The 57,671-nt window shown below is 51.4% G+C and carries 52 protein-coding genes and 1 tRNA gene (2 of these 53 cut by a window edge); 18 read left to right on the top strand and 35 right to left on the bottom strand.

Annotation, left to right across the window (positions count from 1 at the left end; all coding sequences use genetic code 11):
* Positions 1–478: the 5' end (the start) of an AAA family ATPase gene (locus SPK40_RS10465; protein WP_330960443.1), read on the bottom strand. The gene continues 1,769 nt to the left of window position 1, outside the view; 478 of the gene's 2,247 nt are visible here — the first part of the coding sequence; it begins with the start codon at positions 476–478; its stop codon lies beyond the left edge, outside the window.
* Positions 479–581: 103 nt separating this feature from the next.
* On the opposite strand from SPK40_RS10465, the gene SPK40_RS10460 reads away from it, so the two are divergent.
* On the top strand, positions 582–1,802 hold the full coding sequence (locus tag SPK40_RS10460) for a multifunctional CCA addition/repair protein (protein WP_248141490.1): 1,221 nt from the start codon (positions 582–584) through the stop codon (positions 1,800–1,802).
* A gap of 121 nt (positions 1,803–1,923) precedes the next feature.
* Here SPK40_RS10460 and SPK40_RS10455 read toward each other — a convergent pair whose 3' ends face one another.
* The 3 genes from SPK40_RS10455 to folB all read right to left on the bottom strand — a co-directional run bounded on the left by SPK40_RS10455 (position 1,924) and on the right by folB (position 3,671).
* Positions 1,924–2,730, bottom strand: coding sequence for an undecaprenyl-diphosphate phosphatase (locus tag SPK40_RS10455; RefSeq protein WP_330960442.1), 807 nt, complete (start codon positions 2,728–2,730; stop codon positions 1,924–1,926).
* Positions 2,731–2,839: 109 nt separating this feature from the next.
* A complete protein-coding gene (gene folK / locus SPK40_RS10450; RefSeq protein WP_330960441.1) occupies positions 2,840–3,322 on the bottom strand; it encodes a 2-amino-4-hydroxy-6-hydroxymethyldihydropteridine diphosphokinase in 483 nt (160 codons plus the stop codon).
* Positions 3,315–3,671, bottom strand: a complete 357-nt coding sequence (gene folB / locus SPK40_RS10445) for a dihydroneopterin aldolase (RefSeq protein WP_248141493.1) — start codon at positions 3,669–3,671, stop codon at positions 3,315–3,317. The genes folK and folB overlap by 8 nt, the downstream gene beginning before the upstream one ends.
* A gap of 255 nt (positions 3,672–3,926) precedes the next feature.
* Between folB and plsY the strand changes: the two genes are divergently transcribed.
* Complete coding sequence (gene plsY / locus SPK40_RS10440; RefSeq protein WP_248141494.1) at positions 3,927–4,535, top strand: glycerol-3-phosphate 1-O-acyltransferase PlsY; 609 nt, start codon at positions 3,927–3,929, stop codon at positions 4,533–4,535.
* A gap of 55 nt (positions 4,536–4,590) precedes the next feature.
* On the opposite strand, the gene tsaD is transcribed toward plsY, so the two are convergent.
* Positions 4,591–5,607, bottom strand: coding sequence for a tRNA (adenosine(37)-N6)-threonylcarbamoyltransferase complex transferase subunit TsaD (tsaD, locus tag SPK40_RS10435; protein WP_330960440.1), 1,017 nt, complete (start codon positions 5,605–5,607; stop codon positions 4,591–4,593).
* A gap of 217 nt (positions 5,608–5,824) precedes the next feature.
* On the opposite strand from tsaD, the gene rpsU reads away from it, so the two are divergent.
* The 6 genes from rpsU (at position 5,825) to SPK40_RS10405 (ending at position 12,103) form a co-directional block, all read left to right on the top strand.
* Positions 5,825–6,040, top strand: a complete 216-nt coding sequence (rpsU, locus tag SPK40_RS10430) for a 30S ribosomal protein S21 (RefSeq protein WP_002537656.1) — start codon at positions 5,825–5,827, stop codon at positions 6,038–6,040.
* A 24-nt stretch (positions 6,041–6,064) separates the two neighbouring features.
* Positions 6,065–6,508 (top strand): GatB/YqeY domain-containing protein, encoded by a 444-nt coding sequence (locus SPK40_RS10425; protein WP_248141496.1) that lies wholly within the window; start codon positions 6,065–6,067, stop codon positions 6,506–6,508.
* Between the two features lie 95 nt (positions 6,509–6,603).
* Positions 6,604–8,358 carry a DNA primase gene (dnaG, locus tag SPK40_RS10420; protein WP_330960439.1) on the top strand — a complete coding sequence of 585 codons (1,755 nt, stop codon included), beginning with the start codon at positions 6,604–6,606 and terminating at the stop codon, positions 8,356–8,358.
* A gap of 92 nt (positions 8,359–8,450) precedes the next feature.
* A complete protein-coding gene (rpoD, locus tag SPK40_RS10415) occupies positions 8,451–10,295 on the top strand; it encodes an RNA polymerase sigma factor RpoD (RefSeq protein ID WP_248141498.1) in 1,845 nt (614 codons plus the stop codon).
* A gap of 220 nt (positions 10,296–10,515) precedes the next feature.
* Positions 10,516–10,591 (top strand) — tRNA-Ile (locus tag SPK40_RS10410).
* A gap of 171 nt (positions 10,592–10,762) precedes the next feature.
* Entirely contained in the window at positions 10,763–12,103 is a 1,341-nt protein-coding gene (locus SPK40_RS10405) for a hypothetical protein (RefSeq protein WP_330960438.1), read from the top strand.
* Between the two features lie 14 nt (positions 12,104–12,117).
* Here SPK40_RS10405 and SPK40_RS10400 read toward each other — a convergent pair whose 3' ends face one another.
* The 4 genes from SPK40_RS10400 to SPK40_RS10385 form a co-directional block, all read right to left on the bottom strand.
* The gene (locus SPK40_RS10400; protein WP_330960437.1) at positions 12,118–13,437 is read right to left on the bottom strand and encodes a replication endonuclease; all 1,320 of its coding nucleotides are present in this window, start codon (positions 13,435–13,437) and stop codon (positions 12,118–12,120) included.
* Positions 13,438–13,638: 201 nt separating this feature from the next.
* A complete protein-coding gene (locus tag SPK40_RS10395; protein WP_330960436.1) occupies positions 13,639–13,902 on the bottom strand; it encodes a hypothetical protein in 264 nt (87 codons plus the stop codon).
* The gene (locus SPK40_RS10390; protein ID WP_330960435.1) at positions 13,895–14,137 is read right to left on the bottom strand and encodes a helix-turn-helix transcriptional regulator; all 243 of its coding nucleotides are present in this window, start codon (positions 14,135–14,137) and stop codon (positions 13,895–13,897) included. Before SPK40_RS10390 ends, SPK40_RS10395 begins: the two co-directional genes overlap by 8 nt.
* An 87-nt stretch (positions 14,138–14,224) precedes the next feature.
* A complete protein-coding gene (locus SPK40_RS10385; RefSeq protein WP_330960434.1) occupies positions 14,225–15,124 on the bottom strand; it encodes a hypothetical protein in 900 nt (299 codons plus the stop codon).
* A gap of 777 nt (positions 15,125–15,901) precedes the next feature.
* Here SPK40_RS10385 and SPK40_RS10380 point away from each other — a divergent pair.
* Together SPK40_RS10380 and SPK40_RS10375 are read left to right on the top strand one after the other, a co-directional pair.
* Complete coding sequence (locus tag SPK40_RS10380) at positions 15,902–16,219, top strand: hypothetical protein (protein WP_330960433.1); 318 nt, start codon at positions 15,902–15,904, stop codon at positions 16,217–16,219.
* Positions 16,220–16,381: 162 nt separating this feature from the next.
* Positions 16,382–18,838, top strand: a complete 2,457-nt coding sequence (locus SPK40_RS10375; RefSeq protein WP_330960432.1) for a toll/interleukin-1 receptor domain-containing protein — start codon at positions 16,382–16,384, stop codon at positions 18,836–18,838.
* Positions 18,839–18,853: 15 nt separating this feature from the next.
* On the opposite strand, the gene SPK40_RS10370 is transcribed toward SPK40_RS10375, so the two are convergent.
* The 6 genes from SPK40_RS10370 to SPK40_RS10345 form a co-directional block, all read right to left on the bottom strand.
* Positions 18,854–20,092, bottom strand: coding sequence for a site-specific integrase (locus tag SPK40_RS10370; protein ID WP_330960431.1), 1,239 nt, complete (start codon positions 20,090–20,092; stop codon positions 18,854–18,856).
* A 1,044-nt stretch (positions 20,093–21,136) separates the two neighbouring features.
* Entirely contained in the window at positions 21,137–21,985 is an 849-nt protein-coding gene (locus tag SPK40_RS10365) for a hypothetical protein (RefSeq protein WP_330960430.1), read from the bottom strand.
* A 246-nt stretch (positions 21,986–22,231) separates the two neighbouring features.
* The gene (locus tag SPK40_RS10360; protein WP_248141500.1) at positions 22,232–23,242 is read right to left on the bottom strand and encodes a porin; all 1,011 of its coding nucleotides are present in this window, start codon (positions 23,240–23,242) and stop codon (positions 22,232–22,234) included.
* Between the two features lie 375 nt (positions 23,243–23,617).
* Positions 23,618–24,358: a helix-turn-helix transcriptional regulator gene (locus SPK40_RS10355; RefSeq protein WP_330960429.1), complete on the bottom strand. Its 741-nt coding sequence runs from the start codon at positions 24,356–24,358 to the stop codon at positions 23,618–23,620.
* Between the two features lie 30 nt (positions 24,359–24,388).
* Complete coding sequence (locus tag SPK40_RS10350; RefSeq protein ID WP_248141502.1) at positions 24,389–24,709, bottom strand: hypothetical protein; 321 nt, start codon at positions 24,707–24,709, stop codon at positions 24,389–24,391.
* A 221-nt stretch (positions 24,710–24,930) separates the two neighbouring features.
* Positions 24,931–25,185 carry a hypothetical protein gene (locus tag SPK40_RS10345; protein ID WP_248141503.1) on the bottom strand — a complete coding sequence of 85 codons (255 nt, stop codon included), beginning with the start codon at positions 25,183–25,185 and terminating at the stop codon, positions 24,931–24,933.
* A gap of 254 nt (positions 25,186–25,439) precedes the next feature.
* Between SPK40_RS10345 and SPK40_RS10340 the strand changes: the two genes are divergently transcribed.
* Positions 25,440–26,054 carry a Crp/Fnr family transcriptional regulator gene (locus SPK40_RS10340; RefSeq protein ID WP_330960428.1) on the top strand — a complete coding sequence of 205 codons (615 nt, stop codon included), beginning with the start codon at positions 25,440–25,442 and terminating at the stop codon, positions 26,052–26,054.
* 107 nt (positions 26,055–26,161) lie between these two features.
* Positions 26,162–26,950: an SDR family oxidoreductase gene (locus tag SPK40_RS10335; RefSeq protein ID WP_330960427.1), complete on the top strand. Its 789-nt coding sequence runs from the start codon at positions 26,162–26,164 to the stop codon at positions 26,948–26,950.
* A 94-nt stretch (positions 26,951–27,044) separates the two neighbouring features.
* Here SPK40_RS10335 and SPK40_RS10330 read toward each other — a convergent pair whose 3' ends face one another.
* Positions 27,045–27,716, bottom strand: a complete 672-nt coding sequence (locus tag SPK40_RS10330) for a pyridoxamine 5'-phosphate oxidase family protein (protein WP_330960426.1) — start codon at positions 27,714–27,716, stop codon at positions 27,045–27,047.
* Positions 27,717–27,813: 97 nt separating this feature from the next.
* The gene (locus tag SPK40_RS10325; protein WP_330960425.1) at positions 27,814–29,265 is read right to left on the bottom strand and encodes an MFS transporter; all 1,452 of its coding nucleotides are present in this window, start codon (positions 29,263–29,265) and stop codon (positions 27,814–27,816) included.
* 68 nt (positions 29,266–29,333) lie between these two features.
* On the opposite strand from SPK40_RS10325, the gene SPK40_RS10320 reads away from it, so the two are divergent.
* Both SPK40_RS10320 and pdxR read left to right on the top strand, forming a co-directional pair.
* A complete protein-coding gene (locus SPK40_RS10320; RefSeq protein ID WP_330960424.1) occupies positions 29,334–29,774 on the top strand; it encodes an ArsR/SmtB family transcription factor in 441 nt (146 codons plus the stop codon).
* A gap of 76 nt (positions 29,775–29,850) precedes the next feature.
* Entirely contained in the window at positions 29,851–31,338 is a 1,488-nt protein-coding gene (pdxR, locus tag SPK40_RS10315; protein WP_330960423.1) for a MocR-like pyridoxine biosynthesis transcription factor PdxR, read from the top strand.
* Here the strand turns inward: pdxR and SPK40_RS10310 are convergent.
* Genes SPK40_RS10310 through SPK40_RS10300 form a run of 3 tightly spaced genes read right to left on the bottom strand, consistent with a single transcriptional unit; the run spans position 31,314 to position 33,515 of the window.
* The gene (locus tag SPK40_RS10310) at positions 31,314–32,279 is read right to left on the bottom strand and encodes a peroxiredoxin family protein (protein ID WP_330960422.1); all 966 of its coding nucleotides are present in this window, start codon (positions 32,277–32,279) and stop codon (positions 31,314–31,316) included. The genes pdxR and SPK40_RS10310 overlap by 25 nt on opposite strands.
* 19 nt (positions 32,280–32,298) lie before the next feature.
* A complete protein-coding gene (locus tag SPK40_RS10305; RefSeq protein ID WP_248141511.1) occupies positions 32,299–32,817 on the bottom strand; it encodes a TlpA family protein disulfide reductase in 519 nt (172 codons plus the stop codon).
* Positions 32,818–32,828: 11 nt separating this feature from the next.
* A complete protein-coding gene (locus tag SPK40_RS10300; RefSeq protein WP_330960421.1) occupies positions 32,829–33,515 on the bottom strand; it encodes a cytochrome c biogenesis protein CcdA in 687 nt (228 codons plus the stop codon).
* 218 nt (positions 33,516–33,733) lie between these two features.
* On the opposite strand from SPK40_RS10300, the gene SPK40_RS10295 reads away from it, so the two are divergent.
* Positions 33,734–36,124 (top strand): winged helix-turn-helix domain-containing protein, encoded by a 2,391-nt coding sequence (locus SPK40_RS10295; RefSeq protein ID WP_330960420.1) that lies wholly within the window; start codon positions 33,734–33,736, stop codon positions 36,122–36,124.
* Positions 36,125–36,146: 22 nt separating this feature from the next.
* Here SPK40_RS10295 and SPK40_RS10290 read toward each other — a convergent pair whose 3' ends face one another.
* From SPK40_RS10290 to SPK40_RS10255, 8 genes are all read right to left on the bottom strand, one after another.
* Complete coding sequence (locus tag SPK40_RS10290; RefSeq protein ID WP_330960419.1) at positions 36,147–37,151, bottom strand: energy transducer TonB; 1,005 nt, start codon at positions 37,149–37,151, stop codon at positions 36,147–36,149.
* Positions 37,148–37,579, bottom strand: coding sequence for a TonB system transport protein ExbD (gene exbD / locus SPK40_RS10285; protein WP_330960418.1), 432 nt, complete (start codon positions 37,577–37,579; stop codon positions 37,148–37,150). The genes SPK40_RS10290 and exbD overlap by 4 nt, the downstream gene beginning before the upstream one ends.
* 3 nt (positions 37,580–37,582) lie before the next feature.
* Positions 37,583–38,530: a tonB-system energizer ExbB gene (exbB, locus tag SPK40_RS10280; RefSeq protein ID WP_330960417.1), complete on the bottom strand. Its 948-nt coding sequence runs from the start codon at positions 38,528–38,530 to the stop codon at positions 37,583–37,585.
* Between the two features lie 161 nt (positions 38,531–38,691).
* Positions 38,692–40,182 carry a surface lipoprotein assembly modifier gene (locus SPK40_RS10275; protein WP_330960416.1) on the bottom strand — a complete coding sequence of 497 codons (1,491 nt, stop codon included), beginning with the start codon at positions 40,180–40,182 and terminating at the stop codon, positions 38,692–38,694.
* A 114-nt stretch (positions 40,183–40,296) separates the two neighbouring features.
* Positions 40,297–41,007 carry a Slam-dependent surface lipoprotein gene (locus tag SPK40_RS10270; RefSeq protein ID WP_248141518.1) on the bottom strand — a complete coding sequence of 237 codons (711 nt, stop codon included), beginning with the start codon at positions 41,005–41,007 and terminating at the stop codon, positions 40,297–40,299.
* A 115-nt stretch (positions 41,008–41,122) separates the two neighbouring features.
* Entirely contained in the window at positions 41,123–44,011 is a 2,889-nt protein-coding gene (locus SPK40_RS10265; protein ID WP_330960415.1) for a TonB-dependent receptor domain-containing protein, read from the bottom strand.
* A gap of 86 nt (positions 44,012–44,097) precedes the next feature.
* Positions 44,098–44,379: a DUF4880 domain-containing protein gene (locus SPK40_RS10260; protein WP_330960414.1), complete on the bottom strand. Its 282-nt coding sequence runs from the start codon at positions 44,377–44,379 to the stop codon at positions 44,098–44,100.
* Positions 44,376–44,894, bottom strand: coding sequence for a sigma-70 family RNA polymerase sigma factor (locus SPK40_RS10255; RefSeq protein WP_330960413.1), 519 nt, complete (start codon positions 44,892–44,894; stop codon positions 44,376–44,378). Before SPK40_RS10255 ends, SPK40_RS10260 begins: the two co-directional genes overlap by 4 nt.
* A gap of 687 nt (positions 44,895–45,581) precedes the next feature.
* Between SPK40_RS10255 and pykF the strand changes: the two genes are divergently transcribed.
* Entirely contained in the window at positions 45,582–46,994 is a 1,413-nt protein-coding gene (gene pykF, locus SPK40_RS10250) for a pyruvate kinase PykF (RefSeq protein WP_330960412.1), read from the top strand.
* A 109-nt stretch (positions 46,995–47,103) separates the two neighbouring features.
* On the opposite strand, the gene SPK40_RS10245 is transcribed toward pykF, so the two are convergent.
* The 7 genes from SPK40_RS10245 to SPK40_RS10215 all read right to left on the bottom strand — a co-directional run bounded on the left by SPK40_RS10245 (position 47,104) and on the right by SPK40_RS10215 (position 55,399).
* A complete protein-coding gene (locus SPK40_RS10245; protein WP_256549383.1) occupies positions 47,104–47,238 on the bottom strand; it encodes a hypothetical protein in 135 nt (44 codons plus the stop codon).
* Positions 47,239–47,442: 204 nt separating this feature from the next.
* Positions 47,443–47,937: an acetolactate synthase small subunit gene (gene ilvN, locus SPK40_RS10240; protein WP_036750099.1), complete on the bottom strand. Its 495-nt coding sequence runs from the start codon at positions 47,935–47,937 to the stop codon at positions 47,443–47,445.
* Positions 47,937–49,655, bottom strand: coding sequence for an acetolactate synthase 3 large subunit (locus SPK40_RS10235; protein WP_248141524.1), 1,719 nt, complete (start codon positions 49,653–49,655; stop codon positions 47,937–47,939). Before SPK40_RS10235 ends, ilvN begins: the two co-directional genes overlap by 1 nt.
* A 702-nt stretch (positions 49,656–50,357) precedes the next feature.
* The gene (locus SPK40_RS10230) at positions 50,358–52,175 is read right to left on the bottom strand and encodes an AMP-dependent synthetase/ligase (protein ID WP_330960411.1); all 1,818 of its coding nucleotides are present in this window, start codon (positions 52,173–52,175) and stop codon (positions 50,358–50,360) included.
* Between the two features lie 322 nt (positions 52,176–52,497).
* Positions 52,498–53,454 carry a transcriptional regulator LeuO gene (gene leuO, locus SPK40_RS10225; RefSeq protein ID WP_371929352.1) on the bottom strand — a complete coding sequence of 319 codons (957 nt, stop codon included), beginning with the start codon at positions 53,452–53,454 and terminating at the stop codon, positions 52,498–52,500.
* A gap of 320 nt (positions 53,455–53,774) precedes the next feature.
* On the bottom strand, positions 53,775–54,887 hold the full coding sequence (locus SPK40_RS10220; protein WP_330960410.1) for an MJ1255/VC2487 family glycosyltransferase: 1,113 nt from the start codon (positions 54,885–54,887) through the stop codon (positions 53,775–53,777).
* Positions 54,884–55,399, bottom strand: coding sequence for a phosphatase PAP2 family protein (locus SPK40_RS10215; protein ID WP_248141528.1), 516 nt, complete (start codon positions 55,397–55,399; stop codon positions 54,884–54,886). Before SPK40_RS10215 ends, SPK40_RS10220 begins: the two co-directional genes overlap by 4 nt.
* 430 nt (positions 55,400–55,829) lie before the next feature.
* On the opposite strand from SPK40_RS10215, the gene leuA reads away from it, so the two are divergent.
* Together leuA and leuB are read left to right on the top strand one after the other, a co-directional pair.
* Entirely contained in the window at positions 55,830–57,383 is a 1,554-nt protein-coding gene (gene leuA / locus SPK40_RS10210) for a 2-isopropylmalate synthase (protein WP_330960409.1), read from the top strand.
* Between the two features lie 2 nt (positions 57,384–57,385).
* A protein-coding gene (gene leuB / locus SPK40_RS10205; protein WP_330960408.1) for a 3-isopropylmalate dehydrogenase crosses the window boundary here: on the top strand, positions 57,386–57,671 show its beginning. It continues 806 nt past the right edge of the window; only the first 286 of its 1,092 coding nucleotides appear in the window; the start codon lies at positions 57,386–57,388; the stop codon falls past the right edge of the window.

Genomic DNA, 57,671 nt, shown 5'->3' with positions numbered 1-57,671 from the left:
CCACCTTGAGTAACTTACGCTGATCTGTTTCGAGATTGGTCAGCAACCGTAACTGCTCCAGCACATCCGGCAGCAGGTGTTGCGCCTCATCAATCAGCAGCAGTGTATGCTTTCCGGCCGAGTCGTTGGCTTTAAGATGATCATAAAGGCGGTCGGTTAATATCTTGTAGCTGTCTTCAGGCGATGCGGGCAGTCCCAGCTCATCACAGATACTTTCGAGCAATTCATGGGCCGACAAGGCCGGATTGAGCACCACGGCAACCTGGGTATCATCGCCCAGCTTTGAGAGCAGCGCGCGCAGGACCGTGGTTTTACCCGTGCCGACTTCGCCGGTCAGCAGGCCAAACCCGCCGCCGTCGGCCAGTCCGGCCAGCAGATGATTGAGCGCTTCACGATGGCGGTCACTGAGATAGAGAAACCGTGCACTGGGCACGATAGAAAACGGGGCTTCTGTCAGGCCAAAAAATGCCGTGTACATGTCTTCGTCCGGGATGAAGTAAAATAACTGAGATACATTAGCGTTCGTGACACCGATTGTATACCCTTCGGGGGCAAGACTGACAAAAGACTAGGAGAGAAAAGTGGAGATTTATCTGGTTGGTGGTGCTGTACGGGACAAGCTGTTAGGCCTGCCCGTCAAAGACAAAGACTGGGTTGTTGTCGGCACCACCCCGCAGCAAATGCTGGATCAGGGTTTCAGCCAGGTAGGTAGTGACTTTCCCGTCTTTCTGCACCCGAAAACCAAAGAAGAATATGCGCTGGCCCGTACCGAGCGAAAAGCAGGCAGAGGCTACACCGGCTTTACATGCTATGCCGCGCCGGATGTCACGCTGGAACAGGATCTGATGCGTCGGGATCTGACGATCAATGCCATCGCCGAAGCGGAAGACGGATCGCTGATCGATCCTTATCAGGGTCAGCATGATCTGGAAAAACGCCAGCTCCGCCATGTTTCTCCGGCATTTGTGGAAGACCCGCTGCGGGTACTGCGGGTCGCCCGCTTTGCTGCCCGATTTGCGCCGCAGGGCTTTACCGTGGCTCCGGAAACCCTGTCCCTGATGCAGGAAATGGTGGTTGAAGGAGAACTGGAAGCCCTGACCCCGGAACGGGTCTGGCAGGAATGGGAACGTGCGCTGTCGACGGAACGTCCGGACATCTTCCTGACCGTCCTTCGCCAGTGTGGTGCGCTGGGTGTGGTGATGCCGGAAATTGATGCCCTCTTCGGCGTGCCGCAGCCTGCCAAATGGCATCCGGAAATAGATACCGGCATTCATACCCTGATGGTGTCTTATCAGGCAGCTTTGCTGAGTAAGGACCCTGTGATCCGGTTCTGCGCTCAGGTCCATGACCTCGGCAAAGCCCTCTCTCCGGTGGCTGAGCTGCCGAGCCATAAACTGCACTGTCAGCTCGGACTGGATGTGATCCGCAGTCTGTGCCAGCGACTGAGAATCCCGAATCATTACCGCGATGCGGCGTTAATGGTGTGTGCCCAGCACACCAAAGTCCACAATGCGAATGCGCTGCGCCCTGCCACCTTCATTAAGATTTTTGACCAGATTGACGCGTGGCGAAAACCAGAGCGGGTGGAACAGCTGGCGCTGTGCTGCCGGGCAGATGTGCGCGGCCGGACAGGCTTTGAGGATGATCCTTATCCGCAGGCCGATGTATTACTGACAGTATTTGCAGCCGCACAGGCAGTCGAAGTCAAACCAATCGTTGCTGCGGGTTATAAGGGTGCCGAGATTAAAGAACAGCTGGCCGCACGTCGCTGCGAAGCCGCAGCTCTGGTGCTGGGACGATAGACAACCCAGGCAGACGGTTCTGTGAGGTTGCAAGACTTCGAAACGTGCCTCTTCGCATTCAGCCGCACACAAAAAAGCCGGACAAAAAGTCCGGCTTCATTTCATTCAAACCACATCTCGATTACTGCTGGCTCATCAGGAAGGCAATCAATCCGGCCCCCAGCAGCAGACGGTAAATGACGAATGGGAACATGCCCAAACGCGTGACCAGCTTCAGAAAGACGTGAATACAGGCATAGGCGCTGACAAACGAGACGGCCAAACCAATCCCCAGCCCGCCGAAATCAACCGGCACCGGACTCTCCGCCAGTTTCGTGCCCAGATAAGTGCCCGCCAGGACAATAATCGGAATAGACATTAAAAATGAAAATCGTGCCGCCGCTTCACGGGTGAATCCCAGATACAGGGCTGCAGTCATGGTGGCACCTGAACGGGACGTACCCGGGATCATCGCGGCAGCCTGCGCCAGACCAATATAAAGTGAGCGCTTCGGATCGGCCGCATATTCATCGATATTCTGTGGTGCCCGACGATCCACCCACCACAGCAGCAGACCAAACACGATGGTCGTCACTGCAATCACCCACGCAGAGCGCAGGTAGTGTTCGATGATATCCGCCATAAAAAAACCAAAAACACAGGCAGGAATGGTTGCCAGCACAATCATCCAGGCCAGTGTGGCTTCCCGGCAGCACTTCCGGGTGAAAATGGAGTTCACCCAGGCCGACAGCAATGAAACCACTTCTTTGCGGAAGTAGAGCACCACAGCAGCCAGTGTGCCAACATGTACCGCAACATCGAATGCCAGTCCCTGATCGGCCCAGCCTAAGACCTGAGATGGCAAAATCAGGTGCGCCGAACTGGAGATGGGCAAAAACTCCGTCAGTCCCTGGATCAATGCCAACATGAATGCTTCAAAATGACTCATTGCTTTCCTTTACTTTTTGCGGTCTGCCGACCTTGTTATTTAAATTCACCAACAGAACAGATTGACCGCAGGATTCTGCGTCGGTTCCTGCTGATGCGGCAAATTCAGGTCAAATTTCCATGACGACCGGTCTGAGCACCTGCGGCTGATCAAAAGCCTGCCACAACTCTGCCACGGTTCTGCCATCTCCCGGTACAACCTGCTGCGGACAAAGCTCCATCAGCGGCTGTAACACGAAAGCAAACTTATAAATATCATCACGAGGTAAGACGGGCGACTGCGCACGGATCAGATCACCGTAAAGCAGCAGATCCAAATCCAGCGTCCGGCTCTGGTTTTTTTTCGCATCCGGCTGACGGCCGTACTGCAGCTCCAGCGTTTTCAATTGTGTTTGCAGATCAGACGGCGAGAGCTCGGTGTTCAATGCCACCACACAATTGAAAAAATTCGGTCCGTCAAAACCAACCGGCTCCGCTTCATAAATGCGCGACACACGAAAACCGGTTCCCAGTTGTCTGAGCTCAGACACTGCTGCACGCACAGAGCGCTCCCGGTCGATATTACTGCCGATACTGATGTAAACCTCAGTCACGGCATCCCCGTTGAATTACCACACCGACGCCACGGGCATTCGGTACCGCACCCGGTTTGGTCACTCTGACCTGAATCCATGGCACCTGGAATTGTGTCATGATCAGGCTGGCAACTTCTTCTGCGACTCGCTCGACCAGCAGAAAACGTCCCTGCTCTACAAACTCGGTGACGGCCTGGCTGACGGCAGCATAATCCAGAGCCAGGGCAACATCATCAGCCCGGGCGGCTGGCTGATTGTCATGGGCCATTTCCAGATCCAACACCAGTTTCTGCTTAATTTCCTGTTCCCAATCGTACACGCCAATTGAGGCGATCACGTCAAGATGTTCGATAAATACTGAATCCATGTTCCATCGCTAAATTATTTAGGGATAATTTACCCCAGAGGTCGGATACCCAATGTGAGCAAAAGTGCGTATTATCGGGACTGAACTGTCACTTTTGATGACTGAATGCGGGTTTCCCGTCGCAATCATGCAGCGGGCCCCTGCAAGTGGAGGCACTATACCACAGCTGTCAGGAAGAATGTCATCAGACGTGGTATGAGGTGAACCCCCAATTTATCCGAACGACGATGCCGTCACGAATCAACAGGAGCCGCTATGACGCCACTGGTGTTGCTGATCATCATTGCCGCTTATCTGCTGGGCTCGATCTCCAGTGCGGTGCTGATCTGCCGCCTGTTCCGCCTGCCGGATCCGCGCGACAGCGGTTCAGGCAACCCGGGAGCCACCAACGTGCTTCGTCTTGGCGGCCGGGGCGCCGCTGCGCTAGTGTTGGTATGCGATATCCTCAAAGGGATGCTGCCGGTGTGGCTCAGCTACTTTTTAGGAATCAATCCGTTTTTGCTGGGCGTCATCGGTATCGCGGCCTGTCTGGGGCATATCTACCCTATTTTCTTCCATTTCCGGGGCGGTAAAGGCGTGGCCACTGCACTGGGGGCACTGGCACCGATTGGCTGGGATCTCAGCGGCATGCTGATTGCGACCTGGGTGATTGTGGCAGTCATCGGCGGCTATTCATCACTGGCATCTATGATTACAGCACTGCTGGCCCCCATGTTTACCTGGTGGGTCAAGCCTCAGTACACCATGCCGGTAGCCATGCTGTCCTGCCTGATTATTCTCCGTCACCACGAGAATGTCCGCCGTCTGCTCGACGGCAAAGAATATAAGATCTGGCATAAATTTAACCGCCAGCCGAAATCCTGAATTCTTCTGGCGGTTCATGCGGTATTCACGGCCACGGTTGGTACCGTAAAAGGGATCAGCGCAATGGCTTGAGGGTATCAATCGGCCAGCGTGGATGGGCTTTCACGCCGAGGTCCATGATTTCCTGATTTTTCAGACGCTGCATGCCCGCATATGCAATCATGGCGCCGTTATCCGTACAGAACTCAGTCCGCGGATAGAACACTTCCCCGCCCAGACTTTCCATCAGTTTCGCCAGTTCGGAACGCAGATGCCTGTTGGCACTGACGCCCCCGGCAATCACCAGACGCTTAAAGCCGGTTTCTTTGAGGGCACGCTTACATTTAATCGCCAGCGTATCCACCACCGCTTCCTGGAAAGCACAGGCAATATCCGCCCGGGTCTGTTCATCATCGTCATTGGCGCGAATGGTATTCGCCGCAAAGGTCTTCAGACCGGAAAAACTGAAATCCATCCCCGGACGATCCGTCATCGGACGCGGAAACGTAAAACGACCCGACGTGCCCTGATCGGCCAGTTTCGACAGCAGCGGTCCGCCCGGATAATCCAGTCCCATCAGTTTGGCCGTTTTATCAAAGGCTTCACCGGCCGCATCGTCAATCGACTCGCCCAGAATGCGGTATTCACCGATGCCCTTCACTTCCACCATCATGGTGTGGCCGCCGGACACCAGCAACGCGACAAACGGAAATTCCGGCGGATTCTCTTCAAGCATCGGCGCCAGCAGGTGGCCTTCCATATGATGGACCGCCACAGCCGGCAGGTTCCAGGCATAGGCCAGACTGCGGCCAATCGTTGCACCAACCAGCAATGCGCCCACCAGACCCGGTCCGGCAGTATAAGCCACACCGTCGAGGTCGGCCGGTGTCAGACCGGCATCCGCCAGTGCCTGTTTTACCAGCGGAATAGTCTTTTTGACATGGTCCCTTGAGGCCAGCTCAGGCACGACACCACCATAGTCGGCGTGCAGCTTGACTTGGCTGTACAACTCATGAGCCAGCAGGCCTTTCTCATCATCGTAAATCGCCACGCCTGTCTCATCACAGGACGTTTCGATGCCCAGGATACGCATATCAACCTCTATACTTATATATACTTACTAACGAAAGCCGTTAGCCGGTGCGGAACGTCGGAGGGGCATGTTACCGCTGTTGACAGAATTTCACCAGTTCTGGCTTGCAGAATACTTTACAAATGGCCCCGGATCAGATTAGAATTTCGCACCATTTTTAATCAGCTGATAATTTAGATCATCAGCGTTAACCGAATCACTCTGAGGTGAGTATTACATGCCAGTAGTCAAAGTACGTGAAAACGAACCGTTCGACGTAGCTCTACGTCGTTTCAAGCGCTCTTGCGAAAAAGCAGGTATCCTTTCTGAAGTTCGTCGTCGTGAGCACTTCGAAAAGCCAACAACTGTACGTAAGCGCGCTAAAGCAGCGGCAGTTAAGCGTCACCTGAAAAAATTGGCTCGCGAAAACGCACGTCGCGTTCGTCTGTACTAATTTACAGAGAACAAGGACAGCGTAATGGCCCTGATCGAAAGTATTAAGAACGAACAGAAAGCCGCCATGAAGGCAAAGGATAAAGCCCGTCTGGGTGCTATCCGTCTGGTTCTGGCTGCTATCAAACAACGTGAAGTCGACGAGAAGATCACACTGACCGACGACGACATCGTGGCAGTACTGACGAAAATGGTAAAACAGCGTCGTGACTCTGTAGCTCAGTATGAGGCTGCAGGCCGTCAGGATCTGGCCGATGTCGAGCTTGCTGAAATTACCGTGCTTGAGGAATTTATGCCTCAGCCACTGAGCGACGACGAAGTTGCTGCTCTGCTGGATGAAGCGATTGCCAGCACTGGTGCCAGCACGATGCAAGACATGGGTAAACTGATGGCTGTGCTCAAACCACAGCTTCAGGGTCGTGCCGATATGGGGAAAGTTAGCCAACTGGTGAAAGCCAAACTCGGTTAATACTGCCCCAGCTCTACAGCAAGCCGTGCTATCCTCCAAGGAACGCGCGGCTTGTTTGTATCTCTCCCGGACAAATTTCAGGTAACACTCATTGTATGGCAGGCAAAATCCCCCGTTCGTTTATTGACGATCTCATCGCACGACATGACATTGTGGATGTCATTGATGCGCGGGTGAAACTCAAGAAACAGGGGAAGAACTACGGCGCCTGTTGTCCGTTCCATAATGAGAAAACCCCTTCTTTTTCTGTCAGCCCGGACAAACAGTTCTATTATTGCTTCGGCTGTGGTGCCAAAGGCAACGTCCTCGATTTCGTGATGGAGTTTGACCGCCTCGATTTTGTTGAAGCGGTGGAAGATCTGGCGTCTCAGCTTGGCCTTGAAGTGCCCCGTGAACAGGGCAGCGGCCAGAGCCCGGCGAAACGACAGGAAAAACAAAGTCTTTATGACCTGATGGGTCAGGTCGCCCAATATTATCAGTCCCAGCTTCGACAGCATGAAGCACAGGTTGCAATTGACTACCTGAAAGGGCGTGGCCTGTCGGGCGAAATCGTCAAGCAGTTTGGCATTGGCTATATCCCGGATCAGTGGGATCTGGTGCGCCAGCGCTTCGGCCGGACCGAGCAGGCTCAGAAAGATCTGGTCAGTGCCGGTATGCTGATTGAAAACGATCAGGGCCGACGTTATGACCGCTTCCGTGGCCGGATTATGTTTCCGATCCACGACCGCCGCGGCCGGGTCATTGGTTTTGGCGGCCGGGTTCTGGGTGACGGGACGCCCAAATATCTGAACTCGCCGGAAACACCGATTTTCCACAAAGGACGCGAGCTCTATGGTCTGTATCAGGTGATGCAGACCTACCGGGAACCTGAGCGAATTTTAGTCGTCGAAGGTTACATGGATGTGGTCGCACTGGCGCAGTACGGCGTCGACTATGCGGTTGCCTCTCTGGGCACCTCAACCACCGGCGATCATATGCAGAATTTGTTCCGGCAAACCGGTACCGTGGTCTGTTGTTATGACGGTGACCGTGCCGGACGAGATGCCGCCTGGCGGGCGATGGAGCAGGCACTGCCCTATCTCTCCGACGGCCGCCAACTGAAATTTATGTTCCTGCCCGATGGCGAAGACCCGGACAGTTATGTTCGCCAGTACGGGAAAGAAGCATTTGAGCAGCAAATCAGTGAAGCGATGACGCTGTCTGATTTCCTGTTCTCAACACTGTTGCAGCAGGTCGATACCAGCAGCCGGGAAGGCAAAGCCAAGCTCAGTACGCTGGCTGTACCCCTGATCGACAAGGTCCCGGGCGGTACCCTGCGGCTATACTTAAGGAAAGTTCTGGGTCAAAGACTCGGTCTTCCGGATGAGGAGCAGCTCAGGCAACTCATCAGCGAACACGGCGACAACAAACCGGTTCGCATCGCGCAACCTGCAATCAAGCGTACCCCGATGCGGGTGGCGATTGCCCTGTTGCTGCAAAACCCGGGCTTTGCTTCTGAGCTGGAGCTGAACACCGGGGACTTTGTCGGCATTGAACTGGCCGGCCTAAAATTATTGCTGACAATAGTTGATAAATGTCGACTTCGTCCCAATATCACAACTGGACAGTTACTTGAAGATTGGCGAGAAACGGAACAAGAACAGCTGATGGCGCGGCTCGCCACCTGGGATATTCCTCTCGGCAATGACGAAAGCAGTTTACATACTGTATTTTTTGACGCGATGGATAAAGTTATCGATCAGTGCGTCACCCAACAAATTGAGAAGTTGCAGGCTAAATCGAACACCGTCGGCTTATCAGTCGAAGAGAAGCGGGAGCTCCAGCTATTGCTGTTGAATCGCCCCGACTAAAAAGTAGTCAACAATTCTGACATTTGTTATAATTACTGGTTTGCATTTCTGCATTCTTTTTTCTCACTCAGACCCTAAGTTGGATATCGTCTATGGAGCAAAATCCGCAGTCACAGCTAAAGTTGCTTGTTGCCAAGGGCAAAGAGCAAGGCTATCTGACCTATGCCGAAGTTAATGACCACCTGCCAGAAGACATTGTTGACTCTGATCAGGTTGAAGACATTATTCAGATGATCAACGACATGGGTATTAAGGTGGTGGAAACCGCCCCTGATGCCGATGAACTCATGATGACTGAAGATAATGCCGACGAAGACGCCATTGAAGCGGCGGCTCAGGCACTATCGAGCGTAGAAAGTGAAATTGGCCGTACCACCGACCCGGTTCGCATGTATATGCGCGAAATGGGTACGGTTGAGCTGCTGACCCGCGAAGGCGAAATCGACATCGCCAAGCGTATCGAAGATGGTATCAATCAGGTTCAGTGTTCTGTTGCTGAGTACCCGTCTGCCATCTCGCACCTGCTGGAGCAGTTTGACAAGGTCGAAGCAGAAGAACTGCGTCTGACTGATATCATTTCAGGCTTCGTGGATCCTAACGAAGAAGAGACGACTGCACCGACAGCAACGCACATCGGTTCTGAGCTCAGCGAATCAGATCTGGAAGACGAAGACAAAGATCTGGAAGACGATGACGACGATAGCTCCGCCGATGAAGATGACGGCAGCATCGATCCGGAAGTTGCACGCGAGAAGTTCAAAGAGCTGCGTGTGTCTTATGAAAAAATGGCCATTGCGATCAACAAAAATGGCCGTCATCATGCAGATACCGAAGTCGCCATTGAAGAACTGTCCGAAGTCTTCAAACAGTTCCGTCTGATCCCGAAACAGTTTGACCGCCTGGTCAGCTCACTGCGTGATTCCATGGATAAAGTGCGCACCAATGAGCGCCTGATCATGCGTATGTGTGTCGACAACAGTAAGATGCCGAAGAAAACCTTCGTTCAGCTGTTCAGCGGTAATGAATCTTCTTCTGCGTGGATTGATGAAGCACTGAACTCCGGCAAGCCTTATGCTGAGCGTCTGAAGAACTATGAAGAAGATCTTCGTCGTGCGACCACCAAACTGCGCATGCTGGAAGACGAAACCGGCCTGTCCATTGAGCGAATCAAAGACATCAGCCGTCGTATGTCGATTGGTGAAGCCAAGGCCCGTCGCGCCAAGAAAGAAATGGTTGAGGCGAACCTGCGTCTGGTCATTTCGATTGCCAAGAAATACACCAACCGCGGCCTGCAGTTCCTGGATCTGATTCAGGAAGGGAACATCGGTCTGATGAAAGCGGTCGACAAGTTCGAATACCGCCGTGGTTACAAGTTCTCGACGTATGCGACCTGGTGGATCCGTCAGGCCATCACCCGTTCGATTGCAGACCAGGCGCGGACCATCCGTATCCCGGTTCACATGATCGAAACCATCAACAAACTGAACCGTATCTCTCGTCAGATGCTGCAGGAGATGGGCCGTGAACCACTGCCTGAAGAACTGGCTGAACGCATGCAGATGCCGGAAGACAAGATCCGCAAAGTGCTGAAGATTGCCAAAGAGCCAATCTCAATGGAAACGCCAATCGGTGATGATGAAGATTCACATCTGGGCGACTTCATTGAAGATACCACGCTGCAGCTGCCGATGGATTCAGCCACCGCAACTAACCTGCGTGCGGCAACCAACGAAGTGCTGGCTGGCCTGACGCCTCGTGAAGCCAAGGTACTGCGGATGCGTTTTGGTATCGACATGAACACGGACCACACGCTGGAAGAAGTCGGCAAGCAGTTCGACGTTACCCGTGAGCGTATCCGTCAGATTGAAGCCAAAGCTCTGCGTAAACTGCGCCACCCAAGCCGTTCCGACGTGCTGCGCAGCTTCCTCGACGAGTAAGCAGATTAGTTTCTACGCCAGACGTTGAAACCGAAAAATAAAACGACAAAGCGGGCCATTTCAGCCCGCTTTTTCTTTGCTTGCAACACAGCGTGACCTGCCTCACATCCCTTGCCGCACAAGGGCTGAGCGATGATTTAACTGCCTAAGAAACAAACAAAACCTCCCTCAGGTCCAGTGGACTTTACTCTACCCTTCCCATATAATCACCTGCACATTTGGCCCCTTAGCTCAGTGGTTAGAGCAGGCGACTCATAATCGCTTGGTCCCCAGTTCAAGTCTGGGAGGGGCCACCAAATACAGAGAAGCCTGAGAGGTTAGTAACCACTCAGGCTTTTTGCTTTTTTTGCCCCGTTATAGCACCGTTATAGCAAATTCATCCGTCACTTTGCTTGCTCATCTTGAACTAGATATTGCTTTATGAAAAACTATTAGTAGGTAACATGTTGAATATCTAAGGAAGAGAAGTGTTCGAACTACTAAAGCCATATATTGCATTCCTATATGGCGCCGCTTACAACCTTCTCCAATCCCTTGATGCACTCGGCCTAGCGTCAACAAATTTTCTAGAATACGCCGAAGACGGAAGTATAGTAGGCAGCTATTGGTCTCCTACTGAAGCCAACCTCGCAGTCTTTATACTCTTATCTATCTATTTTCTCTTCTTAGTGCTGATGCTTCTCTTGGCGGGATATACTTTAGGACGTGTAAAAGGAGTATGGATCGCAATAGGTGTTATCGCCCTCCCCGGCCTAATGAATGTGTGGGGGTTGTGGCCAGATATTAACTACACACCTGAAAGCTATCACATAATGGGTACAGGCTCATTGGGTGGTATCAAGGGATATCTCGCCCTCGCTATGCTTGCTTGCTTAAGTGGGTGGTCGATTTTTGTAGTTCTAAACGACACTTTTTGCTTGGGTGAAAAATTTAAAGGCCTATTTGATCATGCTTGGTATGCGGCAGCACTAATCGCAGGTGTCATATTCATTTATGACACTGATGCAAACTCAGACTCAGTTCAACTCAATCAGGAAAGGCAAGTATCCAAAGAGTTAAGTAACTTCTTTCTCACACAACTAAAAGCGTATGATCAATACTGCGAATCAAATAACCTTGTGCACCTAGAGTCATGTAAATGGTCAGCGAGAATTCAAAACACACTCTACGACTATATCGGGCTCGCTACCCCAAGTTTATTTGCCAGCTTCGGGCCTAACAGTACAGAAGAGTTGTACAGAGTAAAAAATTTCGCCAATTCACATGAGATCAAACAGAAAATTAGGATAGAGGTGCAGCAATACAACGACCTCCTATGCCCATATACAGAAAACAGAGGCGTAACTACCTTCTCACCACGATCCGCTAAATGTATTATCACTCCGTCAACCTACTGCAACGCTTACCCTGAGGCTAGCAACACTCCAATAAAAGGGGTCTTTGTAAGGCCAGTCGCATTAGCTTCTGAATGTCTAATACCAACTTTGGTGCGTTCAAGAGAGATACAGGAAAGACTCAGTAACAAACTCGCCTCAGTATCTACCGCAAAGCACTACAGATGGATGTATCTTCTAGCGTTCGCCGTTTTCATTGGCGCAAAAATTGCCAATACGACAACAAAAGTAGTCGAAATGGATAGAAGAGAAAGTAAAGAAAAGCGGAGAGTGATAAAGCTAGTTTTATCAGGTGTTACAAACGCCCTTAAACTCATAGCTTCAGTTACTAGGCGGATACTTCAGTTCACCAAACACCTATTTAGCTTGTTGATTAAAATCCTAAAATACAGTTATTCACAGAACTCCAAGTAAAAGCGCATCTGTCTCTAGGACAGATGCCACTCGTTGGTTCTGGTGATGATGGTCTTGCCCTCCGAGGAGATGCCTTTCAGTACCTTCAAAAGCTCCTCTTCGCTATACATCGAGGTTTTCACAACGCCTGTTGCCGTATCGACGGCGAGTTCATAGTGTGGCGCGATAGCCTGCTCAATGCGTTTACAGAAAACACCGTCCATTAAGTCAGTGAACGTCTTCCAACAACCTTTGTCGGCTGCCGCATGGATTTCTGTCACCAACTTACTTTCGTCCATCATGGCCTTTAAACGGCGCAATTCGCGCCAAACTGTCACCGAACAACCGCCTAGTTGCTGAAACTGGCGAATGCTCCAGCAAGCCGCCCACGCATCCACCCTTGCCGCAGCGCATTTCGGGTCATCACCGTAGACACCTGCCTCAAGATTCTCACCATCGATGTTTTTAGAGATGTATTTAGCAATATAGCCTGTGGCAGACCCCTTATTCGGTTCTATCTTCACTTCGGTGAAACGGTGCTTATCTGCGCCGTTCTCGTCACCATCTTCGCGCATGGCGTAATCACGCATGATATTTATTAAGGTGTCATGGTGCAGAGGCTCGACAAACAACAATAAGTGCCAGTGCGGTGTGCCGTCATGTTGAGGTTCTACAACGCGAAAACCATAGAAACGTACGCCTTCTCGCTGCAACTTGGCGCGAACCAGTTTCCAGTTCTCATTGAGATAGGCTTGGGCTTCTGCTGGCGTATATCCTTGCCATTTAGGGTTATCATCGCCCGTGGTGGCATAGCTGCGGTGATACTTTGACGGGCAAGTAATGGTTAGGAAGGTGGCAACATGGCCTAGCTCGTTGGCGAGGTCTTCAAAGCCACGCGCACGAACCATCAACTCTGTTTTGCGGATTTTTGGGTCTGATACGCCCTTTTGCGAAAGCTCCAACAGGCTAAAGCTTTGGCCGTGTTGGTTGGTCATGACAGTATTTGAAAGATATTCCTTTTGATGGAATTTTTGTGCTGCCCTGGCGCTGAGTGTTTCGTCTGAGCAATAGATAGCTTTGCAGCGGTTCACTTCCCCAAGATGACGCATGGTGGTTTCTATGTTTGCTCGCAATGCCTTGCGAAGTTTACGCAGCCACCAAGACTTATCCGACATACGCTTTAAGCGCCCTTCGATCGTGTATTTTTTCTCTTCTGGTGGGGTAATACCATAGCTTAGGCAAAGCGCAGTCAGTGAAGAAAAGGTTTCCTCCTCGTTGCCCATCATGGCTCGACGAATCGACAACGCAGCATCAACCAGATTTTCGGCTTCTTCACGAAGCTCATCTTCTGACATGCTGAGACTAAGCTTTTCGAGAGGAACAGTGAGCTTTACCTTCAAGCTTTCAACCAGTTTACGCAGGTCGGAGTTCCTAGCCTGCTTGTTAGAAATTGCCTTGTAACGAATGAATAGAATCTTCTGTGCTTGGCGGGCAATAGGGAAAGGCGCTCTTTTACGAACGCCCTGTCATCCCAATCGATTTTCGCCAGTTCGCTATCAGGAATGGCTAACATCGAAAGCCCTCCCCGCAGGCGTGAGTTCAAACACATAGCGCTTGATGCCGAAAGGGTGAATAGTCCGATAACTAATTAACCCTTCACGGTATAGCTTTTGCACTGTTCGCGGGTTGAGTTTGATATCAAACCCTTTTGAGCCTACATACCCCTTTTGATTAACGCGATAGTCTGCACAAAACTCGAACCAATGCCCTTCCTGCATAGTTTTGATGATGTGTTGAAGGTGTTTGTTTAGCTTAAGCATGCTCACCTCCATCACAGACGAGATGAGTTTGTTTGCGGTGGCTATCAAGCCATTGGTCGAGGTCTTCTTTCAGGTAACGAACGGCGCGACCAATTTTGATAAATGGCGGTGCTTCGGTGCGGTTTCGGCGGTGCCCTTCCATGCGTGATTGACGCAGAAAGGAACGGCTCATACAGATATAGGCGGAAGTTTCTTGCTCTGTGTATGCGCGTTTATTGGCGTACTGTGTAGCCATAACGATATCTCCTTTTGTTCGTTCGGAGATACCGTAAGCGTCCCGATGGCATCGGGAGACTCATCGGGAATGTGGTCGGGAAGGTTTTTAGTTTTGGTTCTTTCTGACCTCTGCTATCAGGTTTTGAAAGGTCTTGTACTTGGTGATTCGTACCGCATCTTTCTGACCAAACCACTCGATTTCATCATTGTTCATTGTGCTAATCAGGCTATCTACATCTATCTGCTTGGCATCGGTTTGGTGATCCCGCTTTATTGCATTCCAAATGGTTCGAGCATTGGCTTCCCGATTACCAGCAAGCACAGTGCTTATCATGATTTTGATAGGATGCGTTTCAATACCCTCAACATTCACAACATTTGGGCTTTGAGGCGCATTCTTAGCGGCTTCCAAACCAAACACTTTGTTAACCGTTTCCAAATCAAACCGAAGCTGATCAAACCGAATCTCTAACGGTTTAATTGCCAATTCTACATCAGTACCGAGCAAGGCATCCAACAGGCCAGAGAAACCCTCTTTTTGCCACTCATCTTTCCCCGCTTTTGCTAATTGCTTTGCCCTCTGACCGTATACAGCCAGAGTACCAATCGACGCGAACGCCACAAAGGGGGCTAAAGGCTTATTCGGCAATGTGGTAACCGAGCCAAACCGAACAGATTTGGCTTTTGGGTAGTCCGTTGATGTACTGCGCCAATTGGAAACGAACTCAGGTTCAAGGATAAGCGTCCGGCTAATCTCGACCTTAAGCGACAAGAAGCAATCAATGGATTGCTTGGACGTAAGGCTTAATACCCCACGGTAGTCGAATAAGTTTGCCAACGCTGGCCTACTAGGTTCTTTACTCTGGATTTGAGCACCTAGCACTTTGGCATCCACCCACGCGCAGAGCGACAACTGGCCTCTTTCAACGGCATGAAGCAAATCACCTTTGGTTATAGGGGTAACATCATTGATTTCGTCTAAGCGGTAAAAACGTCTTTTTTGCATCCTTGCACTATTCCTAGCCTTTAGGCTTGTAAATCGAACGAGCCAAACCTTTAGGTTTATCCGCTTCGGTTAGAAGCCTAATATTTATGCGGCTTCGTCGGTTAACAAGCCGAACGTTTGGTTTTGATCGAAAGAGGTAACCTAAAGGTTAATCTGACCGAAGTTGGTCAGTTCAATGCTCCTTTCAATTCGGTTCAAAAGTCGACCTTCTAAGCCGAAACAACACTATACATCATAACGTTATGTTCCTATGACGTGTCACCTAACGACAAGTGATCTGGCTCGGATTCTCGTAGCGTTACATAACGTTATGCAATGATAATCGACAGGGATTGGATAAATGTCGGTGTAGGAAGGACTTTTAGGTTTGTAAGCCGAACAAGCTTAACCTTTAGGTTTACCCGATTTGGTTAGAAGCCTAGTGTTTATGCGACTTCGTCGATTAAGAAGCCGAATGTTTGATTTTGACTGAAGGAGGTAACCTAAAGGTCAATCTCACCGAAATGGCTCGGTTCAATCTCCCTTTCAATTCGATTCAGAAGTCGGCTTCAAAGCCGAAACAACACGATACCTCATAACGATATGTTCCTATGACGTGTAACCTATCGACAAGTGTTCAGGTTCGTATTCTCGTAAGGTAAACAATGGAATATTGGGAGTTACTTACTACCATTAACAGTAAATTTTGGGCGTGAGATTACAGACTCATGTTTACACTCAACACTTTCTTCGACAGAATCAACCTATAAAAATACAGACTAATAGGAATGTGTAAAGATGCAATTCAAAACTTGGTTAGGACAGTGGGAGCTATCGAAAGTCAAACTGAAAGGTCCCTTTCTTGACATGGAATGGCAACCCAAAGAAGCAGATAAAAATGCAGCTTGGGAGTTATATATTGAGTTAGCGACCAGAGTGACATCACAACCACTAATCGAACAATATGGGAACGAAGAGTCAGCATTAAAAAGTATTTACTCAATTTTCGACATCACAAGAACAGTAATAAAAAATAATGGACGTGGTTGCACAGAATTCACTAAAGTTGCAATAATCATTCTAAACCAAGTGTTTCGACCTTTCACTACAAAATGACATACAGTCATAAGTAATACAGACTCTATAGCAGAAGATAGCCTTATCGAATTTAGAGAAGAGCTAAAAGTATTACAAATGGAAATTTGCATTTATTGTAATATGCTCGCGAATATTGCAGGTGTTGAACATATCACAGAACATAACGTTTGAGGGTTTTCTATGACAATTGCATTTTTATCTCATTCTAGTAAAGATAAAGAATCATATGTTAGAAATGTTGCTAATTGGCTGCAAAAGGACAATATAATTTATGATGAATTCACTTTTGAAGAAGGTGAAAAATCAATAGATGAAATAATCTTAGGGCTGGAACAGTCTAGTCTTTTTGTACTATTCATATCTAACAACTCCTTGGATTCCGATTGGGTAAAACGAGAAATATCAGAAGCAAAAAATAGGTTAGACAAAAGAGAAATAGACAAAATATTCCCAATCGTAATTGATGATACCAGTCATGACGATAAACGTATCCCTGACTGGTTAAAAGAGTACAACTTAAGACCTGTAAAAAGGTCTAGTGTCGCGGCAAAAAAAATCCACAATAAGCTTCGTGAAATATCATGGTCAAAGCATCCAAGGCTAAAGGAACGTGATGAGTTATTCATAGGTCGACTTACTGAAATGGATGAGTTTGAACAAAGAATCCATGATTTTTTCAGTGTTAAGCCATTAAATATTGTCTGCTCAGGTTTTTCTGGTGTTGGACGCCGAAGGTTTATGTATGAGGGATTGAAGAAAACAGGCCTTGTAAGGCAAGGATATTCACCTTCAGTAATTTCAATTGATAGAAATGCATCAATTGAAGATTTCATACTTTCTCTAAATGACTTCGGACTCGTAGATTTTGGGGGAAATCTAGAGAATATGTCAGATATGAGCATTGACAAGAAAGTCTCACTAATTCATGAAATCATGGATGCAGCTAAAGATTGCAATGAAATATTATTCATAATTGATAACGGCTCTCTTATAAATTATAAAAGAGAGCTAAGCGATTGGTTTATGAGAGTTATAGATACATATGACTCTAACCGTCCTATTTTCTGTATAGCTTCGAAATATAAGGTATTATTTAAAAACAGACCTAAAGATAGTAAAACATTCTTCATAGAACTAAATGAGCTAAATGCGAAAGAAAGAGAAATGCATTTCAGCAAAATAGCCGGATTATATAACCTTGATATTACCCCAGATCAGTTTCATGATATTTGCGATTTACTGTGTGGATATCCAGACCAAGTCACATATGCGGCAGAACTACTTAAACATGACACTCAGAGTAGTTTCGCAGATAAGATGACTGTACTATCTCAATACAGTCAGGACAAGGCATCCGTATTACTTGCAAAGTATGAAAACAATAAAATAAAATCTGATTTCATACGAATGCTATCTAAGTTTGAGATTATATCTACAGATTTCATATTCTCCATATTACCAGAAGTGGAATACTATCCAATACTAGAAGAACTGGCCTCGGAACACATTGTCGAATTAATAGGATCTGATAGAGAAATGATTCGCCTAAATGACATTGTAAGAGATTACATATCTAGAAACAGAATAAATCTCGACCCAGCCATTCAAGATAAAATTTCAAAAAAAGTTAGAGAGACAGTTCAAAATGATGACTTATTTGAGATTGACTCTTCTCAAATGATCTTTGCCATTAAAGAAACACTTAAGAATGGAGGGGAAATAGATGAAAAATATCTTATCCCTACCCATTACCTAAGATGTATGAAGGATATGTATTATAATAAAGGGAACTTATCAAAGATAATTGATCTTGCATATAAAATACTATCCAAGGAAAGAAATATAGATGAAGAATCATCTCAAGATATACGATACTATCTATGTTTATCATTAGCAAAAACAAAGAACAAAAAGTTTCTAACTGAAGTTCAACATATAAAAGGTGATGAGCATAACTTTTTAATGGGCTTTTATTATCGACTTCAAGGAAGATATCAAGAGGCTCTTGAACGATTTAATAAAATAATCGATAATGTTTATGTCGCAGCGCGTGTCAAACGTGAAATAGTTCAAGTATATGTCCACTTAGAAGAATACGACAAAGCTCTTGAATATGCGAAAAACAATTATGAATCGAATCGAGGAAACCAATTCCATACTCAAGCCTACTTTAACTGCCTTATTAACTCTAATGATAACTCATCAAAAGAGGAAACATTAAAGACTCTTATCGAAAACTTAAGAGGAATTTCATCTGAACAGTCTAATGAAATGGCAGATATAGCAGAAGCCATATTCCTAGCAAAAATAAAGAACAACAAAGTCGCATCGCTCGATAAAATAAAAGACTGTGTTGATAAATATCCAACCATTCATTATCCATTACTTTCATACTGTGACATTGCTTTAAAATTTCAAGATATCGATGAGTTTAAGCTGGCATTAGATAAGCTTGAAAGTATCAAAAATGGACATGTATCTGATCGAACGATGAATAAGTATAGGGCATTTAATGCAGCTTTCGATAACGATTTAAATAAAGCACTATCTTTTATAGAGAGAGATTTATCACGATATCCTGCAGACAGTAGACAGCGTATGGAAGAGAAACTAGAATCATTAGCTAGAACCCGTTGATTATCCAGATAAAAATTAACAAATCAAGCTAACAGCCGCCGCCTTATGCTCTGGCGCTAAGTGAGCATACCTAAGGGTCATCTTAAGGTCGGCATGGCCTAGCAGTTCACGAACTGTGTTCAGGTCTACCCCCGCCATCACTAGTTTGCTCGCGAAGTGATGGCGGAGGTCATGAAAGTTAAAGCCTTCAATCATGGCGATTTCCAGCACAGTTCCCCATGTCTTTTTCACATCTGTGATCGCTTTCCCTGCCTCTCTCCCTTCAAACAAAAAGCGCGTAGTCGGGTTTTGGTCTCGCCACTTTTTCAGCACCTCAAACGCTTCATTGTTTAGCGGCATAGTGCGCGAGAGTTTTGATTTCGCATTGCTGGCTTTCACTTTGAGGAATCGCTCATCAAATGAAACATCCGTCCATTCAAGGCCGAGCAGTTCACCGCGGCGCAAACCTGTGTTCATAGCAAGAATCACTAATGGCTCTGCATAGTCAGCAAACGCCACATCATCCAAGCTCGGCAAGGTGTCATAGCCACGAATGATTTTATGCTGGTTGTTCGAACGTCGGCTTTCCCTGAGTTTCCAGTCTCTTTCTTTTAGGGCATGGCGCAGCCGCTTTTCTTCGACTTCAGTCAGGTAACGAACGCGGGTGTTATCGGCTTTAATTGCTTTTACCCTTCTCAAGTCGTGCGATTCAATCAGCCCCCAATCAACCGCCCTTGATATGGCACCTTTGAGCGTGTTCAGGGTGTAATTGATAGTCGCAGGTGCTCGCCCTAACTTACGTTGGCTTGTCCGCCACTTTTCGATTTCCCACGCCGTGATTTGCTCCAGGTCTTTATCGAGCAGGAATTTGAAGCTGTTGGTCAGATGGTTGATGATTTTGCGTGAGGTCTTTGGGTTTCTCGTGGTAAGAAAAGGTTCGTAACGCTCGGCAAGGTAGGTCGAGAGCTTAAGATGTCGGCGCCGCTGGTTTTCTTCCCGTGCAGCTTTTTTGATTTCTTGAACGTCGTTTCCTTTGGCGACTTCCCCTGCTTTTTCTCTGGCAAGGTCACGCGCTTGTGCTGGCGTGATTTCACTCGCTAACCCGAGCTTGTAGTTCACCTGCTTGCCATCAATGCGGTAATAGAGGTAGTAGGTCACTTTACCCGCTTTTGACATGAGTGCATGAAAGCCCGAAATTTCGGTATCATTGAGGCGTCTTTCTTCGAGAGTAAGCTGTTTGATACTGATGGCGGTGATCTTCTTTTTGATGGGCATTTTGGTCGGCTTCCTTGCGTCACGTTTTCCCCGTTATAGCATATTTATAGCAAAATCGTCATTTTCCCATGAACTTCAGTGAACATTGAAAAACAAATCATTATTATTATAATCTTGATATTTATAGTTTTATTTGGTTTTCACTGTTCATTAACGTTCACTGAAAACCATCAATTTCGTTACTCATAATCGCTTGGTCGACAGTTCAAGTCTGTCAGGGGCCACCAGATACAGAGAAGCCGGAACAGTGAAAACTGCTCCGGCTTTTTTCATTAAACAATTCATAGCCCTCATTTATAGTCATTTCGAGATCATATGGTTGTAGCCTCAAAACTATGTTAAAAAATTTACTGATAACCGACAAAGAAGTAACATATCCAAAACATCATTTCGGCTAACTATCATGAGTTTATTAGCAGGTATTCCAGATTTAAAATTAGATACCATAGTGCAAGAGGTTAAATATATCATTGATAAAGGGAACAATGAGAACAACCGAATAATATTTCTTTGTGGTGCAGAAAAAAGTGATAGAGAAAGCCTTCGAACATAATTAGCCTCTCCTTTAAAAAGACGAAACACCACATTTAGCCCATCATCGAAGTATCCTTTTTTCGCCACGTTATATTGAACCCAACACACTGACTTTCATAAGGATAAGACAATGATCGCGGTTCTTTTTAAAGCAACGGCTATTCACGAAAAATAAGCTCGACATTTCGATCTGGCTTAAGCATTGAAGCCACAGCTGATTCTCGCTGAAAGCTTTATTTCTGTAGAGCGCTTTCAATGCGTAGCCAGAAAATTTTCCCTCGATACCCTGCAGGGAAAACGAATCTACTCTGTTGCAATGGCAGCAGAATTTATCGCATCAATCTGATCAGAGTCAGGCTCATTTATGTTGAGGATAGAAGTCAAAGCGAGTGAGAGCGTGAGACACAATGACCGGGCATCGACTGACAATGGCTTCGATATCATTACGTAGTAACCAAGCCTCACGATCGTTCATGAATCAGCACACCCCAATATTTGTACCTGCCTACTTCATGAATACTCAGGTACTGTGCTGTGCGTCTTCTTCTTGTATTTACCACCGTTCTTTCGAAATGATTCCTGCTTTCTCTGATCTAATGAAATCTTCCTGTCAAAAATTTCTTCTCCGCTGCTGATTAACCACTGTTTGATACGAAGGGAAACCAATAACGCAACAGTTTCAGGTGCCATTTTTCTAGATTTTCTTGTCTTTATCTTGTTTTCCAACTTGATGACATCATCTTTGCTCAATTTATCATCATTGAAATCCGAGAGAGACGACTCAATTATACAGGTCGGGATTATCCAGTAATCTTTAATAAAATGAAATGGGTGCGGAATCATATTCTCTTGAACTTGCTCGTTTTTATCGGAGACACTGACTTCCGGTTCACATGTTTCAATAAAGAGATAAAAATCAGAATGCCGACACGTCAAGTGCAATGCCCCGCTCTCCACTTCGCTATCTTTTATTTTCTGTTTGTTAATTCGATGGGCTTCACGAGGTTTGATATCAAACTCACCCGTTTTGGTACACTTCACCTCAATTGAAAGTCCATTTTCGACACTTGCACAGAAATATACTTTTTTGAACTTTAAGGTGTTCGGTGAAATAAAATCCACGCCGATTTTATTGTTACACAGTTCGATGTACTTCATTCCATACAATTGGTTGTGATATGGAATATGTAAATCCACGACATCATTGTGACTGTATGGTTGTCCAACAAAACCTTTTTCGATGGACAATCTTGATTCGATAAACTTTGCTCTGACTGATGCATCGAAAACTGCCAGATGTTTCAATAGTTCAACTGCTTTAAGATCGCAGTCGAACAACAGTGTATTATCACCGCCCAACTGATTTACCTTCTTTCAAATAGCGACAGAAAGAAAATGATATACTTCTGCGCTTCACCTTCGCAATAAAAAATCCCAAAACCATTGCACACTTCGTTCTTCAAGCATGAGCCCAAGAATCAAAGTTCTGTGAAAAAAACAAGAAAGAGAATTCACTAAAAAGCAGGCATTCAATCAGAAAAATGCAGACAAAAAAGCGCCGCAGGTTTCCCCGCAGCGCTGACTTGGATGGTTTGGTTGAATCGGTTACAGGTAGTAACGCATCCCCAGAATCCACATGTCATCTTCTGGAACGTTAATATCGTTTCCTAAGTCAAACTGGTAGCCCGCGAACCCGACGAAGGTCGGTGTAAAGTTATATTCCGCCTGGAGCGCCATCTGACTGAAGATGGTGTCGTTGTTTTTGTCGTCGTCGACCGACTCGTAGTTCACACTCAGGTTGAGGCTGTTGGGTAAGGCATAGGCCAGCAGACCTTCAATCGCAATCGACTCTTCCAGCCCCTGGTTCATGTACTCGTTCATGGCATACACGACAGCAACGTACAGGCCATCCCCATAAGTCCCGTAATTGGCACTGAACATGTGCGAAACCGCCGTGTCATCAATGGCTGCCGTCTTCACATCGCCGGTGTTGTAGGCATAGTTCAGACCAAAGCCCATGATGGAATAGTTCAGCGCAATCTGGAAGCGCGCATCATATTCTGCGTCAGCACCAGCCAGTTCTTCACCGGTGGTTTTCCCTTGCCAGCCCAGGCCAAACGAGAACACACCCGCCTGATTGAAATTGTAACTATTCCGGTAGGAGATCATTCTCTCAGCCCGTGCAGTACCCAGCGGGCCCTGATCGTCATACAGGAAGTCGTTCGCAAACGCGATAGGCAAATCCGCAATGCCGGCGCCATCGTAATATGGAGACCACTGCGTGCCCACTACGCCGCGTCCATAAGCTTTGTGCGATACACCAATGTAACCCAGACGCGTGGAGAAGGTTTCCTCGCCGCCTTCCAGATAATTCAGTGCCCACTCGCCTTTTGCATCAGCGGTGAAGCCGTTTCCGATATCTTGTGTCGCAAGAAAGTTAATACGCGGTGAAACTTGCTGAACTTCAGTTTCACCCTCATCAGAACCGCCAAGCCCAACAGAAACATGTCCACCGATTGCAAAAGTGGTATTTGCTTCGTTATACAATTCCACTGCCAAAGCCTGCGATCCATAGAATGCAGCTGCCACTGCAATTGCCAAGTGCTTTTTATTCATATCATCTTCCATCTTTTGTTGTGTTTTTCTGCGCCGGTACTCAGCGTTATGACAATAATGTGAGCATTTGAAGCGAGCATTGATAGCGTAGTTAAGGAATTACATAAACGCATAAAATAACAACAACAAATTTATTCAAAACCTGTGTTATATCCCATTTGCGACCCACCCAACGCCAAATCATACCTCAGAGGAATTAATCGACAACTTCCAAAACTTGGCATGGCGCCGTGAAATTCGGACGAACAATGGATCTATTTGGGCTGGAAAGCAGATGCAGACGAGCCCGGACGGACATCTCTTTGCTTTTTCGTTGAACGCCTGATGTTTTACGGCTGGTGTTGTTCACACGTCAGTTCAGTCACGCGTTTGATATTATCCTTCAGCCGGACCATCACAGTCTGCGCCGTGAATCCCTTCGGCTGCCAGTGCCGCATATTTCGCTTTCACAAGCGCAACATAATGACTGAGATTTTTCTGCGCATGGCACGCAAAGTGCTGATCGGTAAGCTCAACATCAAGGATTCGGTCTAACCGGAACTCGCGGTAGTCGTGGCGCAACTGGCAAAAGGCAATCAACGTCCATTTGCCGCCCCAGTAGACCAGCCCCAGCGGTTCGACCGGACGCCGTGTCTGCCGCGATTCAACGTCCTGATAATGCAGAACAACAATATTTTTTGACTCAATCGCGGAGCGCAACCGGGCGCTGAAGACTTTCTGTTGCGGGCCGTGGTTAAAGCTTGAAACCAGGTATGGTGAATGGTCGTGCTGCTGTTTCAGATGCTTCGGCAGCACGGCTTCTATTTTGGCAATCGCAGACTTTGCATTCTCGCCGAGGTGTGTATCGGTCCAGGCATCTACCATTTTGCTTCCCAGCAAAAGTGCCGTGAGTTCATCATACGTGAACATCATCGGCGGAAGCGGATAATCGGCAATGAGATAGCCGATCCCCGCTTCACCCTCAATGGGAACGCCTGAACTCTGAAGATGCTGGATATCGCGGTAAATCGTCCGTTCTGACACACTGAACCGTTCCGCCAGCGTTTTTGCCGTGATGGCCAGACGCCGCCCTTTAAGCAAATTCACCAGCTGGAACAGACGTTCTGATTTATGCACGATACCAACCCTTCATTCCATTGTATGACCTCAGCCCGTACAGGCTGATTGTGACACCACTGTATGATGCGTGATGGCCACACTTGCTTTGTCAATCAACTGGTTGAGCTGCTGACAGACCGGCACACCCGAGAATGCCTCTGTGACCGCTTTGGCATGGGCCATCGATTCCCAGTAAATGATATCGGTATATTCCTGACTCTCACTGCCTTTTGTCAACGAACGGTACAACAACCCCGGTTGTTGCAGCACCCAGGCCTGAAATGCTTCATTCGCCGTCATGAAATCGGACTCTGAAACGCCGGAAGCCAGTTTGAATTGAACGATTTCGACTACATTTTGTTGCGTCATGTGATTTCTCCTTGGTTTGATTTCAAACGCAGTAAATCACACCGCTTTGTCAGGGAGTGTCAGTAGCTTGGATCAGACAGGAAAATAGATCGCATATCCGGCTTGTGGCCAGATCGCCGACTTTTCAGCAGCACAAACGATTTGATTGCAGTAGCGCCTGAATCTTGAAAACGCGCCAGGCATTTTGGTCAATTCAGGCGAAGCAGACAGGATGCAGCGGTTTAGCGTCGTTTCCCCAGCAGCAACAGGAATGATTTCACACCGAACAGAAAAAAGGGCACAGCGATCAGCAAAGCCCCCAGCGCCATCCCCTGATAGGCGAAACTTTCTGGCTCAGCATAATAGAAAGACTTGGTAAACATCTGATACGCAAGCAAGCAGAAATAAAAGCAACCAATCGTAGAAATGGTCGTTCCCAGTAAGCTTTTGATCTTAGACCACAGAAACTCATTATTCGAGGCGTTATTTTCAAGCATCGGACATTCTCTTCACTAAGCCTCAACAGATATAAGGCACCAGATCATTTCATGCGGAAAGCTCACGGATAACATTAAATATGCTGTGCCCTGATGTGCACTTGCTCGCATCGCCCCAAACCGGCTGATGTTAAGATTTTCCGCACGTCTCCTTCCCCTGCTACCAACACGCGTCATGAATCCGTCACGCTAAGATTCATGGCTATTGGAGGCGTTTTAAAGACCAGTCCGAAAACAACGCAGGAGCATCGCCCATGGACATCACCTCGCCGCATACAGCACTGCATCACACGCTTAACCAGCTGACGCCGGTTGACGATGAAGACTGGGCGCAACTTCTAATGCTGGCGCGCGAGGTCAGATACCGGGCCGGCGAAGCCATTTTTCATCCGGGAGACCGGACGCCGGAACTGCGCTTTATCAGTCAGGGCCTGGCGTGCCACTATTACATCAAACCAGACGGCACCCGGCGGAATAAGTCTTTTCTGCAAACAGCAGATGTCGCTTCAAGCCTGTCTTCCATGCATACCGGCGAACCGGCCCGTTTTGGCTGCGAAGCCTTGCTGGACACCCTGTGTCTGTCACTACCGTTTACGGCTTTCCGGCAGCTTTGCACAGCACATCCGGTATGGCAGTCGCTCAGTCAGGCACTGCTCACCCGGCTGGCTCTGAAAAAAGAATCCCGGGAAGCGGATCTATTACTGCTGTCACCTACAGAGCTGTACCAGCAATTCTGCGCTCAGTATCCGGCCCTCCATCAAACACTCCCCAATTACCATATCGCCTCGTATCTGGGCATTTCCGAAGTTTCGCTATCGCGGATCCGTGCCCGGCTCGGTGTCCAGAATGCTTATCAGCGGCACATGTAAAACAAAAATCAGGCCGTTTTAACCTTTGTTAAAGTGTTTCCCGCCCGGCAGCCTTAATGTTGCTCCTGTACCTATATCAAGGCCGTGAAACGGCAACAGGAGGACACATGAAACAGCAAAAACTGATCGGCAAAACCATTGTAATTTCCGGCGGCAGCTCTGGCATCGGGCTTGAGCTGGTCAAACGACTACAACCGGAAAATACGGTGATCGTGCTGGGACGGGATAAAGAAAAACTGGCACGGCTGGAAGCGCGGGGCGTGGTGACATTCAGCCTGGATATTGCCGAGAAAAATGAGCGCCATGCTTTGTTTCGCTGGCTGGATGATCATTACCCGAATTTTGATGTCCTGATCAACAACGCAGGCTGGAGCCGCCCGCACAATCTGGCAGCGCGGCAACCCGACAGCGCTGACCGTGAACCCGACCATGACGATGATCATGAAGACCGATGTGAAGATTACGAGCTGGAACTGCGCCATAATCTGGAAGCCCATATCGGCATGACCCTCAATGCCCTGCCCCGGCTGCTGCAACAACCCGGCGCCATGATCATCAATGTCACCACCGGGCTGGTGTACAACCCGAAAGCGGCTAATCCGTACTACTGTGCTGCCAAAGCCGGACTGCACAGTTTTACCCAGAGCCTGCGCGAACAGGTGAAAAATTACGACCTGCGGGTGGTGGAAGTCCTGCCGCCGCTGGTCGACACTCCTTTTCACCAGAACGGATTACCGGCTACGGTCCGGGCGATGACACCACAGTGCGTGGCCCATGAAACCATCACCGGATTACAACGGAACCACGATGAGATCCGGGTCGGCCTGTCGAAACTGGCTTATGTCCTTGGCCGGGTCACCCCCTCGGTCGGCTTTCATCTCGTCAACCGGCAGTAATAACTGACATCGCAGATACAGCCCTCTGAACTCAGTACAAACAACTGAACACAAATGAGGGCTGTCCGGAGAAAGCTTTCAGTGGCGCGCTGAATCATCCCTGATGCGCGTGCTCGTGCCACCGATCGCCATAAGGTGCACGGTAATCCGGCGTCGGGATCGACTCATGCAAATCAGCAGCAGCTTTCAGCGGCCCAATCACTGTCCGGTACGGCATCATTCCGGCCCAGACCGGCACATCCAGATCCGCCAGATCATCTTTCACATCTCCGTTGCTGATCTTCACCGACGCCTCGCTGAGCGGGATCCGTAACACCGACGTTGCAGCCAGCTCTCTGGCATTGCTCAGCCGGATTTCCTGCGTCCGCCCCGGGGCAATCTGCTCAATAAAATGATTCAGCAGGCGATCCTTCTCCAATGCATCTTCAACCGTTTCAAACTGACCAAAAACCACTGCAGAGCGGTAATGCGCACTGTGGTGAAAAGCGGAACGGGCCAGCACCCAGCCGTCAAACAGGGTGAAAGTCAGACAGCTCTGCTCCGCCTTTTTGAGCGCACGGATCAGGCGGCTGTTGTTGGCACCGTGAATATAAACATGCTGATCCACTCGCCAGGCCAGCATCGGGATCACCACCGGGCCCTGTGCCTCATTCACCGCAATATGTGCGATCAGGCTTTGATCGATGATCTGATACAGTTTTTCCTGTTCAACGGCAGCTTTGTGCGACGCTTTTTTGATCGTGGTTCTTGGTGTGGTCGATAACATAACATCCCTGCATTCAGTACATTTCAGATAATACGGGCAATGTACTGCGCAACTGGCCTGATTTTCAGAGCCAGTTTCAAACAAAAGGTGGGGCCAGTTATGCGCTGACCTGAACGACTTTCACCCGGCCCCGTATCAAAAACACACTCACAACCGACACCAAAAACGCCACAGTCAGCAACACAACATTGGTGTGCACGAAGGCTTCCTGAGAGCTTGAAATCGCTGGGTTCAGCAGCTGAGATTGCCCGGCCTGCCCCAGCGAACCAGAACCCAGCTGCGTCAGACTCGCACTCAGCAGGGAGCCATACAGCGCCACAGCCACAGCTTCGCTGCCCAAACGGAAAGTGTTCAGCAATCCGGCAGCCATACCGGTTTCATGCGGACCGACACAACCCAAAGCTTCCCCATCCACCAACCCGGCAGACATCCCCATGCCCATCCCGATCATCAGCAGCGACACAGCAATCATTCCGAAAGAATTGAGCGGCTCAACCGACACCAGCAACAACGCAGTACCCGTCAGCAGACTGCCCAGACTCAGGCACATCAGCCGGTCAGGGCTGATGCCTCTGGCGGCCAGTCTTCCGGCAATCAGCGGAAAGATAAGCACCGGCGAGGTCAGGAACAGCATTGTGAAACCCGCCTTTGAGGGCGGCATCTGCATGGCACCGGTCAGATAAGTCGGGAAGTAAGTCAGTAAAGCCACAAAGGTAAAACTCGCTGCCACAGGCACCAGCATCAGCCCTGAAAATCGGCGGTTTCTGAGCAGCGCCAAATTCAACACCGGTTGCGCTGACCGGCTGACCCTAAACACAAAAGCAGCCAGCAACAACACCGCCATCGCAGTACTCATCAGGGTTTCTAGACTGAGCCAGCCCCAGTCGGCACCCTGCGATATTGTCAGCATCATCAGCAACATCGTGCCGATAAAGAGTGCGGCCCCCGTCACATCTAACCTGCCGGTTCGCTGATTGGCTGGCAGATCCGCTGGTATATAGACACTGAGTATGAGCACGATGCATAAGACCCCGACATGCAGTCCGAAAATCGCCTGCCAACCCGACCATTCCAGCAATGCACCGGAGATCGTCGGTCCCAGCGTAATCCCCAGTCCAGCCGTCATACCAAAGAGCGCAAAAGCCCGGGTACGCTGGTGCCCCTCAAACACGCTGATCAGAATCGCACTGCCGCACGCGAAGATCGCAGCCCCGCCGATACCGGCCATTGCCCGGAACAGATCCAGCCACAGCACGTCCGGCGAGAACAGTGAACCGGCAGAAGCCAGCGCATAAAGGCACGCTCCGGTTATGAATGCGCGTTTCCGGCCGAGGCTGTCTGAAAGGGTGCCCCAAATCAGCGTAAAGCAGGCAAAAGTCAGGTTAAACGCATTGACCACCCACTGAAGACGGGTGGAGTCGGCCTGCAAATCTGCGCTGATAAAAGGCAGTGCAACGGCCGTCCCTGAAATAGAACCGGGTACGACAAACACAGCAAGCAGCACCGCTGCCAGAATGAAGCTGGGGTGTGGCGACTTTGTCTCAATCATCTTGCGTCCTTCGAATTGACTTCGCGGTTGATATGCAGGGCAACGGTCTTCCATGACATTGTTTCCTGTTGCCACTACAATGGTTTGAGTTAAATCTTACGTACAATTATTTTCATACGTTCGAATTTTTTCGAACCTTAAAGAGAACCTTTGGCTATGTCAATGGTTTTATATTTTCATCTATTCGGAAAATGACCATGCCGGAACAGGAAAAAAGCGACAGCTGCGGGCAGGCAGCCATGTTAGACATCCTCAAAGCCCTGGCCCATCCCATCAGGCTGAAGATTATGCTTGATTTGCTTCACGACGAAGAAAATGCAGAGCGTCACTGCACTTCATTCGGGCTGACCGTCTCCAAAGCCACCCGCTCTCATCACTTCAAGATCCTGAAAGATGCTGGGCTGATCTCCCACGTTGACCGCGGAAACTGCTCTCTGGCCAAACTGCGGCGGGAAGCTTTGGAACTGGAATATCCAGGATTACTTCAATTTCTGAAACACAACGGATAACGCAGGAAAAATGATCGGCAGCCGTTAAACTGGTCTGCTCATTTTCACCTGAATCATCCGCTTGTAAGGTCCGGTTATGCCTCGCCCGAATCCAGCCCCGATTGAAACCGGTGATCTCTCGATCACCAGCGGAACCGGGACGCGTCAGGAACGCCTGTTTCATGCGATCCGAACGAAGATTGTCCGTCATCTGTGGCCCACGGGCGGAAAACTGCCGTCCACCCGCAAGCTGGCGCAGGAACTGGCACTGAGCCGAAACACGGTGACGGCCGCCTACGAGCAGCTGGTCGCCGAAGGTTACATTGAGAGCCGTCTGGGATCCGGCTTTTATGTCACCGTCGAACTGCCGGATCATTACCTGCCCGCCTCATTATCGTCACTGGCCAGAGCACCGGTTCAGCCGGCATTGGACATCAATGCCCCGTTTGCACCGGGCGTGCCGGATCTGGCCGCCTTTCCTGCCGCCAAATGGCAAAAGCTGCTGCAGCGCCATGCCGGACGCCAGACCCTGATGGGAAATCAGGACTTGCAGGGCTTACCCGAACTGCGCCAGGCAATATCCGACTATCTGGCTACCAACCGTTCGGTCCACTGTGATCCCGGCCGGATCCTCATTACGTCCGGCGCCCAGCAGGCCCTCTCACTAGCCTTGATGGCCACGCTCAGCCGCGGCGATCAAATCCTGATGGAGCAGCCGGGATATACACAAATGCGCAAGATCATCGGCTGGCAGGGCTACGATGACTTGCCGCTGCCGGTTCTGCCTTCCCTGGGGCTGGATGTTGACGCGGTGCTGAGCAGTTCGGCCCATGCGCTCTATCTCACCCCCAGTAATCAGTACCCGATGGGAACAACGCTCAATACCGAGCAACGACTCAGACTGATTGAATGGGCGGTGCAGGGAAAGCGCTGGATCATCGAAGACGACTATGACAGTGAGTTCCAGTTTGCCCACCGTCCCTACACCAGCATGCAGGGATTAGCAGGACAGATGGGGAACGATCAGCAGATCCTCTATGCCGGTTCATTCAGTAAAGTCATGTTTAACGGCCTGCGGCTGGGCTATCTGGTGGTGCCGACCGAACTGATGCCGCGCTGCCTGATGCTCAAAGATGCCCTGACCGGCGATACACCTGCCCTGACACAGGCTGCCCTGGCAGATTTTATTCAGGAAGGGGATCTGCTGCGTCATATCCGCAAAATGCGTCGGTTGTACAAAGAAAAGCATCAGCGGATGCTGGCCATGATTGCCCGGTATTTTGGCGACACACTGGAAGTTATCAGCCAGCCCGCCGGGTTACATCTCACCGTCAAATGGCAGCATGGGATGGATGAAATGACCTTTGTGAAGACAGCAGAAGCCGCAGGAATTGTCCTGCGGCCGCTGAGTTATTATGAACATGCACAGCCATCCGCCAGATGCTGGCAAGGGGCCGTCCTTGGCTTTGGCAATGTCTCGCTAAATGCTATCGAACCGCTGATTGCCCGTCTGGCAGACCTGTTCCATCACAACACACCGACCAGGCAACCCGACCAGACTCAGTGCAGACGATCTCCGCGATAGACGATGCGTCCGTCCCGGCCGACATCCACCTGATACGGTGTGGCATGAATACCATACTGGGTGAAAACACTGTTGTCGGTATCAAAGATCAGTGGTGCCGTCAGGCCAAACTTTTCAGCAAAGGCTGACGCAATCGACGCATCAATATAATAACCGCTGATCACGCCCACCCAGCGCCGGGCGCTGTCTTTCGCCACCCGTTGCTGCCACTGCGTAATCTTCTGCTCACAATCCGGGAAATGCGGCATCGGACACAAGGCATCCAGAAACACTAAAGAAACCGGCTGCTGCGCCTGACCCTGCTGCAACAGTGCTGCCAGAGAGACCGGTTGATCCGACATCGTCTGGCGCTGAAATAATGGCGCGGTATCCCCCACATGAGGAACAACATAAGGCTTTGCTTTGACCGGCGTACTTGCGGCTGCCGTCGGTGGCTGCAGTGCATCCCAGGTTTGGGCTTTTGCTTCGGCCGTTTTTCTGCCCGGCTCAAGATAGTCCAGCAAGGCTTCATTGCTGCCACTGAACACGACCTTGCCTTTCTCAATCAGGACATGGGCCGGGGTCTGCCACAAACCGAAGCCTGTCAGTAAATGCCGTCCGCGATCCAGCACAATGGGAGCCACTTGCGGGTAGTATCCCTGAAATTCCAGCAGCTGGGCCCGGGTAACATTGATCTCCGGCTGAACCCAGATCCGATCCGTACGTTTCTGAAAAGATTCCGGCAGGCTCGCCACAAACGCTTCCGGGCCTGAACCGGCATAGCTGGCCCAGATTTCGATGAACACCAGATGCGTGATCCGGTTCTCGTTCAGCTGCACCGGTGTCCCGGCCAGTGTCTGTTGTTTTTCCAGCAGCGATACGGCAGGTTCAGACTGAACCAACGCCGAAAAACACAGGCTAGCCAGTACGGGTAGAGTGTATAAAATCGTCAATCGTTTCATGGTGTTGTCCTCCAAACATTCAGTGCTGTGCGACGTCTTGCTGACCCCAGCTTTCAATCAGCTGATCCAGTTGATCGGTTGCCAGAAACGTGCGGTAGGCCACCTTGCCGTTTTTATCGATCAATACATGATAAGGGGTGCCAACCACCTGATATTTCTGAGTAATTTCCCCCTTCCGATCAAAAATAGTCGGGACGCTGTAGCCTTCCTGCCGGAAAAACTGCTGAATATTTGCAACGGAATCATTCAGGCCAATATTCACGGACACCACAGCGATATCATCGCCATACTGTTGTTCAATGGCATTCAGATGCGGCATTTCAGATTTGCAGTAGTTGCACCAGGTTGCCCAGAATTTGAGATACACCGGCTTCTTCCCCAGATAATCCGCGATGTTAAAGGTTTGACCCGACAGCGTTTTCGCCTGAAACACCGGCGCTGCTTCATCCAGTTCAATGGCCTGTACAGCCGGTATTGATATCGCAAGCGCGAAAGCCGCAGCCTGCATTCCTCGGTTGATCAAAACAGACATTTTCATCACATCTCCATTTAAATTGCCTGAAACAAAAAGAAAGATCCCGCTCCGGCCATCACCACAGCCATCAGCCATTTCACCCGGTTCATCCACTGGCCCGATCGGGGCATGGATGCCAGTAGGCCACTGAACGTACCGGCCAGCACCAGTAAGGCACTCATTCCCAGGGCAAACACAAACATCAGCAACGCCGCCCAGTACGCATTACCGGAAGCCGCCACATACATCAGCAGCATGCCCAGCACCGGAGATGTGCAGGGAGCCATCACCAGTCCGGAACAGGCTCCGGCCACAAACGTCCCCAGTACTGGCCGCTGGCGGGATTCAGAAGAAGGCAGGTTCAGCGCCAGCCCGGGCAGGTTGATCCAGCCAAGCATCCAGGCCGCCATCGAGAAGCAGAATATTGCCACCATAATCAGGGTCAGCGGATGCGTCGCAACCGCACCGAATAACTGACCGGTTGTCGCGGCCAGGATGCCCAGCAAGGCATAGACCACAGCAAGACCCAGCACATAGCTGACTGAAAGCCCCAGTGCCTGCCAGCGGCTGGTTGCCTGACTCCCGACCACAGACACAGTGATCGGCAGCATGGGATAAACACAGGGGGTCAGACTGGTCAGCAGTCCGGCGAAGAACACCGCACCGACAACCCACAACCCAAATTGCTGTTGAAACAGTGCAGCTTGAATCGCAGTTTCCATTGAGGCTCACATCCTTTGTTGGTTGGGATGCGACACTTATAAATGACTGCGTGCGGTGCGTCCTCAAATGGACCTAAAATAGCGGTAAAATCCAGATGAAATCACATTAAGTCCTTATAAATCAAAAAGATGAAAACATTTCACTTCCAGTCTAATGCATTGATTTCATGCCACTTCTCCGTACAATAAGGCCCCAGAATGAACACAAGTCCGGGTACATGATGACCAGCTATCAGTTTGCTTCTTTTTCTTTCGACACCGTGACCGGACGGCTGACCAGTCACGCATCGTCAACTGAAACCGAGATCCACCTGCGACACAAAGTGTCTCAGATACTGACTTTTCTGCTGGCTCATCCGGATCAGCTGATCAGCAAAGACACGCTGCTGGATGCCCTCTGGGACCACAGTGAATATAGAGAAAATTCGCTGACCCAGAGCATCCGGGAGCTGAGAAAGGCACTGGGCGACAGCGCGCAGAATCCGAAATTTATCCGCACCTATCCCCAGCGGGGTTATCAGTGGATCTGTCCGCTGAACCCGCCTGAAACTGAGACTCACACTGAAGCTGAACCAAAGCCTGAGACCGAGCAGACTTCTCCCCTGAAACACGGGGAGCGAGAGCGCAGAACGTCCCAATCCTGGTTTGTGCACTGGCCTGCCATTGTCATCAGCCTGCTGCTTGTCACAGTGCTGACAGCCGGCGGTTTTACCTGGCATCTAATGTCGGCGGCAACATCAGAACCGCACGCCGCACGCTCGTCTCATCCCCAAAACGGACTGGTGATCCTGCCGCTGATCAATGACACGGGCGATGCACAATACGACTGGATTCAGCTCGGTCTGGCCGACATGCTGGCGGCACAGCTGAGCAAAAATCAGCAGCTCACGGTGATCCCGCCCGCCATTGCCAATGCCTGGTTACTGGATGCCGGACTAAGCTGGCCAACCCTGCCCGCGCAAATCCGTACCCTGCTCAGCCAGCGCGGCTTTCAGGCTGCATTGTTTGGCGCCGTCCGGCAGCACAACCACCAGCAAATACTGGAATTTCAGCTGATTTATGCTGACGGGCGGACCCAGCAGGGCAGCATGGCCTACCCGCAGCTGACCCCGGCCATCGCGTCCGTCAGCCATCAGCTGCAACGCCTGTTCCGTCCGGATCACACCTCGCTTCAGCCAGAGCAATCCCCCGGCATTGCAGCACAGTCACTGGCGCAGGGGCGATCCCTGCTGCAGACACAAGGGGCTCAGGCGGCCCGGAAATTCTTTGATGCCGCCCGGATCCTGGAACCCGACAACCTGTGGGCCCGGATTCAGCTGGCTGGCACCGATGTCCGCCTGGGCAAATGGCAGGAAGCACAACAGCAGCTGAACGCACTGCCTGAAGCGCGACTACAGGAGGAATCGGCACTGTACGCAGCCCAGCGCTACTGGCTGAGTGAGATCAGCTACCGCCGGGGTGAGCCGGATGCCGCCATCCAGATTGAACAGGCTGTCGCCGCTGCGGAACAGGCAAACGACCTGGCCACCCTCGTGCGTGTATATCAGTTACAAACGCAACTGGCCTGGAATCTCATGGACTGGGAAACCCATCACCAGCTCACGCAGAACCTCACCACGTTACTGGGGAAAGGACAGGCCTTGCGTCAGGATGCTGATCAGCTGTTTTATCTCGGCCGTCCGGCCAATGTCGGGCTGGAAAAAATCCCCGGCAATGATCTGGCCGCCAATCAGGTCCGGCTGTTTAAGGCGCTGAATTTTTACCGGCAACTGGGGGATCAACCGCGTCAGGCCGCGACCTTGCTGGCCATTGCACAGAATGATCAGACAGACCTGTCGATCCGCCAATCATCCCTCAGTGAAGCTATCTCGATGTACCGTGAGCTCGGCCAGCCTTATGAATTAGCGCAGGCCCTGATTTATCAGGGGTTTTATCTGATGCAGTCCCATCAGGGCCAGTCAGCGGAAGTTTATTTCTCTGAAGCCAGAGCACTGGCTGAACAACTGGGGGCGCAGCGCTTGTTACTCGACAGTGAGTTCTACCTGGCCTTTGCAGCCATGGATCAGGGTCTGGATCTGCAGTGGCTGGGCAAACATCCGCAACAGCCTCATCAGCTGGCACGTGCCAGGAAAGCCTTTTCGCAGCTGCTGAAAAAAGATATCTCCCCTCTGTTAGAAACCAATATTGCATTATTTCAGAGCTGGATCGCCGCAGATCAAAACAAGATGCAACTGGCAATGCAGCACCTCGACCACGCAACCAGTCTGGCAAACACTCTGGATCTTCCTCTGACTCAGGGGTACATCCGCTACAGCAAGATGCGGATTCATTTGTCCCGGCACAATTACACGGCAGTGACTGAACTGGCAACAATCCCCATCGTGACCCGGCTGGAAGCGGTCTATACGGCAAGAGCTTACTACGAACTCGGTCAGCCCGGCGAAGCCGCCCGTATCCTGGCGCTTTTCAGAGAAACGCTGCCCGAGCAATGGCAGCCTGAAGATGAACAACGTCTGAAGGACTACCAAGGGGCATCGCAGGGCGAAGTCATCACCCTGTCGCCGGAACCCAAAGCCCATCTGGTGTATTGCGAGAGTGACTGGCTCTGAGGCTCCGGACGAAACAGAAGGCTCAGCCGGAACGGCTGAAGCTGATCGGAACGGTGAAGGTCAGGCGTGCGCCCTCAAGACTGGCCGGAGGCTTGGGTAAGGGTTCCGCCCGTTTGACCAGCGCCTGCGCTTCCTCATCCAGCGAACGGTTTCCGCTCGACTTCACCAGTTTCACGACCAGCACGAGGCCATTTCTGTCCATGGTAAAAGCGATCACCGGAGTGCCCTGACGCCCGAACCGTCTGGCCTGACGCGGATATTTCTTATGCTGCTCCAGATGCGCATGCAGCCTGCGTTGCCAAGTCTGTTTCTGCTGCTCGCCAAACCTGCTGAACTGGCCCCGCGCCGGTGCCGATACCACCTCGGCTTTCTCCTGCACTTTCACTCCCGGAGGTGCACTGGCCGCCCGGGCTGCGACAGCCTGCTGTGCCGTATCGACCGGTTCTCTGGCTTCCGGCTCTTGGACCGCCGGTGATTCCGACAGAGGCTCAGCCTGGGTTTGTTCAACCTTTGTTTGTTCAACCCTTGTTTGTTCAGCCAACGGCGGTTTCAGAGCCGCCGGTTCAGCAGACGCCGTCTCTGTGGGCGCATCGGCTATCGGTTCAGGAATCGTTTCGGGTATAGCTTCAGGCAGGGCTGTTTGCGACGGATTTTCCTGACTTCGAAATGGCGACGGCTTCTCCGCAACAGGAAGCGCCACGCGTTCTTGCATGGCAGTTTTTGTTGCCCGATCGTCTGTTTTCGATGCTGCGGTTTCAACACGCTTTGCCGGAGTGCGCTGTACCTGCGGTTCCGACGGCGGAAGCTCACTCTGATCTTCAGCAGGAGAAGCCAGCGGCATCATCAGTGTAATCGCCATCGGCGCGGCAGCCGGTGCCGCAGACACAGACTTGCTGGCAAACTGCCACCAATACGCCGCAACTGCGCTGCCATGGAGCAGCACGCTGATGGCGATTCCGGTCAGCAACCAGCGGCAGCTGTCATCCCACCCGCGGGGCTCACTGCCAAACCCGGTCAGCGTGCTCATGAGGCCGGTCCCCTGACCTGCTCCAAACCAATCAGTGCGACCTGCAGATAACCCGCCTGCCCCAGCTGATTCATGACCGCCATCAGCTGCGCGTAAGTCAGAGACTGATCGGCACGCAAGTAAATCCGCTGTTGCTGATCCGGCAGAGCCGCTGCCAGTGCACCGGCCAGAGCCTCCAGCGCCACGGTTTTGTCTTCTCCCAGGGTCAGAGTCATATCTTTCTGAATGGTCAGATAAAATGGTTTGTCCGGCATCGGCTGCGGCTCAGCGGCAGCACTAGGCAAATCCACCGGCACACTCACCGTCGATAAGGGGGCCGCCACCATGAAGATAATCAGCAGCACCAGCATGACATCAATGAAAGGCGTGACATTGATGTCATGATTTTCGACCAGTTCGTCACTGTCATTCGGGGTCTGAAAAGCCATCTCTTACCCCGCTTTCTGCAAGGCCTGAACAGAGGTGGGGGCCATTGCCCCTGTCTGCTGCCGGTCCAGATCCCGGCTGACCAGCACCAGCAGTGCCACGGACATATCGGCCAGCAATGCTTTATAGCCCTGAATTGCCCGGGTGAAGTGGTTATAAATGACGACGGCAGGAATGGCCGCGACCAGACCGATGGCAGTCGCAAGTAAGGCTTCGGCAATGCCGGGGGCCACCACGGCCAGATTGGTGGTCTGGGTTTCCGCAATGCCGATAAAAGCATTCATAATGCCCCACACGGTGCCGAACAGGCCGACAAAAGGCGCCACTGAACCGACCGTCGCCAGTACGCCGGTGCCCCGGCTCATGCGGCGTCCGGCCGACACCTGCACCCGCTCCAGCCTTGCCTGCACCCTTTCTTTGATCCCGCCGTCACTCGCAGTGCCACGGGCTGACAGGGTCAGCTCGTGCCGGGTCTCCTGAATCAGCGCCATCCCCGCCCCTTGACCCGATTGTGTGTTTTCAGCGCCATCCGTCAGCGTGTCCGCCGTCGTCAGTGCCAGCAACATGCGCCGGGCACGGCGGCAGGCCACAGAGATCTGCAGCTGTTTGGCCACGCCAATGGACCAGGTCATCAGGGAGGCCGCCAGCAGCAGTATCATCACGGATTTCACCACCCAGTCGGCTGCCTGATACATCCCCAGCGGAGATAAGTCCGTGCCCGCATGGGTTTGCGCCCGATGCGCCGATACGGGTTGTACAGCTTCAATCAGCGCCAGGTCCGAATGTGGATCCAACGTCTGAACTTCAGCAGACCCAGCATCTGCGCCGGTTTCGGGAGGCGTCGCAGTTTCTGCCTGTGCAAAGCTCTGGTAAAACAACAGCATCCCCGCCAGAATCATGGCTCCTCGCCTGATGTGCACCGGCTTGGCTCGCCATCTAATCGTCTGATTCATATTCCTTTCCATTCTGATATTTCCCTGTTCATCAGACGTGATAAACCACGCCCGGTAAAACGCGCCTATTGTGTGCGCCGAGTACGCCTATGAGAGATACCGAACGAGCACGACAAATCCGTAATCGGATACCGGATTTTTTTCAGACTTTTTTGATCGGGTCAGAAACGCTTTTCGATTTTCAGACTCACCTCGCTTTGATCATGGCTGTACAGCCAATCCACGTTACTGCTGACCCGGTTGTGCGCCAGTGTCAGCACCGGGGTCAGATCCCAAAAACTCAGCCCGGTGAAACGGGTTTCCAGCGTGTAACTTTGTTCGTCGTCTTCTCGAGTGGCTTCCAGCAAAGCACTGTAGGCCTGATATTCACGCTGCCGGAACGAGGTGAAGAGCGCGGTCTCAACGCCGATTTCCCACGTACGCTGAACGCCAAGCCGCACGCCTTTCATGTGGTAGGCATACACAGCTTCATCCGTGCGTTTATCTGTCCAGTCCAGCCCGCCAAACAGCAGCCACTGTCCCGGCAACTGATGCCAGAACGTGGCATAGCCGGCGTACTGCCAGCCGGACTGAAAATCCAGCCCGTCCGGCAGAAACTGCAGATCTTTCGCTTCAGCTTCCAGCTTGAATGCCGTGCCCGCCGCAAACTGATACAGCCCGCTCAGCTTGCCGCCCCAGGCCTGATAAAGCGCATCGTTCCCTTGCATCCGGTATTCGAACAAAGGCGCGGAAAGCAACTGATAATTAGCGGTGTGATAGCTGTAACCCAGAGAGGTCAGCAGGGTATACTCATTGTACTGCCGGTGATGAGCGTAGTTCTCGCCATAAGCCAGACCGAGGAAACTGATGCCATGATGACCGCTCAGCGAGATTCGTTTATTCAGGCTCGCTTCAAATGTGGTGCCGTAAGCCGATTCGGCTTTCGGGGTTTTCCGCTCGACCAGACACTCGCCACTCGGCATCCGAAGTAAGCAGGTATAGCTTTCTGAAGAGAGATTGAGGTTATTGTTGTAACCGGGACCGAAGGAAACTGCGCCCTGCCAGCTGTCCCGGTATGCCAGCGCCTGCGCAAAGGCATCCACCGTCTTCAGCACGCCCTGTGCTCTGGGATCATCCAACGGCAGGGATGCGCGGATTTTTTCAAACAGTCTCTGTGCGTCCCTGTTTTTCTGGTTTTCGAACAGCACCCGTGCCAGTTCGAGCTGACCCGGCAGAAAATCCGGCTGTAAACGCAACAATGCCCGGTACGAAACTTCTGCCTGGTCAAATTCACCCTCGGTTCGTGCCAGCGCGCCCTGCGCATAATGCACCAGCATCATGTCATGACCGGGCAGTGCCAGATACCGGGGCAGAAATCCACGGACCGCAGCCCAGCGCCGGGCTTTCACCGACAGATAAATCGCCTGCCCCAGGGCATTGAGATTGTCCTCGACCTGATAAACCTGACCGTCGATGATCAGTGCTTCGGCATCATCCCGGGCCTGCTCGTCTTCCAGCAGACGTTGTTCTTTTTCCCGGGCCTGCAAGACCGTGTTCTGCTCCAGACGGAGGTTCGTGTCCTGATCTGCCTGGGCAAGTGGTGCAAAGAATAAAAGAGAAAGGAAAGCCAGACCGGCGAATGACGACAGTCGGCGCAAATACATCATCAACATGCGTTAACCTGATGGCAGATACCCTGATGGCGTGACGACAATAAACAGGGGCCGCGAACACACAGCCCCTGTCACATTCAGCAGGGCCAGTACACAGGCCCCGGTATCCATCGGTTACTGTTTCGTCCCGCCGAATGCGGTATCAAAGATTTTTGCACTGCCTGAAAATTGCGCAATCCCGGCCAGTGCCGCCGCATTATTGCCAAAGAAATGGCCTTTCGCTGTGCCGTTCGCTGGCCCGACTGTGGCCGTCCCGTGAAAGGCTGCCGTCGCGCTGTTGATGGTGGCATTCACACCCAGCGAATACTGGCTGTTGGCAATCGAGCCATTCAAAGTGTTGTTGCTGAAGTTGGCGGTAAATGTGCCGTTCAGATCATTGCTGCCGGAGAATTTGTTCACCCCTTTCACCGCATAGGTGGCGGTGCCGCTGGTCGGCAGCGTGGTACCTGCGGTATCTCCCACATAATAGACCGTCCGATCGGCATCGCTGCTGATATCGCTCGCCCACTCACCGAACCAGACATCACCGGCACCGACTCTGGCAAAATTGAAGTTACCCATCCCCGAATGACCGCCACCCAGCACATAAACCCCGTTTTTCACGCGGCCGTAATTTTTCAGGGCCTGAAAATCAACTTTTTGCGCCGTTGAACCCATGGATGCTGCACCAATGCCTGCACGACCTGCGACGTGAGGCCCGGCATTCAGATTCGATTCTCCCACCAGAATCTGGGTGTTGTCACTTTGGGTGCCAACAATATTGGCTTGGGCAGCACCGCTGATGCAGGCGGAAAGTACGGCAATCATCACAACAGCTTTTTTCATTTTACATATCCTTATTGAAGTTTGAGTTGGCTCATGAAGGCCCATGGCGCTGCCTTCATTGGGTATACCGAACCACGGCTTCAAACCCGTAAAACAAATTCAAATTTTCTGAGCGTCAGAAATTAACCTGCAACTTCACTTTCACCGTCCGCCCCGGGGCCGGGACGCTGGAGCGTACCAATGGGTCGATGTAATAGAGATCGGTCAGGTTGGTGCCGATCACTTCCAGCGCCAGCGCATCATTGAAACGGTACTGGGCATAAGCATCGAAGGTTAAGGCGTCATCCCGCGCCAATGCTTCTTCATGTTTACTGCCCGGTATGAAGACGGTGCGCAAGCCGGTTTCCATCCGGCGATCGAAGAAACGTCCGCCGATATTGAGATTCACCGAATATTCCGGAATCGCCTGATCGGCCAGATATCCCCCCTCAAACCCGGCATGGACACAGTCCGGCGTCGAACCGTTGAAATCAGACAAAATCGCCAGGCTTTCATCACAGACTTCATTTTTCAGCAGGTAAGAGAGGCTGAGATCGGAGAAGAAATCACCGTTGTCGTACCGGCTCTGGAATTCCAGTCCTTCCAGCGTTTGCTGATCGATGTTGTAAAAACGCATCATATTTCCCGACCGCTCAATCACATCTTTGGTTCTGTGATGGAAGTAAGTCAGTTTGAGATCGGCCTCATCAAAGTTCTGAACGAAAGCAACCTCATGGTTATAAGCATGTTCCGGGTCTAAGCCGGTATATGGATTATTGTTGGCGGAAAAGCCCAGCGTGCTTTCAAACATACTCGGGAAACGGACTGCCTCGGTATAGCGGTAATACATCCGGCTGGTATCCGTAAACATCACGGTAGCCGACAGTGCCGGGACCCAGGCATTTCCCTTTTTCTTTCCACCCTTGATTTCTTTGTCGTAAGCCCCGACCTGCGCTCCGCTTTCAATACAGGAACCTTCGATATAATTCGGCTGCGACTGCTGGGCAATCAGGCAAGGGTTGTTCTCCCGGCTGTAACGGCCTTCACCGTCATGCAGCCATTCATTCCCTTCATGGTCGACTTCATAAGTCGTTGTCGTACGGGCTTTCTGATACAAAGCCGCTTCTTCTTGCGGGGTCAACGGCGGTTTCCCCAGCATCTGATTGATGAAATTCTTCAAAACAATGTCATCAGCAACAGCTGCAACATTCTGTTCAATCTCTTCCGGGGTATATTTTTCAAGGCTTTTATAAGACAGTAACATCCCCTTATCTGCAGCATGCTCTTTGGTGAACCGACTGTCTCCGGCCGCAATCCGATCCGACAAAAAGTCATCAATGGCCCAGTAATTCTTGTAACTCGCACCTGCAGTGAAACGCAGAAAATCCACTGGCTGCCACTGGAAATTGAACTGCCCTTCATACTCCTGACGACGCCCTTCCCGCGGCCAGTGACGCCAGCCATCGACCTCCCCACGGTATTCATCATCAGAGCGCAATTTATGGTACTGATATCGGCCGGACAGCGTCAGACCCAGTGTATCGGTCAGCCACATCTGATTACTGAGGTCAAAACCGATCCGACTGTCTTTGGCATTGGTCGCCGCCGTATTGCGCAGCAACGGGCTGGCTCCGGGTGTCGGATCTGCGATGTCGACCCGATTAGCAAAATTAGGAAAACCACCCGCGGTGTTGGTATCGCTGACGGTATACGTGGTCCAGAGATTGGACGTCAGATGGATATAGGGATTCTCAGGCTGCCAGGCATAGCGAATATTGTAAGCCTGGGTTTCAACATGGCTGAGCGGCCATTGCGCCATTTCTCCGTTTGCGCCGATATTACCGGAGCGGCTGGCCATGATTTCGCCATAAGTGGCATCGGTATACCGGGCACCAATTTCCAGCGTTTGCTGATCCACCAGACTGAATTTGGCTTTCAGCAGATAAGATTCCAGCTCACTCGAGGTATTGGGCACTTCATAACCGGGCCGCTGCCGCTTGGCAAGCGAGCGCGGGTCAATCCGGGTCATGAACTGTTCATCCTGAGCGGGATGATCGTAAAAATCTGCATTTCGGGTACCGCTGAAATAATTCCCTTTGTTGCGGTAAGCATAAGCCGCCAGCAGCTCATAATTTTCCTTTTTCGCTGCCAGTGCCAGCCGGTAGGCATAGTCCTCACCGGCAAACGGATTGTGTTCCTTGTCGTTGCTCATCACTTTCCAGAGCGAGGGATCACCATAGGCATACTCCGGGCTCTCCTGCGGGAACCCCGGCACGGTGCGGTAATCCTGACCGGTCAGCAACACCGGCTCTCTGGGCGAAATTGCATTGTTACTGCCTTCGATCACGATTTCACCGCCGAAGGTTTCACCAACTTTCAGAATATCCTCGGCGGAAATCGTATTGACCACCACAGCACCGCCGACCGAAGCATGCACATTGGGTGTCAGCGACGGCCCTTTGATCACCTGGATCCCGCCCACCAGATTGGGATCGATATAGTTGCGGTTCGAAACCCCGCGATACCCACGCCAGACCGTCAGATCCTGTTCCGTCCCGTCAATCGACAGCGGCACCCGGCCCGGTCCCTGTACCCCGCGAATACTGGGATCGACCCCGCCGCCGTTGCGGGCATCGCCGCTGTAGACGTTCAGCATGCCCTTGAACATATCTGCGGCATCCTTGCCTTTGTATCGCTCGATCTCATCTTTGCCGGTGTACACGGTCGACAGATCGTCGTCATAGACCGCAAACTCACCGGCTTCATCACGGGTCAGCCCGCCGGACTCGCCGTAAGAGACATTGATGGTGTCCAGAGTCATCTCATTGTCATCGGCGGTGTGCTGTAACGAACCACCCTCCTGCAGCATCAACTCATCACGTGCAGCATCGGGGTCCCCGACGGAAGTTTCAGAGGGTTGTTCCGCAGACTCAGCCCAGACTTTGCCGGGCAACACTGCCACAGCCAGCCCGAGATGAACCTTCAGCAGCAACGCGGTGAGATTGGGCTTAACCTTTTGATGCACTGTGAATTCCTTCTCATGATTATGGTGAATGCCTCCGTACACCGTATGAGAAGGAAAAAGCCGTAACCGGCTCCCGATGTTCCTGGTTATTCTGTTACGGAGCTCACACAATCAGGCCATGTCCCCGGACTAACGGCCTGCCTGCGCCGGGTCATCAGAATGCGGCGGCTGGCCGGATGCTGAGGCACGGCCAAAAACTGTGCCTGAACCTGAGTGAGCTGTCGCCAGGCCGACTCGTTGTCCGGGTGATCCTGCCGCCAGACGTCAAAAGCCTGTTTGTCCTGATCACTGACATCGTCGGCCCAGAGCCTGGCCATCCAGCGGGATGCCTGCAGGATGACGTCCACTGAAATGCGATGCGGCGTCAAAAGCTCGCCTCCATACTGGCCAGCAGGCAAGCCTGCAGTGCTTTGGCGATATACTTCTCAACGGATGAGACCGAAACGTCCAGCGCCGCCGCGATTTGCTTGTAGCTCATGTGTTCGAGCTGACGCATCAGCAAAGCCTGCCGGACTTTATCCGGCAGGTGACGCAGTAAACGATCCACCGCGGTCAGCGCTTCAACCATCTGCAGACGTTCTTCCGGCGACACGCAAACATCCTGCGGCTGCTGTTGCAGGTATTCCAGATAGGCCGACTCCACGCGACGGCGACGATACAAGTCAATCACCAGGCCTTTGGCAATATGGGTCAGGTATCGCCGGGATTCGCCGGGAGCCGGTAAACGGCCACTGCTGATCAGCCGAAGATAGGTATCATGAACCAGATCTGCCGAAGTATAGGGACAACCGAGACGACGCTGAATAAACACCGATAACCAGCTTTGATGTTGCTGATAGAGTTGACCCACCTGCTTCATATTCGTCTGGTCTGCCGCTGTCATCGTCTGGCGCTCCTGCTACTTATTAACCACAAATTGAATAAAACCAAATCTTAATGATAATGATTATCAATATAGAAAAAGATTATTCAACCGTTAGAATAAAGAAGCCTGACGTTTACAACAGAAATTTGCGCGGGGACAAGGCAAAGGCAGGTTCAATGAGGCAGAATTCTGCGCCTGTCATCAAACGGCAACCTGTTTTCAACAAAATTAGTTATTTGATAAAAAACTTTTCAGGACAGGCTACATCAGGACGTCGTCCCGTAAATGTCCCAAATGCCTTGCGCTTTGAGGCTTTGACACATGAATCAAATGCATAGCGTGCTGGTCGGAGCAAAAGGTTGACCCAACTCACACACTGGAATGGGAAAGAAACTCTGCTATACTTACGACCTTGTTTCATCAGCCACTTTGTGGCACTGGCAGCGGATCTCCATCCTGATGATGTTGACGGTTCAGCCAGCCTGTGAATTCATTTCGCCTGCTTTATCAAAGCAAAGCAACTGCTTTCATAAAGCAAGTAATGTTGCCCAACAATTTGAATGGCTGACGGATACCTTGCGGAACTTTATTGATAAAAACACGATCATGATCTCATTTTGTAGCCATGATTCAACATTATTGATTCAGTTCTTTGAGGTATAAAGCGCCTAAAGTTTCCTTCAAGTTCTCCGGAGAATATTCTCAATGAAAAAAACCAAGATCGTCTGCACGATTGGTCCTAAGACTGAATCTGTTGAAATGCTGACCAAGCTGGTCAACGCTGGCATGAACGTGATGCGTCTGAACTTCTCGCACGGCGACTTCGCCGAGCACGGTCAGCGTATCCAGAACGTTCGTGAAGTGATGGCGCAAACCGGTAAACCCGTTGCGATTCTGCTGGACACCAAAGGTCCGGAAATCCGTACCATCAAACTGGAAGGCGGCGCAGACGTGACCCTGACTGCAGGTCAGGAATTCACTTTCACCACTGACACTGCTGTTGTCGGCAACAAAGACCGTGTAGCTGTGACTTATCCTGGCTTTGCCAAGGATTTGGTTGCGGGAAACACCATTCTGGTTGACGACGGCCTGATCGAAATGGAAGTGCTGGCAACCACAGACACCGAAGTGAAATGCCGCGTGCTGAACAACGGCGACCTGGGTGAGAACAAAGGTGTGAACCTGCCAGGCGTTTCGGTCAACCTGCCTGCACTGGCTGAGAAAGACAAAGCGGACCTGAAATTCGGTTGTGAGCAAGGCGTTGATTTTGTTGCTGCATCTTTCATCCGTAAGGCTGAAGACGTTCAGGAAATCCGCGAGCTGCTGAACGCTAATGGCGGCGAGAAAATTCAGATCATCTCTAAGATTGAAAACCAGGAAGGTGTCGACAACTTCGACGCGATTCTGGAAGCATCTGACGGCATCATGGTTGCCCGTGGTGACCTGGGTGTAGAAATCCCGGTTGAAGAAGTGATCTTCGCGCAGAAGATGATGATCGAGAAATGTAACCGTGCCCGTAAAGTTGTTATCACAGCAACTCAGATGCTGGATTCGATGATCAAGAACCCACGTCCGACCCGTGCTGAAGCGGGTGACGTTGCGAACGCCATCATGGACGGTACTGATGCCGTCATGCTATCTGGTGAGTCTGCGAAGGGTAAATACCCAATCGAAGCGGTCACCATCATGGCGCAAATCTGTGATCGCACTGACGCTGCAATGCGTGCTTCACTGAGCGCACGTCTGGACAGCCCTCGCCTGCGCATCACCGAAGCGGTGTGTAAAGGTGCAGTGGATACTTCTGAGAAGCTGAACGCGCCGCTGATCGTGGTTGCGACTGAAGCCGGTAAATCAGCCCGCTCTGTACGTAAATACTTCCCGACGGCAAACATTCTGGCTGTGACCACCAACCCGAAAACTGCGGCTCAGCTGTGCCTGACCAAAGGTGTGACCCCAGTCGTTGTTGATGCGATTGAAAGCACCGATGCCTTCTACGCACGTGGTAAAGCACTGGCGCTGGAAACCGCTCTGGGCGCGAAAGGCGACATCGTTGTGATGGTCTCCGGTGCGCTGGTTCCTTCAGGTACAACGAACACGGCTTCTGTACACGTTCTGTAATCAGACAGCAACAGACGCATTAAAAACGGGAGCTTCGGCTCCCGTTTCTTTTTTCTGATTTCCGCACGGCCATTTTCACACAGTACGCATTGCCGTTCCGGACTGAGTTTCACCAGCCGAAGATTTCCTTGTGATGCGTATTGAGTAACAGAACGGCCAACAGGAAATATAAAGCACTGACATGAAAACCGAGCCAGCACAGCAGTACTGTGGTTGTGCGAACCAAAACAGTCTTCAACATCATCTGATTCCCCCGGATCTGCTGCTTATCGACTTTCGTCTAAGGTACAGAGGTATCATTTGTGCCGGATTCTTACTCGGGCTGCTCTATCGACACCTTACTCATTAGACTTTAGTCGAATATCCGGTAAACGACGACCAGACGTCAAAAAGCCCGCCGGACACATGCCAGGCAGGCTTTGACAGAATGAATCAATTAACTGAAAGATCAGGCTTTCAGGGCACGTTCTCCGCGGGCAATACCGACAACTCCGCTTCGTGCCACTTCAATGATCTCCGTGGCTTCGCTCACGGCATCCAGAAAGGCATCCAGCTTCTCACTGGTCCCTGCCAGCTGAACGGTATAGATCTGACTGGTGACATCGACAATCTGTCCGCGGAAAATGTCAGACGTGCGCTTCACTTCCGCACGGGCATAACCACTGGCCTTCACTTTCACCAGCATCAGCTCACGCTCGACGTGTTCTGAATCCGTCACATTGCTGACCTTCAGAATATCGATCAGTTTATGTAATTGTTTCTCGATTTGTTCCAGCGCGGCATCTTCAACGCTGGTGGTGATATTCAGACGCGACAACGTCGGGTCATCCGTTGGGGCAACGGTCAGCGACTCAATGTTATACCCACGCTGGGAGAACAGTCCCACCACGCGTGAAAGTGCACCCGGTTCATTTTCTAATAATACTGATACAATCCTGCGCATTAGGTTCTCTCCGTTTTACTCAGCCACATTTCACTCATGGATCCGCCTCGGATCAGCATCGGGTAAACGTGTTCTGTCTCATCCACGCTGATATCAACAAAGACTAACCTATCTTTCATTGCCAAAGCGCGTTCCAGCTCACTTTCCAGCTTCGCCGGATCAGAAATGCGGATGCCGACATGGCCGTAAGCTTCTGCAATTGCAGCAAAATCAGGCACAGAATCCATGTAGGAATGTGAATGGCGCCCCTGATAAATCATGTCCTGCCATTGCTTCACCATCCCCAGGAAACGGTTGTTCAGGTTGATGATTTTCACCGGAATATCATACTGCAGCGCCGTCGACAGTTCCTGAATATTCATCTGGATACTGCCGTCACCGGTCACACACAGGACTTCGGCATCCGGCAGCGCGAACTTGGCGCCCATAGCGGCTGGCAGACCAAAACCCATCGTCCCCAGGCCACCGGAGTTCAGCCAGCGACGTGGTTTATCAAACGGATAGTAGAGTGCGGCAAACATCTGGTGCTGACCCACATCCGATGCCACATACGCGTCACCTTTGGTCAGTTTGTGAAGCATTTCAATGACCTGCTGAGGTTTGATGCGCTCTCCGTCAGTCTGATAACTCAGACACTTGCGGGCACGCCAGGATTCAATCTCACTCCACCACTCATCCAGTGCAGCTTTGTCATTGGTTCCCTGCTGCTCTTCCAGCAGTTTCAGCATACTGTTCAGGACCGCATCAGCCGAGCCGACAATCGGGATATCGGCTTTCACCGTTTTGGAAATCGACGACGGGTCGATATCAATATGCATGATCGTGGCGTTCGGACAGTATTTTTCCAGATTATTGGTGGTCCGGTCGTCGAAGCGCACGCCAATCCCGAAAATCAGATCGGAATTGTGCATGGTCATGTTCGCTTCATAGGTGCCGTGCATCCCCAGCATCCCCAGACTGTGGTGGTGCGTCCCCGGGAAAGCGCCCAGCCCCATCAGGGTACTGACCACAGGAATATTCAGACTTTCAGCCAGCTTCAGCAATTGTTGCTCGCAACCGGACATAATGGCGCCGCCGCCCACGTACAGTACCGGCTTCTTCGCAGCCAGCAGAGCTTTCAGACCACGCTTGATCTGACCTTTGTGCCCCTGCAGAGTCGGGTTGTAGGAGCGCATGCTGATCGCTTCCGGGTATTTGTACGGGTATGTTTTAGCGGGATTGAGCATGTCTTTCGGGATATCAACTACCACCGGGCCGGGACGGCCGCTGGATGCGATGTAGAAAGCTTTCTTGATGATGGCCGGGATATCTTCAGTGCGCTTCACCAGAAAACTGTGCTTCACGACCGGACGGGAAATCCCGACCATATCGCATTCCTGAAACGCATCGTTTCCGATCAGATCACTCATCACCTGACCCGACAGGACAACCATCGGGATAGAATCCATGTATGCGGTCGCGATGCCGGTGATCGCGTTGGTGGCACCCGGGCCTGAGGTCACCAGGACCACGCCCACTTCGCCCGTCGCACGGGCATAGCCGTCTGCCATATGCACGGCTGCCTGCTCATGGCGCACCAGCACGTGCTCGATGTCGCTCTTCTCGTGCAGCGCATCGTAAATATCCAGAACAGAACCGCCAGGGTAACCGAAGATATGCTTTACGCCTTGATCGATCATTGAACGAACGATCATATCGGCGCCGGACAACATTTCCATATTCTTGCCTCCAGGTCGTGTATACCTGCGCCTGCACCGTAGTTCTGACCTGAAGTTGCCGGTTGTTCATGACGAGCTGGGGCCGTCTTTCCTTGCCGGAGCAGCAGGGAAGACAGTCATACCGGGTTACGCCAGATTACCGAGCGGGTCTGCCGTCAGAAGTTGCCGCCGATTGAGGTTGCGGCTGACATGACAGACTCTTCAAAGTCAGTGATACAGACGGGTATAACATAGTTAGGGCTTATCTTTAGCCTAAAGAAATCCAATGTGTTTTTCGTGCTATGCGCCTGCCAGGGGATGTTCCCCCCGGCAGAACCCGTGGACCAACATAACGTTTTTTCACCGCTGGCGTCTATTCCCCACAGCCATTTCGTGGTTATTTTCTGTACTAAATAAGAATCACCTTATTAATAGCCATCGCGTGTTATATAAACAGAATAATGAACTAATTTTGACCAAACAGAACAGTTGATATCACCTGAACAAAGTCAGGAAAAACAGGAAATCTGACAGAAAATCATGAAAAAGAGAGGCGTGTGTGACTAAAGCGCTGGCAGCAGCCTGACAAACAGGCTGCTGATTCATCCCCAAACGATGCGAGCAAGTGATTTGAACTCGCGATGCGGACAAACGATGAGAATTAGCGAAGTGAACAAGCTGACTGAGCAGACTCTGGGGCGACAGCGGTGAAGCTACCGACCCTCAGTGCTGCGGCGGCTCTTTCCGGTGACTCTCTTTGTACATGGCTTCAATTTGCTTGTGGTAGCGCTCAAGAATGACCTTACGGCGCAGTTTCTGTGTCGGAGTCAGCTCACCGTCATCCATAGAAAAAGCTTTCGGCAGCAGGGTAAATTTCTTCACCTGCTCAAACTTGGCCAGATCTTTCTGCAGCTCGGCAATCCGTTTTTCAACCATCGCCAGAATCTGGCTGTTTTTCAGCAGTTCCAACCGGTTGTGATACTTAATATTCAACTCCCGGGCATGGCTTTCCAGAGTCTCAAAACAAGGGACCACCAGCGCAGACACAAACTTCCGGGCATCCGCAATCACAGCAATCTGTTCGATCAGGGTATCCTTACCAATCGCTCCCTCAATCACCTGCGGGGCAATATATTTCCCGCCTGAGGTTTTCATCAGTTCTTTGATCCGATCGGTAATGAACAGATTGCCCTGCGTGTCAAAGGCCCCGGCATCACCGGTTTTCAGGAAGCCGTCCTTGGTAAAGTTCGCGGCTGTTTCTTCCGGCAGTTTGTAATACCCCCGCATGACCATCGGCCCCCGGACCAGAATTTCGTTATTCTCGCCAATCCTGACTTCTGCACCGGGCATCACGGTTCCGACGGAGTCTGCATTAAACGCCCCGTCATCCCAGCAGGAAATGGTGGCCGTCGTTTCCGTCATACCGTAGCCCAGCTTGACGTTAATTCCGATCGCATGGAAGAAACGACCAATGCCTGCATCCAGCTTGGCACCGCCGCATGGCATAAACTTGATCCGGCCGCCCAGCACATCCCGCAGTTTCGACAGCACCAGCTTGTCTGCCGCTCTGTGCGCCAACTTCAGCAACGCAGACGGTTGTCGCTGCTGTTGACGGCACGCTGCCATCCGGCTGCCTATCGCAACCGCAGCATGAAACAGTGCACGGCGGTGAACCGGCGCTTTGGCAACTTTGGCCTGCACGGCTCCATAAATTTTCTCATAGACACGCGGCACTGCGGACATCACGTTTGGCCGCACTTCGACCAGCGCTTCACGCACGGCATTGGTGTCCGTCAGGTAGCAGTTGATGCCGCCCCGATGTAACACATAGAAGGTCCAGGCCCGCTCGAACACATGGGACAGCGGCAGGAAGCACAGAGATATATCTCCCTCACTGAGGGCCAGTCGCTGATCATGACCTTCAAGCTGAGCTGCGAAGTTGGCATAATCCAGCATCACCCCTTTCGGCGTGCCTGTGGTCCCCGAGGTATAAATCAGGGTCAGCAAATCTTCCATCCGGCAGTCATCCAGTCGTGCCGCCAATTCATCCGGATCAGCCTGCGTCGACTCAGAGACAAACTGAGCATAATCACATACCTGCGGTACTTCCGTTTCACAGTCCCCTTCCATCAGCACAATGCGCTCGAGTTGCGGACATTCGGCGGCAACGGCCAGCGCCGCATCAAGCTGTGCCTTTTCCCCCACAAACAGCACCCGGATATCGGCATTGTTGATGATGTAAGCCGCCTGCTGAGGCGTACTGGTCGGGTATATCGGCACCGTCACACCACGCAGATAAAGGGTTGCCAGATCAGCGATAGTCCAGCGCACCATATTCGGAGAGAAAATACCGATTTTATCCTGAACACCAACTCCCTGAGCCAGCAACGCCAGCGCCAGCTGATGCACCTGTTCCCCCAGCGCGTGCCAGCTGATATCCCGCCACTGACCATTCTGCGGATAACGAAGTGCTGTGTTCGGTCCCAGACGATTGATTTGCTGCCGGATGCGGTGAACGATGTGGTACTCGAGTTGTGACATATACTGCTCTGCCGTGTTGTTAGCTTACAGCTGTTCGCTGAAGGAGCGGAAAGTCTACTGATCGGACGTCAAAAGGCAACAGCCCCGTAAAGAGTTTAGAGCAGAATGCCGCATGGCTCTCACTCTGCCTTACGGCCGCTGCTTTCAGGAGACACAGGGGTCATGAATTCATGAAAAAACAGCCGCTTCCTGACAAAGGGAGCGGCCGTTGATTTCAGTAACTGCGATGAGTAACTGCTTTGAAAAGATGCAAGCAGGCAAAAGTGCAGCTTGGCCTGGCTGTGCCGATGTATAGCGGTGCCGTGCTCTGACGTGCCGTGTCTCAGCAGGTTTCAGCTTCACAGATTGCCAACAGCTGCTCACGCAACCACTGATGACCTTTATCTTTTTGCGATGAATCGTGCCAGCTCAGATACCCGCTGATACTTTTCCCTTCAAACGGCAATGTCAGTAACTGCAGCGACAGTGTCTCTGCCATAGAAGCCGCCAGCCACCTTGGCACCACAGCGATCAGTTCAGACTGACCGACCACATAGAGAATATTGCTCAGGCTTCCACCCTGATAAGCGACCTGGCAGCCAGGAGACAGCTGGTACACCGTCTCGGCAAATCCTCTCGCACCGGGAACAGATTTCAGTACGGCATGTTTTTCCCCGGCAAATTCTTCGGCGTTGAGGGTGCCCTGCAGACGCGGATGATTTCCGGCGGCAACGACCACCAGTTCGTCTCTGAACAACTCGGTGGAGGTGACCCCCTGCTCGTCAAAACGCAGGTAATCAATCACAAAGTCCAGCTCCTGATAACGCAGTTTCTGAACCAGATCAATCTCAACCCCGGCTTCCAGAGCAACCTGTACTTTGGGAGCGGCATCTGCCAGCTGACGCAGGATGTGAGGCGCAAAGCGCATATCCAGCGGACTGCAGACCGCAACTCTGAACAGCCGGTTCGAGGTTTCCGGCAGGAAAGCTGCAGACGGCAGTTCATTCTTAATCAATTGCAAAGCCTGGCGGACCGGACCGAATAATTGCTTGGCCCGAACCGTCGGCTGAATTCCCCTTCCATGGCGGACAAACAGCTCATCATCGAAGGTCGATTTCAGTCGGGCAACGGCATTACTGACTGCGGGCTGGGACATACCCAGATTATGTGCTGCCCGGGTGATATTCTGCTCCTGCATCACCGCATCGAATACTGTCAGCAGATTCAGATCAATGTTCCGCAGACCCGACCCCATGGTCATATTGTCTGCTGCTTGGAAAGACATACCTCTACGCGCCATTTCTGACCTCTTCTTCGAATCATCCAGAGAACCATGCTCACAACATCCGGCAGCACAGCGCCCTCACATACCCATCGAAAGCTGGGGGAAATCAGTATTATTCAAAAGATTGATGATACCAATACCGTCAAAGGCTCCAGCCTGATTCTAAGGGTATGAAAGCACCCGATATTGAACGATTGTCCAAAGAAAAACAAGCAGATATCCCGACTCTAAAAACATCTAAAAGGATATAAAACAATATGAGTAAATATAAAATTCAATGAGTTACGCGATTTTTGAACACCGGGAGCTGTACGCGCCCGGTGAAAATGGCGGGATCAATAAATACCAGTGATTATTGATTTCAGTCCGGTGGAATCGGCTGCCGGACCCAGATCTCTGACGGTTTCAAGTACAGGCTCCGGAAAACTGATCGGCTCCCATAACGACTGGCACAAATCCTGTGCCGTTTGCGTTTCCCCCTCCTGCACCCATTGCGCGACGGCCAGTGCAACATCCGGCCAGACAACCTGCCCCGGCGAATGGCTTGCAAGCCAGTTCCGCAACGCTCCGGCATCCAAAGCATGCATACTGGCTGCCAGTCCCATCAGCTCGAGAGTCGCCACATTACTCATTTGTTCGTATTGTCCCTGAAGCGGTTTCAGCAACAGTTTTTTGCCCAGGGCAATGGATTCAGACGGTAATTCAAACCCACCGTTGGCGATCACGCCGTCGCACACCGCCAGTCGCTGATGGAACCCGGTCCGGCTGAGCGCACAGACATAAACATTGCCCTGGCGCACATCCTGTTTGACTGAAGGGTGATAACAATAAAACGTGACGTCAGAGAAACGATGCAGCAGTGCCAGCACCTGTTGCAGGTCTTCAAACGGCAGGTAAACCAGTACCGAACCGTCAGTCGCGGGCGGCGGCGTATGTGACCGCGGGACGATCGGGGGCAGGATCGGTGCACCGAAGTGATACCAGTGCAGGCCGATTTGCTGGTCGGTGGGTGCAAAATAACGGATCAGTTGCCTGTCCAGCCAGCCTTCCCCTTCTTTGGGCACATCAAATAAAAATGCGCTCTGATGGCTGAGTCCGAGTGTACGAACACCCTGCCGCCGTGCTGCCCAGGCTGAGACCGGTTCAAAATCATTCAGCACCAGATCATAACCGCTGAGATCCAGTGCTTTCACTTCCCGCCAGAAGTTCACCAGGGAGTTCTGACAAAACGTTTTCCACTGATTGACCTTGCCCTGTTCCGTGACAAAGGTCAGCCCTTTTGCGGTACGGTAATCACCGAAACAATCCATGTCGAAGTACTGATCCGCCGCCCGGCCTGAGAAATGGAAATCAACCGCCACTCCCAGCTCTGAAAATGCCCGCGCCATTTCCCTCGCACGGGATATATGGCCATTTCCCGTCCCCTGGACGCCGTAAAGTATCTTCATATCGCCCCCTTGACGACATCAAAACACATCATGCCAAGCAGCGCGCCTGCCACAATGTCGGTAATAAAGTGCACACCCAGCAGCACACGGGAGAACCCAATGAGCATCGCCCAGGGCCAGACGATCCAGGCTGCTGCCGGGTAAAACGTTGAGATGAGGGAAGCCATCAGAAAAGCCGCCGCCGTATGTCCGGAAGGCAGACTGTATTTGTCCGAAGGCTGGATGAAACTGGGAAGCCGGGCCGGCCGGTTTCGTTTAAAAGTATTTTTCAGAACCAGATAGACAGGTAATTCCAGCAGAAAAGCCAGCAGGCCAATCGCCAGTACCTGACCGCCCTGCTGACCGTCCAGTCCCCAGGCCAGCAGGCCAAACATGACATAAAGTGGGCCATCACCGGAGCGTGAAATCAGACGGCTCAGCGTCGCCACCGGCTGATTGAAGCGGTGACACAAACATAAACTGGAAAAGGCGTAATCAAAGCGCTGGATGGGTGCCAATACGGTCACAGTCATAGCACTATTCTCCTCATAATCCATAAAGCCAGACTAGGAAGCAGAGATGACAACCGGGTGACGATTTCGAGGAAGGATAATGACAATGCACACCAATGTGGGGCTGTGCGCGTTTCTGTTCAGCGGCCTGCCCGCAGCCAAAACTGCCCGGTCTGCGAATAAAGATGCAATTAAGGCTTGACGCTTGTCTGCACAATCTGATATTCCTTTGGTCAACAACACAGCGGAAAAATAAAATGCAAACACAATTCATCCTTCTACTCAGCCTACTCCTTATCGTGAACAATCGCGTGGGTAGCTGATGGGTGAAATTCACCGCTAAAGTTTCAGAAGAACCCGCGCACTAAGCGCGGGTTTTTCGTATCAGGCCCGGCGCAAAGGACGCGAACAAGCCATGATTAAACAGGCAGGCCAATAAAAGGAAGCAATCATGAACAACGATCAGGTCATCATTTTCGACACCACCTTGCGCGACGGCGAACAGGCGTTGTCCGCCAGCTTAACCGTCAAAGAAAAATTGCAGATCGCTTATGCGCTGGAGCGCCTGGGCGTTGATGTGATTGAAGCCGGTTTCCCGGTTTCCTCGCCGGGCGATTTTGAATCGGTCCAGACCATTGCAAAGCACATCAAAAACAGCCGGGTCTGCGCCTTGTCCCGAGCAGTCACCAATGACATTGATGTCGCCGCCGAGTCGTTAAAAGTTGCCGAAGCCTTCCGTATCCACACCTTCATTTCCACCTCCACCATCCATGTTCAGGACAAACTGCGCCGCAGCTACGATGACGTCATCGAGATGGGCGTTGCCGCCGTCAAACGCGCCCGCAAGTATACGGATGATGTGGAATTTTCCTGTGAAGATGCTGGCCGGACACCGATTGATAACCTGTGCCGCATGGTCGAAGCTGCCATCAAAGCCGGTGCCACCACAGTCAACATCCCGGACACCGTAGGTTACACCCTGCCCAGCGAATTCGGCGGCATCATTACCCAATTGTTCAACCGGGTGCCAAACATTGATAAAGCAGTGATTTCCGTCCACTGCCACGACGATCTGGGGATGTCCGTTGCCAACTCCATGTCAGCCGTGCAGGCCGGTGCCCGTCAGGTCGAAGGTACCATCAACGGCATTGGCGAACGCGCCGGGAACTGCGCACTGGAAGAAATCGCCATGATCATCAAAACCCGGGCGGAGTTGCTGGGTGTCACCACTAATATCAAGCATGAGGAAATTTCCCGCACCAGCCGCCTGGTCAGCCAGTTGTGCAACATGCCGATTCAGTCCAACAAAGCCATTGTCGGTGCCAATGCCTTCAGCCACTCCTCCGGTATTCATCAGGACGGCGTTCTGAAGAACAAGAACACATACGAAATCATGACCCCTGAATCCATCGGTCTGAAGAATCAGGCGCTGAACCTGACCAGCCGTTCCGGCCGCGCCGCAGTGAAGAGCCATATGGATGCCATGGGCTACACCGAGCAGGACTACAGCCTGGATACCCTGTATGCCGACTTCCTGAAACTGGCCGACCGCAAGGGTCAGGTCTTCGACTACGACTTAGAAGCCCTGATGTACTTCGCTAACCTGCGTGCAGAAGACGATTTCTACAAACTGAACTACCTGAGCGTCCAGTCTGGCAGCGTGATGGCAACCACCAGCATCAAACTGCAATGCGGTGAAGAAGAGAAATGCGAAGCCGCCGTCGGAAACGGTCCGGTCGACGCCCTGTATCAATGCATTTACCGCCTGACCGGCTACGAGATTGTGCTGGAGAAATTCGAACTGACAGCCAAAGGTGAAGGGGAAGACGGTCTGGGTCAGGCCGATATCATCGCCAACTACAAGGGCCGTAAATACCACGGCACCGGTCTGGCAACCGACATTGTTGAAGCCTCAGGTCAGGCGTTGCTGCATGTGATTAACAGCATTCACCGCGCCGAACAAATCGAAGAAATTAAACAAAAAGCTAAAATGGAGACTGTATAACCATGGCAGGTCAAAGCTATCAAATTGCTGTGTTACCCGGCGACGGGATTGGCCCGGAAGTGATGCGTCAGGCGCATAAAGTGCTGGATGCCGTCGAAGAAAAGTTCGGCTTCACCCTGGCCCGTGAGGAGTTTGATGTCGGTGGCATTGCCATCGACAATCACGGCTCACCACTGCCAGAGCAGACCCTGAAAGGCTGCGAAGCTGCCGACGCCGTTCTGTTCGGCTCGGTCGGCGGTCCGAAATGGGAACACCTGCCTGCCAATGATCAGCCAGAGCGCGGTGCAC

The sequence above is a fragment of the Photobacterium sp. 53610 genome (assembly GCF_036409375.1).
Taxonomy (GTDB): Bacteria; Pseudomonadota; Gammaproteobacteria; order Enterobacterales; family Vibrionaceae; genus Photobacterium.
This window is presented reverse-complemented; position numbering and strand designations above follow the sequence as displayed.

What these genes read in the sequence shown, in the direction of transcription:
- SPK40_RS10455 (WP_330960442.1), bottom strand. Translation starts at nt 2,730, where the DNA reads ATGAGTCATTTTGAAGCATTCATGTTGGCATTGATCCAGGGACTGACG.
- folB (WP_248141493.1), bottom strand. Translation starts at nt 3,671, where the DNA reads ATGGATTCAGTATTTATCGAACATCTTGACGTGATCGCCTCAATTGGC.
- plsY (WP_248141494.1), top strand. Translation starts at nt 3,927, where the DNA reads ATGACGCCACTGGTGTTGCTGATCATCATTGCCGCTTATCTGCTGGGC.
- tsaD (WP_330960440.1), bottom strand. Translation starts at nt 5,607, where the DNA reads ATGCGTATCCTGGGCATCGAAACGTCCTGTGATGAGACAGGCGTGGCG.
- rpsU (WP_002537656.1), top strand. Translation starts at nt 5,825, where the DNA reads ATGCCAGTAGTCAAAGTACGTGAAAACGAACCGTTCGACGTAGCTCTA.
- SPK40_RS10425 (WP_248141496.1), top strand. Translation starts at nt 6,065, where the DNA reads ATGGCCCTGATCGAAAGTATTAAGAACGAACAGAAAGCCGCCATGAAG.
- dnaG (WP_330960439.1), top strand. Translation starts at nt 6,604, where the DNA reads ATGGCAGGCAAAATCCCCCGTTCGTTTATTGACGATCTCATCGCACGA.
- rpoD (WP_248141498.1), top strand. Translation starts at nt 8,451, where the DNA reads ATGGAGCAAAATCCGCAGTCACAGCTAAAGTTGCTTGTTGCCAAGGGC.
- SPK40_RS10400 (WP_330960437.1), bottom strand. Translation starts at nt 13,437, where the DNA reads ATGTCAGAAGATGAGCTTCGTGAAGAAGCCGAAAATCTGGTTGATGCT.
- SPK40_RS10395 (WP_330960436.1), bottom strand. Translation starts at nt 13,902, where the DNA reads ATGCTTAAGCTAAACAAACACCTTCAACACATCATCAAAACTATGCAG.
- SPK40_RS10390 (WP_330960435.1), bottom strand. Translation starts at nt 14,137, where the DNA reads ATGGCTACACAGTACGCCAATAAACGCGCATACACAGAGCAAGAAACT.
- SPK40_RS10385 (WP_330960434.1), bottom strand. Translation starts at nt 15,124, where the DNA reads ATGCAAAAAAGACGTTTTTACCGCTTAGACGAAATCAATGATGTTACC.
- SPK40_RS10380 (WP_330960433.1), top strand. Translation starts at nt 15,902, where the DNA reads ATGCAATTCAAAACTTGGTTAGGACAGTGGGAGCTATCGAAAGTCAAA.
- SPK40_RS10375 (WP_330960432.1), top strand. Translation starts at nt 16,382, where the DNA reads ATGACAATTGCATTTTTATCTCATTCTAGTAAAGATAAAGAATCATAT.
- SPK40_RS10370 (WP_330960431.1), bottom strand. Translation starts at nt 20,092, where the DNA reads ATGCCCATCAAAAAGAAGATCACCGCCATCAGTATCAAACAGCTTACT.
- SPK40_RS10360 (WP_248141500.1), bottom strand. Translation starts at nt 23,242, where the DNA reads ATGAATAAAAAGCACTTGGCAATTGCAGTGGCAGCTGCATTCTATGGA.
- SPK40_RS10350 (WP_248141502.1), bottom strand. Translation starts at nt 24,709, where the DNA reads ATGACGCAACAAAATGTAGTCGAAATCGTTCAATTCAAACTGGCTTCC.
- SPK40_RS10345 (WP_248141503.1), bottom strand. Translation starts at nt 25,185, where the DNA reads ATGCTTGAAAATAACGCCTCGAATAATGAGTTTCTGTGGTCTAAGATC.
- SPK40_RS10340 (WP_330960428.1), top strand. Translation starts at nt 25,440, where the DNA reads ATGGACATCACCTCGCCGCATACAGCACTGCATCACACGCTTAACCAG.
- SPK40_RS10335 (WP_330960427.1), top strand. Translation starts at nt 26,162, where the DNA reads ATGAAACAGCAAAAACTGATCGGCAAAACCATTGTAATTTCCGGCGGC.
- SPK40_RS10330 (WP_330960426.1), bottom strand. Translation starts at nt 27,716, where the DNA reads ATGTTATCGACCACACCAAGAACCACGATCAAAAAAGCGTCGCACAAA.
- SPK40_RS10325 (WP_330960425.1), bottom strand. Translation starts at nt 29,265, where the DNA reads ATGATTGAGACAAAGTCGCCACACCCCAGCTTCATTCTGGCAGCGGTG.
- pdxR (WP_330960423.1), top strand. Translation starts at nt 29,851, where the DNA reads ATGCCTCGCCCGAATCCAGCCCCGATTGAAACCGGTGATCTCTCGATC.
- SPK40_RS10310 (WP_330960422.1), bottom strand. Translation starts at nt 32,279, where the DNA reads ATGAAACGATTGACGATTTTATACACTCTACCCGTACTGGCTAGCCTG.
- SPK40_RS10305 (WP_248141511.1), bottom strand. Translation starts at nt 32,817, where the DNA reads ATGAAAATGTCTGTTTTGATCAACCGAGGAATGCAGGCTGCGGCTTTC.
- SPK40_RS10300 (WP_330960421.1), bottom strand. Translation starts at nt 33,515, where the DNA reads ATGGAAACTGCGATTCAAGCTGCACTGTTTCAACAGCAATTTGGGTTG.
- SPK40_RS10295 (WP_330960420.1), top strand. Translation starts at nt 33,734, where the DNA reads ATGATGACCAGCTATCAGTTTGCTTCTTTTTCTTTCGACACCGTGACC.
- SPK40_RS10290 (WP_330960419.1), bottom strand. Translation starts at nt 37,151, where the DNA reads ATGAGCACGCTGACCGGGTTTGGCAGTGAGCCCCGCGGGTGGGATGAC.
- exbD (WP_330960418.1), bottom strand. Translation starts at nt 37,579, where the DNA reads ATGGCTTTTCAGACCCCGAATGACAGTGACGAACTGGTCGAAAATCAT.
- exbB (WP_330960417.1), bottom strand. Translation starts at nt 38,530, where the DNA reads ATGAATCAGACGATTAGATGGCGAGCCAAGCCGGTGCACATCAGGCGA.
- SPK40_RS10275 (WP_330960416.1), bottom strand. Translation starts at nt 40,182, where the DNA reads ATGTTGATGATGTATTTGCGCCGACTGTCGTCATTCGCCGGTCTGGCT.
- SPK40_RS10270 (WP_248141518.1), bottom strand. Translation starts at nt 41,007, where the DNA reads ATGAAAAAAGCTGTTGTGATGATTGCCGTACTTTCCGCCTGCATCAGC.
- SPK40_RS10255 (WP_330960413.1), bottom strand. Translation starts at nt 44,894, where the DNA reads ATGACAGCGGCAGACCAGACGAATATGAAGCAGGTGGGTCAACTCTAT.
- pykF (WP_330960412.1), top strand. Translation starts at nt 45,582, where the DNA reads ATGAAAAAAACCAAGATCGTCTGCACGATTGGTCCTAAGACTGAATCT.
- SPK40_RS10245 (WP_256549383.1), bottom strand. Translation starts at nt 47,238, where the DNA reads ATGATGTTGAAGACTGTTTTGGTTCGCACAACCACAGTACTGCTGTGC.
- ilvN (WP_036750099.1), bottom strand. Translation starts at nt 47,937, where the DNA reads ATGCGCAGGATTGTATCAGTATTATTAGAAAATGAACCGGGTGCACTT.
- SPK40_RS10235 (WP_248141524.1), bottom strand. Translation starts at nt 49,655, where the DNA reads ATGGAAATGTTGTCCGGCGCCGATATGATCGTTCGTTCAATGATCGAT.
- SPK40_RS10230 (WP_330960411.1), bottom strand. Translation starts at nt 52,175, where the DNA reads ATGTCACAACTCGAGTACCACATCGTTCACCGCATCCGGCAGCAAATC.
- leuO (WP_371929352.1), bottom strand. Translation starts at nt 53,454, where the DNA reads ATGGCGCGTAGAGGTATGTCTTTCCAAGCAGCAGACAATATGACCATG.
- SPK40_RS10220 (WP_330960410.1), bottom strand. Translation starts at nt 54,887, where the DNA reads ATGAAGATACTTTACGGCGTCCAGGGGACGGGAAATGGCCATATATCC.
- SPK40_RS10215 (WP_248141528.1), bottom strand. Translation starts at nt 55,399, where the DNA reads ATGACTGTGACCGTATTGGCACCCATCCAGCGCTTTGATTACGCCTTT.
- leuA (WP_330960409.1), top strand. Translation starts at nt 55,830, where the DNA reads ATGAACAACGATCAGGTCATCATTTTCGACACCACCTTGCGCGACGGC.